We start from the raw sequence: 57671 nt of genomic DNA on the forward strand, positions 1-57671 counted from the left end.
ATAGTACTGTTATTACTTTAATTGAAATCAACACAATATATCATGGACTTTAAAATATCTGAATCAAAAACTGCCCTTTACTCATTAATGGTAGGCTTTATCTTGCTATTGAATTGCTGTGCTGATACTGTTAAAAAACAGAACCTCACAAAAAACGCTGAAAAGGGAGTCAAAGAAAAAAGTCCGAACGACATTATACCTTTTTTCCAACATTGGAATTTAATACTGGGTGACGGTAGCAATGCGGGCCAGGCGACTAACTATACAAATAAGCAGTTCTTTTATACCGCCAGCGATCAAAAAGCGGATTGGGTAGTATTCAAAACTCCAAACTCCGGGAATACCCACGGCACTTCTAATAATACAAGAACTGAACTGGCTCAATTGAAGAAGTGGTCCCCAATGACCGAAGCCAAAATGAATGCCACTCTTAAAGTAATGAATGTTGCCAGTACTGGCGATGCTCGCGTCGCGGCAACCTATTCCGTAGTGGTTGGTCAGATCCATAGCGCAGACGGTCACGAGAACGAACCTCTGAAAATATTCTACAAAAAATTTCCTGGTCACAACAAAGGTTCAGTTTTTTGGAATTACGAGATCAATACCGCTGGTGATGATAATTCAGGAAGATGGGATTATTCCTATCCGGTATGGGGCCATGACTTTTCTGTTGTTGGGAGTGATGAGAACTCCTATCCCCCCGAACCTGAAGATGGGATTACCTTAGGAGAAGAATTCGGTTATGAAGTGGAAGTTAAGAAGGGGATTATGTATCTGACATTTACCAGTGAAGGACACGAAACCAAAACATTTACCAAAGATCTTGTTAACTCGGAATACACAGAACGCCTAAGCATCCCGGAACAGGTCAAAAATTTATTTGTGCCTATAGGTCAGGATGGAGTAGAACGTAAGAATGCCTATGCAGATGAAGGTCTCTTTTTTAAGTTGGGATCGTACAACCAAACGAACGGAAAAGACCCAAAAGTAAATCGGGTCTGGTGTTCCGGAGCTGAGACCCATGGAGGGGATATTGCAAAACAATATGCAGATGGTAATTATGCCGAAGTCTGGTTCAAATCCGCAAATATTACTTTCAGTGAGGAAGCCATTTCCAATGCAGGTTATTTTCAGGCTAACGACGGCCTAAGTACAAAAACAGTTTACCCCAGTGAGGTGATTCCTTTTATGGATAAGTTTAAAATGTTGATGGGTGATGGAACCAATGTGGAAGATCTGATTGATTTTGAACATAAGGATTTTTTCTATACTGTAATTGATGGAACCAGACGCTGGGTGGTCTATAAAACACCAAATTCCGGTGTTACTTCAAAAAACTCCAGCAACACGAGAACAGAACTACACGAAAAAAGGGAATGGACCCCCGAGCAAGGAGGTAATTTAACCGGCAGCTGCAAAGTTATGCAGGTCTCCGTTTCCGGTGATGCCAGGGTTGCAGCCTCTTATTCGGTGGTAGTTGGGCAGATCCATAGCGGTGAAGGTCATGAAAATGAACCCTTAAAAATATTTTACAAGAAGTTTCCAGGCCACAGCAAAGGATCCGTTTTCTGGAATTATGAGATCAATACCGCAGGCAATAACTCCAAAAGGTGGGATTATTCCAGTGCGGTATGGGGATACGATATGTCTGTTATAGGAACAGCTAAGGATGATTATCCGCCAGAACCCACAGATGGCATAGCGTTAGGAGAAGAATTCAGCTACGAAGTAAATGTCTATAAGGGCATCATGTACCTCACTTTTATGAGTGATAATCACGAAACCAAAACATTTACTAAAGATCTAATCTCATCCGAATACACAAAAAAGTCAGACCTGCCGGCACAGGTAAGGAAATTATTTGCCCCTATAGGACAGGATGGTACGGAGCGGCCTACGGCTTATAAAGGGGAATTAAATTATTTCAAACAAGGCGCTTATAATCAAACCAATGGAAAAGACCCCGAAACAAATATGGTTTGGTGTGCCGGGGCAGAAACCTATGGAGGTGATATAGCTAAGCAATACGAAAATGGCTGTTATACGGAAGTGTGGTTTAGAGAAGCCACTGTGGGTCCGGGTATGCCGCCGGAATAGATCCAATTGTAACGAAAAAGGACTACATTTTATAACTATTTAAGAGAAATACAATATGAAAACATTTGGAGCGAGCAAAGAATTTATAAAAGGAGAGGACCTGGAATGGGAAGTGGTAGGAGAAGGTCTGAAAAGAAAAATAATGGGTTATGATGATAAGATCATGCTGGTAAAAGTTCATTTTGAGGTGGGTGCAGTTGGGCAAATGCACGAACACTATCACTCTCAGGTAACCTATGTGGAAAGCGGCAGCTTTGATGTGACCATTGACGGGGAAACCCAAACCTTAAAAGGCGGCGACTCCTTCTATATACCGCCACATGCCATGCACGGAGCTATATGTACGGAAGCCGGGATCTTAATTGACGTTTTTAGCCCTATCCGGGAGGATTTCATGGTCTAAAAGTGTTAAAATGAGAGAAATACTTTTTTTAACCCAAAAATAACATATATTTGGTAAACCAAATTGGTTAACCAGTTTGGACAACCAAAAAAACCACAACGTATGAAAACATAAACAACAAAAAAGGATAGGTGCACGCCTATCCTTTTGTAGATATCACTTCTTTGGAGGGAAGTAATACATAAACAAATACACTTTACAGTTACTTGTCAACACAAATTTACGGAATTCATTTGATTTTAAAGGTCAGTGGTTGACAGTAAGCAGACAAGACAATCACAATGCACGATGTGAATTAAGCATTACTAATCAACATGAATTATTGAAACCAATTAAACAAATGAATTTTAAACTGAAACTTTTATTGATTGCGATATCCCTTGTCAGTATCCAATCATTTGCCCAGGATACTTATAGTGTTTCTGGAATCGTAAAGGGACCGGATAATGTTCCAATTCCCGGGGTAAACGTTATCGTACTGAACACAACCAGAGGTACCCAAACCGATTTTGACGGAAATTATTCCCTCACTGTTTCTGATAATGAGGTAGTTCAATTTTCATATATCGGCTACGCTACACAGACTGTAATTATTACAGGACAGGAGACCATAAATATTACGCTTCAGGAAGATAGAAACCAACTGGATGAAGTTGTTGTAATAGGATATGGTACTCAGAAAAAATCAACCTTAACCGGCTCTATTTCCAAAGTTGTTAACGACGATCTGGATCAAATAGCAGTATCCAGGGTAGATGAAGCCCTGATCGGTCAGGTTTCCGGGGTCAATATACAGGCAACCAATGCAGAAGCAGGTGGTGCTCCCACCATCACCATCAGGGGTTTTGGGTCGATAACAGCAGACTCCGGACCCGCTCTGGTCGTCGACGGTATTGTTGTAAGCTCTGAATTTCTGGCAAATATTGACATGAACGATGTCGAGTCCTTTGAAGTGCTAAAAGATGCCGCATCAGCCGCTATTTATGGGAGTGAAGGCTCAAACGGTGTTATCATGATCACCACAAAGAGTGGTAAGGCAGGTAAAACTCAGTTTAGCTATCAGACTTACGTGGGTTTTAAAGAAGCTCATGGAAGTGATGACTACAGGAAGAGTGTAGCCGAATGGGCAAGAATTGAGCAAGCCGCTACTGGTACGCTTTCCGGAGAAACCTTGTACGCTCAGGAATTGGTAAGAATTACTGGTATTGACAGGGATTGGCAGGATGTTTTTTTTGATGGAGGAAACGTGACAAGCCATTCTTTCTCGGCAAGAGGGGGATCAGAGAACACCAAGTTCAGTGCAGCTTTAAGAACCCTTCACGATGAGGGTGTGGTGATCACCGACGACTACAACTTGTACACGGCAAACCTAAAGCTGGATACCAAATTAACGGACAAATTAAGCTTCGGGTTACGTGCTACACCGTCCTACACTTCGCAAAGAAGATTACCGACATCCATTCACAATCCAACACGTCAATCTCCATGGTTGCCGATTTTTCATACGGAGGAAACGCTACCATTTATCAATAGAGATGCCTATCCGGATGTGGGTGTTGGAGATTACTTCTTTGAAAATCACCTGATCAATTTGGATTTTGATGAAGATGGCAATACTGAAAGACCTAGAACCTCAGGTGATTCCAATCCATATGCTCAATATGTAGAGAGAGAGCATTATGAGTATAATACCAAATTATTTGGTTCCACATATTTCAGCTATGAAATTTTAGATGGACTTACCGCAAAAACATCTTTAGGGGTCACTCTGGAGCAACGCAAGAGAACCAGATGGGATGGTACAAAACACCATGCTGCAGGAAATAGTAGAGCTCAATACAATTTGCAGAATAGATTCCGAATTAGACTTATCAATGACAATACGCTCAACTACAGCAAATCATTTGGTGATCATGAGCTTGGCTTGCTGGCAGGTATGACCATACAACAGCGAAAATCTGAAGAAAGTATCACTACGGGTAACGGCTATTCTAACGACTTGCTTAAAAATCTGCAAGGTGCTACGGCTATCGCCAGTTTTTCTGAAGTCAATACAGAACTCAGAAAGGTAGGGTATTTTGCCAGGATCAATTATGCCTATAAAGACAAGTATTTGTTCAATGCGTCCTTTAGACGGGATGGTAGCTCGGTTTTTGGTGTAAATTCCAAATACGGAAATTTCCCGGCGGTATCAGCAGGTTGGAATGTGGCCAGGGAAAACTTCTTACTTAACAGCGATGTGGTTACCAATTTAAAGTTCAGGGCCAGTTATGGTCTTACCGGAGCAGAGAATTTTAATGTGGGAGACCAGACTGTCAATGTTTGGCCATACCTCGCCTTACTACAAAACTCAAACGCTATTGTTGAGGGAAGTGTAACCTCGGGTGTTTCACCACTAAATATTGCAAATACACTGCTACAATGGGAGGCGTCCGAAGAATTCACTGCCGGATTGGATTACGGATTTTTTAATAACAGAATATCCGGTTCTTTGGATTACTATCAAAGAAACAGCGATGAATTGCTATTGAACAATCCTGTTTCCTATATCACAGGCTTTAACAATGGAATCGTGAATCTGGGTGAAGTGCAAAACAAAGGCTTTGAACTTGAACTCCGAACGAGGAATATTGTCAGCGAGAATTTTAGGTGGAGCTCTACCTTAATCGCATCAACGAACCAGAATGAGTTGTTGAGTTTTGGCGATTCCAACAATGCCCTTATCGAAGATACCTATGGGAGAAATTCTCAATGGATCAACCGGGTAGGGGAGCCCATATCATCTTTCTGGGGTTATGTGGTGGATACCGATGTATACGATGATACGGAGTTTAGAACAACCTATGTTGATAATCCGTGGAATAGGATCAATGGACAGGCTGACGATACCATAGTAAAGGACCTCAATGGTGACGGCATTATTACGGAGGAGGACAAAACCATATTAGGAGATCCTTATCCCGATCTGTTGTACAGTTTTACCAATGACTTTCAAATTGGCGGTTTTGATCTATCGTTCCAGGTTCAGGGAAGTCTGGGGGCTCAGGTGAATAACATCGGGGATCAATACTTCTATAATTGGTTCGGGAACCGCACACGAAGTGGAGGGGAATTGCAGGCGGTGGCTGATGGTCTTGTGCCGCATCCATCTTTCATTCAGGAAAAGGTATTGACAAGTGAAGTTATCGCCAGCGCGGATTACTTTTCATTGCGCAATGTAAACCTGGGGTATAATTTTTCTGAAAAGGTAGTTTCTAAATTGGGTTTAAAAGCCTTGAGGATCTACATGACCGGTCAGAACCTGATCTATATCACAGCTGATGATTATCACGGTTTCAATCCGGAACATGATGATAATGGCAATCCAAGGGCTTATGGCTCTCAAAGGGCAGGAACACCCTTGTTCAGAACCATGACATTAGGTTTGAACATTGATTTCTAATTTCTAAAAAACAAACTATGAAACATATAAAATATTTAGTCTTTGCCATTACAGGACTAATACTCACTTCCTGCAGTGATGAGTTTTTGAACCCATTACCGGACACCTCGGTTGCTGTGGATGCCTTTTTTCAATCCGATGAAGATGTATTGGCTGGCGTTATTGGAATTTATGATGCCCTTCAGGGTGTCAATGAAAATACCGTAACAAATATTGGTAATGCGAATAGGGGAGTCCAGTTTGAGCATCTGCTTACCGAGCATCGTACTGATAATACGAGAAATGCCACCCTTGAAGGTTCGAAGTCTGATTTTCACAGATATGTGGTCAATGCCAATAATGTGGAATCAGAGGACTATTACGCCTCTATGTATGAGGTGATTTTCAGGGCGAATAACATCCTGAACTTTATGGATGTTGCAGATGCCGACAATCAGCCAAAGTATACGGCAGAAGCCAAATTCTTACGGGCCTATGCCTACTTTAAATTGGTCAGGTTGTACAGCGATGTACCCCTGGTTACGGAAGTGGTAGGGCCAACGGACGAAGAAGCCCTTTTTACAAGGATCCCGGAGGCGGAAATTTATGCTCAAATTGTAGATGATTTGCAGGAAGCGGTAGATGTATTGGATAACACCTATAAATCAAGGGCCTCAAAAGCAGCTGCGCAAGCCTTGTTGGCCAAGGTATATCTCACACAGCCAAACCCGAATTATACAGAGGCTCAGCAATTGTGTGAAGCCATTATTAACAGTATGGAGTTTGATCTGGAGCCCAACTTTTATGACGTGTTTTATTCGGAATTGAATGACGAGATCATTTTTGCCATACAATATGAATCGGGAAACGCACAGGAAAGCCAAAGTTTCTCTTCTGAATTTACATCGGCGATTCGCGCCGGAAGAGAAGATGGTCAGAACATAGTTAATGACAATTTGATTGTTGATTTTGTCGCATTTGGCGGTGCGCGAACCGCGATTTCCTATACTACGGTTGATGGCTCCAATGAAGTAGCAAAGTTTTTCCCTGATGGATTTGATTCTACAGCACAACCGGAACCTTATGGACCAAATGCGCGTAACGCCGGTAATGATTACATAGCCATACGCTTTGCAGACGTGCTTTTAATGCATGTAGAAGCAGCAATAGGTTCAGGAACAAGTACTTCCGATGTAGCTGCCCTGACTTCTTTTCAGAGGATCAGGGACAGGGCTTTCCCGGAAACTGCCCCAAATAGTATTTCAAGCGTATCAAAACAGGAACTATTGGTTGAAAGACGCGTAGAATTGGCGTTTGAGAACCAGCGTTGGTTTGATTTATTGCGGTTCGGTGTTGCAGATGAGGTATTGACGGCACACGCCGCCGAAATGGGTTATATCTATAATTCCAGAGCCTTATTGTTGCCAATTCCCGCCAGAGAAATAAATATAAGCAAAGGCCTTTTGACACAAAACCCGGGCTATTAATTTTTATACAAAAGACGATGAAATTCAAAATAAAAATATTTAGCAAGACTAAACTATTGCTCGCAGTTTTGGTTACGGCCAGTTTTATTGTAAGCTGTGTAGGTGATGAACTTTTTCGTGATGATCTGCCAGACGCAAATTCCAAAGAAGACACCATATTTCCCGAAGCTAATTTTGCCTACGCTTCTTCTTCGGATGATTTTAGAACGATCAGATTCAATAATCTGTCTACAGAGGCTACTACTTTTGCCTGGGATTTTGGCGGAGGCAGTACCTCTACAGAACAAGACCCCTCATTTACCTTTGAAGGCGGCGAAGGTACCTATCCTGTCTCCTTAACCGCCAGTGATGCAAATGGTGTTTCAGCTACTGTGACTATTGATGTTATTGTGGTTGAAGGCCCTTTTCAGCCTATAATCCTTGAGCCGGGTTTTGAAGATGATACCTTGCCCGATGGTGGAGGAGATGGCAGGGATTCCTGGAGAAATAGCGACCTGGGAGGGGTTATTCAGATTACAGGCAGTCCCGTAACATTCGGAGACCAGGGTGCCAAGTTACCTAATGACAGAACCCGAATTGGTTACCAGGAAATAACCGTGGAGCCGGATACCAACTATGACCTGAGATTCTGGTACACCATGCTGGATGACTCGTCCGACCCCTGGGTAACCGTAGCGATAATTGGCGTAACGGAAAACGGACCTATCACGACTCCACAAGAGGCCTTGGACGGCATAATCGCTTCCGTGACCGTAAACGATACTGAGGATCCTGATGTCTATGTTCAGCAGAAGTTAACCTTCAGTTCCGGAGCTAACAACACTGTCGCGATATATTTCTTTAACGGCCCTGTAGAGGCCAGACTTGATGATTTCACCATTGATGTGGCTGCTGCTGGTGCAGTACCTCCTTCTGCAGGATTTTCATCCACTCAGAGTACAACGAATTACCTGGAGTATACCTTCACCAATTCATCCACGAATGCGGTAAGCTACTTATGGGATTTTGGCGATGGGAATACATCTACAGAGGAATCTCCAACCCATGTTTACGACACTGCCGCTGAATACACGGTCACACTTACCGCTACAGGTGATACCAACCTGTCCACTGAGTTGAGCCAGACCATTGATATACAGGCACCAGTTACTGCGGATTTTACTTTCGAGGTTGATGCGATGGACTACAGGACTTATTCGTTTATGGATGCTTCCGTGGATGCGGTAATGCTGCTGTGGGAATTTGGTGACGGATTCCAGTTCACAGGGGAGAACCCCACTCATACCTATGCGGCAGACGGGATCTATGATGTCACCCTGACCGCCTACAGTGTTACGGGAGCTACGGATATCGCTACCCAACAGATCATAGTTTCCCAGGGATTTGTCGTACAGGTTCTCAACGGTACATTTGATGAATATACCTTTAATACAGGCGACAATGCGGATGCCTGGGACATGACGCCTAACAGCACTGTTGTGGACAATGATGGAAATACCATTCCAAGTCCCTACGATCCACTTTGGGATAACGGCGCCCTGGATAGCTGGCTTGAAACAGAGTATGGAGATGGCAGTGAGCAGGCCGGCTCCACCAGTGATGGAAATAACGGAACCAGAGGCGCCAAATTGGATGAGAAAGGCCGTCGTTTGTATCAGGTAGTTGCTGTGCAGGCCGGGGAGACCTATACCTTCTCTATAGATGCAAGGACTACCGCTGCCGGGATTACCTCTGAGGTATTTATATTAAATACTGAAATATCCGATGAGACCGGTATTAATGCATCTACCTCAGACCCGGCAATCGACGCCTATTTCGCTATTCCGAACATATTCGCCACGGATGGTGATGCATACGCTACCCATACGTTTGAATTTACCCCTTCAACGAATGAGATAGTCATTTATGTCAGGAATATAGATGTTATAGACAACAGCGCAGAGGCCTTCTTTGATAATATAGAGATTACTGATTAATAGGGACTGTTTGTTGTATTAGATTAAAATCCACCCGGGCTGTAGATCAGGGTCCGGGGGGTTAAATAAGAGAGAATTAAAGGGTTGAACGCTTTGACCATATTGGACATTAACAATTTCTAAAATGAAGTTATTCCAAAAGAGATCCGGAGCAATTTTAATTATGGCATTTCTCACTGTTGGTGTCGCTGCCCAGGACAAGCAAAGTGGCTTTGCAGAAGCGGATGGTAAACTTGAAAAAAAGAGAGAGAAAAGAAAGAAGAAAAAGGTAAAGCTGCCAAAAATTGATCTAAGTCACTGGAAGGTCACTATTCCTGAAGGTCAGGGTAAAGGCGGTGCGATAAATGTGGAACCGCCGGAGATTTTGGATTATGCCAACAACGAAGTGTTAAAACCTTATATGTACAACGATTCCGTATCCGGCGCTTTGGTGTTTTACGCCTTCCCTTCCAATGCGACCACTGCCAATACAAAATATTCCAGATCGGAGTTACGGGAACAAATGGTTCCGGGTGATAATAATACCAATTGGACCTTTGCCGATGGAGGTGTTATGAAAGCGAAGATTGCTATGGACGAAGTTACCAGGGATAAGAAAGGCAAATACCATAAAGTTATCATTGCACAGATACATGGTAGATTAACCGACGAACAGAAAGAGCTGATCGGACAAAAAGACCACAACGCCCCGCCAATCCTGAAAATATATTGGCAAAATGGGAAAATCAGGGTAAAGACCAAGGAGTTAGTAAATCCTTCGGTTTCCGCAAAAGGAATTTTATACAAAGAAGCCTGGAAGGACGATAAGGGAAGAAACTTTGAAGAAGAGGTCGGCTTTAGGAAGTTTAATCTGGAAGTTAAGGTATCAGATGGAAAAATGGTGGTCTCCCTCAATAATAATGAGTTTTTCGTATACGATAGCCCAAGCATAAAGCGCTGGGGGATCTTTGAGAATTATTTTAAGGCCGGGAACTATTTTCAGTCCAGGGATGAAGGAGCCTTTGCCCGGGTAAAGTTTTATGAATTGTCTGTGAAACATTAATGAAAAGTATGATTTCGAGCATTACACATAGAATTAGTTTTCCCTTGCTACTTGTTATAGTCTTGAACATGTTCAATTGCCAATCTTCTTCTGAAACGGACTTGGAAAATGAACAGGATGAAGGCAACAAGGTAGAAGATGCTACCAATGATACGGAATCAGAAAATGAGGAAACAACCTATTTGCTTCCGGATATTGATCTAGGTCACTGGAAAGTTACCTTACCAGTGGGCAGACCCGATGAGGTAGAACCTCCGGAAATTTTGGATTATGCCACAAACGAAGCCCTGCTGCCATACATGTATAACGATTCTACGGACGGGTCTCTGGTATTTTACACCTTTCCCGGTTCATCCACTCCCAATTCCAGCTATTCAAGAACTGAATTGAGGGAACAAATGGAACCGGGAAGTAATAATACCAATTGGACCTTTGCCCAGGGAGGCAGAATGACCGGTACACTTTCAGTTCCTTTTATTTCTGAAGATGAAAACGGTAATAAGTACCGAACCATAATTATGCAGATCCATGGTAGACTAACAAACGAACAACGAGATTTGATAGCAGAGGACGATAACAATGCACCCCCTATTTTAAAGGTTTATTGGAATGATGGCCAGGTAAGGGTGCACACCAAAAAATTGAGGGATCCAGGGGTTTCCTATGAAGAAATATTGCACACATCGGCATGGGAGGATGATGAGCCTTATTCCTTTCCTGAAGCCGTGGGAACTGAAAAGTTCTCCCTGGAGGTAATTGCTTCCGAAGGTAGGATTGAAGTGGTTTTAAACAATACAGATTCCTTCATTAAGGAAGACATCCATTTGGAAAGGTGGGGAGTGTTTGAAAATTATTTCAAGGCTGGGAATTATTTAATAAGCAAGGACGAAGGCACATCGGCAATGGTAAAATATTATGATTTACGGGTTGAACATTGAGTTAGTTGAGTTTTGTAACTATTGGCCAATTTATTTGGCCAATAGTTTAAAAAACAGCCTGAAAATTAATCAGTTGACAATAGTAATACTTATGCTTTTGGGATTGAGGCAAATTGATTAAATTTAATAAACCAATCTGGTTAACCAATTTATTAATTGAGATAATTTATGAGAGTTGATATTCTTACAAAGAGTGAAAACCGAGAGGTACAAAAACAGATAATTTCCAAGTTGCGGGATCTGATCAACTATAAAAATCTGGAACCTGGAGATAAATTGCCTTCCGAAAGAATGCTTTCGGAAAAATTCGGTGTGAGTAGGAGCAATGTCAGGGAGGTTATTCAAAAGTTGGAATTTTTTGGCATTCTAAAGTCCAGGCCTCAAAGCGGAACTTTTATTGCAGATATTGGTCAAATTGCGATAAGCGGAATGATGGCGGATATACTAAGATTGGAAGACCCCGATTTTAAGTCCCTGGTAGAAACGCGGATCCTATTGGAACTTAAGACAGTGCGTTTGGCGGCATTGAGGAGAACGGACGAAGATCTGGCCAAAATGAGAGAAGCTTTGGATGCCTATAAGAAAAAGGTCTTGAACGGTCAGGATGCTGTTCAGGAAGATCTGCTGTTTCACCTGGCTATTGCGCAGGCGAGCAAGAACAGTACTATGAATACTTTTATGTTGATTATTACCCCGGGAATCATAACAAACTTTGAAAAGTACCATGTCTGTGATGCCAACCTTTCGTTTCAGGGAATTCAGGAACACGAAGACATATATGAAGCAATAAAGGAACAGGATCCGAAAAAGGCCAAAGAGAAAATGAAGACCCATTTTAAGATCTTGTATCAGTATTGTTATAACGTTTAAAGATTATTGTTAAGGGTAAAATCAAAATTGCACGCTTTTGTTTTTACTGTTTTGAAATATTTGGAGGGAAGCAAACTAAACAAAATACGATATCAATTCCTGCCTGCCTGCAGAATTTATATATCATATTTAAATTTCAAAGTGTTTGATAAAAAGGCTGGTTTCCATAAGAACCACTCTGCCTTTCGGGAAAACTCTTGTCATACTTCCTTAAAACCTTAAAAAGATGAAATTAAAAAACTTACGCTGGTGGGTAATCACATTGATCTGCATTGCAACCGTTATCAATTATATTGATAGAACAGCATTTGGTGTTATGTGGCCCGAAATGGGTAAGGATTTGGGTATGGACGAGGCAGATTATGCGGTGATGTTGAATGTTTTTATGATCACCTATGCGCTTGGAAAATTCCTGTCCGGTAAACTCTACGATAAAATTGGCACCAGATTAGGATTTGTTTTTTCAATAACCCTATGGTCAGCGGCAGCCATACTTCACGCTTTTGCCAGAGGCCTTCTTTCACTTTCCATTGTCAGGGCCATGCTGGGTCTTGGGGAGGCAGGGAATTGGCCCGGGGCGGTAAAAAGCAATGGTGAATGGCATCCGATAAAGGAACGGGCTATCGCACAGGGAATATTTAACGCCGGTGCCTCGCTGGGAAGTGTCATTGCTCCGGCATTGATTGCGTTCTTGTATGCCCATTTTGGTTGGCGTACCACTTTCATCATTCTCGGTTTAGTCGGATTTATATGGATACTTCCCTGGTTGGTCATCAATAAAGCGAAGCCGGAAAAACATCCATGGATTACCGATGAAGAAAAACGCATGATCCTTTCAGACCAAATTGCACCTTCAACTGAAAAAAACGAGGAGAAAGGTTCTTCCCTGGCCAAAATTCTGAGTTATAGAGAATCCTGGGGGGTTTTGGTTTCCCGATTCTTTATTGAACCTATTTGGTGGTTGTTCGTGGGGTGGATGCCATTGTACCTGAACTCAAAATTTGGCTTTAGCATCGAAGAGATCGGTTCTACCATATGGATCTCCTATCTGGGTGGAATGGCTGGAAGCATTTTAGGGGGATGGGTTTGTGGTAAACTGATGGAAAAACATTCTGTAGACTATTCAAGAAAGATTTCCATTCTCATAGGAGGTATACTGATTTTCTTAGGATTGATGGGCATCATATTCTTTGTAAAGGGTAACAACCCAATGACCTTTATCTATATCGTGGCAGTAGTCTTATTTGGTTTCCAGTTTGCGATCGGGAACATTCAGACGCTTTCAAGTGATTTACTTAAAGGTCCTTCTGTGGGTACCTTGGCGGGTCTTGCCGGCACAATAGCGGCAGTTTCAGTGATTATCATGAACTGGCTCATTCCAAAAATAACCACGGTTTCATACACCCCCGCATTTATCATAATCGCCGTACTGGCCCCATTGGCGGTACTATCGATATATATTTTAATAAGAAAAATTAAACCTGTCGAACTGGATTCGATACAATAAACACTTTAATAAAAAAATAGCACATGACATCAAATGGAAAAATAGCCTTAATAACCGGAGCAACAGGAGGTATCGGCTTTCAAGTAGCCAAAAGACTTGGAAAAGATGGATATACCGTAGTTTTGAATGGAATAGAGGACGATGCCGGTGCCGAGAGGATAAAAGAACTTTCTGCCGAAGGCATTGCCGCCGAGTACTATGGGTTTGATGTAACCAATGAAGAAGCAGTGAATTCAAATATCCGCAGCATAGGGGAAAAATACGGTAAGATAGATGCCCTGATAAACAATGCCGGCGGTCTGGGAGGAAGATCCAGATTTGAAGAGATGACCACTGATTTCTATCGCAGGGTTATGGCATTGAATCTCGATTCTACCTTTTTCTGTTCAAGGGCAGCCATACCCTATCTTAAAAAGGGTGATAAGCCTACAATAATAAATTACACTTCCATTGCCGGTTGGAACGCCGGCGGACCTGGCGCCGGTATTTATGGCACTTCAAAAGCCGCTGTACATGCCATTACCAGGGCCTTAGCCAAAGATCTGGCTGAATATGGGATCAGGGTGAATGCGGTGTCTCCGGGAACTATTGACACCCCGTTCCACACCCAGATCAAGTCTACCAAGCCTGAGGTTTTTGCTTCCTGGAAAAATAATATCTTACTGGGCAGATTAGGACAACCGGAGGATGTCGCCGCAGTTATTTCATTTCTGGTTAGCAATGATGCGGCTTTCCTGACTGCTGAAACCGTTCAGGTAGGTGGCGGTCAGGGGCTGGGAATTTAGTTTTGGACAAGCATGGGTAAACTTAAAGGTAAAATAGCAGTAGTTACAGGAGGCTCCAGGGATATTGGCCGGGCCATTTCCATAAAATTGGCTAAAGAAGGTGCCAAAGTGGTCGTAAACTATTTTAATTCGGAGGATGGAGCAAATGAAACTGTTGAACATATCAAATCTTTGGGGCAGATTGCAATTGCTGTTAAAGCAGATGTGTCCAACCTCAGGGAAATTGAAAATTTAAAGGCTCAAGTCGTTGCGAATTTTGGCGCTGAAATTGATATTCTTGTAAACAATGCAGGAGGCCTTTTCGCTAGAAAAACACTGGCGGAATTTGATGAGAGCTTTTACAATTTGGTTTTAGATGTAAATTTCAAATCCACGGTGTTTGTAACCCAGGCTTTTGAACCCTTAATGGGCAAAGGAGGCTCAATTATTAATCTTTCCTCCCAGGCCGCACGAGATGGCGGTGGAGGGGGCTCAGCCCTGTACAGTGCTTCCAAAGGTGCTGTCAGTACATTCACCAGGGCAATGGCAAAAGAATTGGGTCCAAAGGGAATTCGGGTGAACGCCGTTTGCCCGGGATTGATAGGAACCAAATTTCACGATGATTTCACCAAAGATGAGGTTCGTGCCAAAGTGGCTTCTGTCACCCCTTTACGAAGAGAAGGTGCTGCCGGGGAAGTGGCCGATTTAGTAGCGTATTTAGCTTCCGACGAAGCCTCATTTATAACGGGCAACAATATTGACATAAACGGCGGCCTGGCTTTTAGCTGAGCATGCAATTAGCAATCAAAAATTAATCTTTAGAATGAAAAAAGTTGTGACGTTCGGAGAAATTATGCTCCGTTTGGCTCCACAGGGATTTTTAAGATTTTCCCAGGCAAATAATTTCGATGTCGTCTATGGTGGCGGTGAGTCTAACGTAGCCGTCTCTTTAGCCAATTATGGAGTGCCGGTGGATTTTGTTACCCGCCTCCCCGAAAATGACATCGGACGATGTGCCTTAATGGAAATGCGCAAGAGGGGAGTAGGTACGGACAAAATAGTTTTCGGCGGCGATCGCCTGGGTATTTACTTTTTAGAAACAGGAGCTGTAAGCAGAGGGAGTAAGGTAGTATATGACCGTGCACATTCTGCAATGGCAGAAATTGAAAAGGGAATGATTGATTGGAAATCGGTCTTTCAGGGGGTTGAATGGTTTCATTGGACCGGCATCACACCGGCGATTTCACAAGGAGCCGCCGATGCCTGTCTGGAGGCGGTAAAAGCTGCCAGTGAGTTGGGAATAACCATATCAACAGATTTAAATTACCGAGCTAAACTCTGGAAATATTGCGATGATGGAAAACGGGAAGAAATCATGTCTGAATTAACATCTTACTGTGACATTGTTTTGGGTAATGAAGAAGATGCCGAAAAACATTTTGGCATAAAACCGGAAGGCCTGGATATCACTACCCAGGGTGAGCATGTTAAGGCAGAGGCCTTTCTTTCTGTCTGCGAACAAATGATGAAGCGATTCCCGCGGGCCAAAAAGGTAATTACAACATTAAGGGGTTCTATTTCAGCGTCACACAACAGTTGGGCTGGAGTGCTTTACGACGGTAAAACCATGTTTAAATCACCGGAATATCAGATTACCGATATTGTAGATCGGGTAGGAGGAGGGGATTCCTTTATGGGAGGTCTTATCTACGGTTTACTCAAATACCCTGAAGATGATCAAAACGCTTTGAATTTTGCAGTTGCCGCTTCCTGCCTTAAGCACACCATAAAAGGTGATGCAAATTTGGTAACGGTGGCTGAAGTCGATAAATTAATGGGTGGGGATGCTTCCGGACGAGTAGCTCGCTAGTACATATAAATGAAAGTAGTTGACCAGGAAGAAATACTAAGGAGTATGGGCAAAGCAGGTCTTGTTCCCGTATTCAATCATACCGATGTTGAGGTGGCGGTACAAGTGCTCGATGCCTGCTATAAAGGGGGTGTGCGAGTTTTTGAATTTACAGATCGGCGCGAAAATGCGCTGGAAGTTTTTGGTACTTTGATGCATCATGCTAAGAAATACCATGACTTAATATTGGGTATTGGTACGATATTCTCGGCTGAGGATGCAAAAAAATTCAAGGCAAAAGGTGCAAGCTTTATTGTTTCACCAGCAATGATTCCGGAAATAGCCCACTTCTGCAAAGCAGAAAACTTGCTGTGGATACCAGGTTGCGCCACGGTTACCGAGATTTATCAGGCGCTTCAACTGGGAGCCAAAATTGTCAAGGCTTTTCCGGGTAACGTATTGGGTCCCGGTTTTGTAAGATCCGTTAAGGCCGTATATCCCAAAGTCCCTATCATGCCAACCGGAGGTGTGACACCCTCTGAAGAAAATCTTAGAGAATGGTTTGAGGCAGGGGTAAGCTGTGTTGGTATGGGATCAAAATTGATAGACAAGGATATGCTGTCCAAAAAGGACTTTGGCGGGCTGGAAAAATTAGTCAAGACTACATTGACCACAATCAATAAAATTCGAAACTGATTTCGTGAACGGCGAACGATCAATAAAAGAGTCATCCCTGAAAAGAATACTGGCCCTGATATTGGCTTTTGGTCCGGGTATCTTTGCTATTGGTTATACCATTGGTACCGGTAGTATAACTTCAATGATCGTTGCGGGCAGCACTTATGGCATGCAATTGTTATGGGTATTGTTTCTGAGTTGCCTCTTTTCCGGGATTCTCATGTTTGTTTATGGTAATTACACCTTAATAACAGGAGAAACAGCCCTATTTGCTTTTAAAAGACACTTGAAATGGGGAAAAGTCATGACCATTCTTATCATCATAGGAATTGCTTTTGGTCAATGGAATTCCCTGATGGGAATCATGGGGCTCTCTTCGAACATTATTTACGAGATATTCGCGATTTATTTTCCAAATGTTGCACAGTACAAGTACGAAGTGGTATTAGGCATTGCGATCTTCGTAACTATTATATTTTATGCGCTGCTTTTAGTTGGTAGATACACCTTTTTTGAAAAAATACTTGTCTTCTTTGTTACCGTAATGGGGTTTTCTTTCCTGATATCGCTTTTATTGGTATACCCATTACCATCTGAAGTGTTAAACGGACTTATACCAACCATCCCCAAAGTACAAGGCGGTAAAATGTTGGTAGCAGCGTTTGTCGGAACCACAATGGCCGCGGCAACTTTTCTATCTCGCCCCCTTTTTGTAAAGGGTAAGGGATGGACCATACAAAACCTCAAGCAACAGAAAAGAGATGCTATTACCGCAGCTATTTTGGTGTTCCTAATAAGCGCTTCAGTAATGGCCGTCGCTTGCGGAGCCTTATACCATCAGGGTAAACCAGTGACAGAAGTTCTGGATATGGTCAATACCCTGGAACCGGTTGCGGGCAGGTTTGCAATGACCCTTTTCTTCTTTGGGACCCTAAGTGCAGGCCTTTCTTCAATTTTCCCCATTTTACTGATAGCCCCAATTTTAATCGCGGACTATCAATCCGGAGAATTAGACACCAGTTCCAGGCAGTTTAAGAGTATCACTGCCTTTGCCTGTCTATTCGCGTTAATTGTTCCAATATTTGGATCTAACCCTGTGGAGATACAAATACTATCTCAGATTTTTAATGTCTTTGTCTTGCCATTGGTCATAGTAGGGATCATCCTTTTGATAAATAATAAGAAGCTAATGAAGGGAAACAAAACGGGCATATGGGTCAATATTGGTCTCATAGCTGCTCTATTTTTCTCTTTGGTTATTTCATATAATGGAATACTGGCTTTGGTGAATTATTTCTGAAAAACGGTTTAAATCTTTAATCTTGATTTCGTGCATTCAATGGTCTAACCTCACCTACAGATTTTCGGACCCGCCTGAACAAAGAGGGACCAATGCTCCAGTTGAAACAGCAGCAGTATCACCACACAAAAAGCTCCAAATATTAAAACGCTCCTTTTCATTTTTAACGCAAATTGCTTTTCGCAAAACCGGTTAATCTAAGGAGATTGGTTGTATTGGGATGCCTAACGTATCAACATGATTAAAATTCCTTGGCTATCAACCACCCCTAGAATGCGTTGGGTCTATGGACCGAATCTGAAGTTGGTTAGGAGACTTCCGAGAGCTAAGAAAGCCGGAAGTATTTCCAGGAAGGGGGTCGCGACTTTATTCCAATTTTAACGTAGAATCACGAACCACTAAACTCGTCCTTATCGTTTTTGTTTCAAAATGGTCATCTGAGTTTTTATTCTCGATCCTATCAATCAGTATTTTGGCAACCGTTTCTCCTATATACCTTCCATGCTGGCTCACCATTGTAATCGCTGGTGTCACGTACTTTGATAGCTCCCCATTGGTAAACCCTATTATGGATATGTCGTTAGGTACGTGGTACCCCCTGGATTTCACGATGCTCATCACTTTGACAGCCGTAATTTCGTCCAGGGCCATAATTCCATCAATCTGTTTATAATTTAATAAAAGGGATAATGTTAATTCCAGGTCTTCTTTAGCATCTGTGGCTTCAACCAGCTTATCATCAAAAGGAATGTTGTGCTCGGTCAACGCTTTTTTGTATCCCTCAATTCGCAATCTGCTTATTACAGAATCAACTATTGGGGTGACAATAGCGATTGTTCTACAACCCGTTTGGATAAAATATTTTGTTGCCTTATAACCAGCTTCAAAATCGTCCACGATCACCTTATCACAATCAATTAAGTTAGTTACCCGGTCAAACATTACCATTGGAATCTGATTTTCTGACAATTCCCTCAAATGTTGGGCATGATGTGGCAATTCATTCTCCTCAGCCGCAGAAGATATTATCACGCCATCCACGGAACCATTGCTTAGCAGTTCCAGAGTTTTGCTTTCCTTTTCCAAAGACTGATTGGTTATACACGTAATGATACTATATCCTTTCTCATCGGTTACTTTTTCAATTCCATATATGACCTGAACAAAAAAGTAATTCAAGATATTTGGGATTACCACCCCAATCGTTTTTGTATTTCTGTTTATAAGGTTTAGTGCTACTTTGTTCGGCCTATAATGATGTGCCTTGGCATATTCCTTTATTTCGCCTTTGAGTTTTTCACTTATTTCATAACTGTCATTAATAGCCTTTGAAACAGTGGATACTGAAACTTTAAAGTGTTTTGCGATGTCTTTAAGAGTCAACTTGGACATATCCGAAATACATTAGACCTCGAAAGGGTATTTAATACCTGAAATTAACCTAATCTCATCTACTATCCCTATGAGGTCAAGGGAGTTTTGATGGCTCCATTCAGCACTTTCTAACTTTTTGCTTCTTATGCATTTATGAACTTCCTCTATCTCATGGGCGAATCCCTTGCCCTTTGTTGGAAGTTCATAGATTTGGCTAGTACCATTTCTTACAATTTGGAAACCTTGTGTTTCGTGCCATATTGACCGAATAAATATTTCACCTTCTTCACCACATACTTTTGCCTTCATATCTGTGTTGTTCGCAAAACCGCTATACAGAACCGATTGTGCATTTTCATATTGAAATATCATTGATGTTTGAATTTCAGTTCCGCTTTTTAAGAACTGAGATCTTGCCAATATCTCCTTTGGTTTTCCCAGCAGCAAATAGCTCAAAAATACAGGATAAACACCCATGTCCATAAGGGAACCTCCGGCCAGATCTACATTTAATAAGCGGGATTGGGGATCTTCGTCCAGTTTATAGAAAGTGAATTCAGCACTAATGTACCTCAATTTGCCTATTTCCCCTTTGGAAACCAGTTCTTTGATCTTCACGATGGACGGATTGAACCTGCTCCAAAAGGCCTCCATAAAGAAAACCTTGTTTCTTTCAGAAGCTTCCACCATTTGCCTGGCTTCGGACTTGTTAATAGCAATTGGTTTTTCGCATAAGACATGTTTTTTGTGCTTCATGGCCTCAACGCTCAATGGACAATGGGTATGATGCAAAGTGGCAATATATACTACATCCACCTCGGCGTCTTTAAAAAGCTCCCGGTATGAAGCGTATGCCTTGGGATTACCAAAATCCCTTGCAAAGCTCTTTGCTCTTTCCATATCGGTCGAAGCCACGGCTACCAATTCCGCGTCTTTGATGAGTTTTAGATCTTCTGCAAACAATTTTGCAATTCGGCCCAGGCCAATAATTCCCCATTTTATCTTTTTGTCCATCATTAAGCCAGCCCCTTTAAGATCTTTCTTCTATCACTTCTGATGTTGAAAAGCGATACTTCATATTTCTATAGACGCAGACATCGGTGATGTCTTCAGGGGTACCTAGGGGAACTGCTCTAAAATTAGTGGAAATCCTATCCTTTTTTACCGGCATTACCCGATGAAAACAATGGCCGTGTAAAAAAACAACGGTTCCCTTCTTGGGTTGAAAGACCAATTGACCGTCTATATCCTCATGAGGCTTACCCACAGGAAGTATTCCTGCCTTATGTGCCTTGGGCATGATTACAATATCGCCACCCGTCTCATCAGTAATGTCATGTGTATACACCAGACGATTGAGATTGTATTTTAAGGGGTTATCCGGAGGACAATCCTGGTGCCAGGCCTGGCCCTTACTTCCCGCCTTTGAAAACATCATCATGCAATAGAGGTTATTCCATCCATCTTTGAGCAGGGCGTCCGTAATTCTATTAAAGATCTTATCCTTATCTATGCCGTCAAAACCACCCTGACCATCGCGATAAGGAAACCACGGAATAACTTCTACCGCGGATTTTGAGATAAACTCATCAGTATGTTCCCAATCCGGGTTAACACCGTAGTGCTGTAATATTTTATCATTGTAATTATCCATTAAAGCGTCGTCAAAAAACTTTTCAAAGATTACATACCCTTGTTCCCAAAAAGTGTTGTGGATTTTTTTGAAATTCATTTTCGCTGATTCTGGTTGTTGTTGTAAAGTCTGTCATACAAGTCCTTCGAAGACAAAATAAATGGAGCCTTTGAAGTACGTTCTATCCATCTGCTGCTAATGGATTCACTTAAGTGCAAACGAGCATCAATCCCTTTAAACGTGGGATTGTTCACCCACATGGGGTGCGAATCCCAGTGGCAATTAATATAGTGTACTGCCTTGACGACGTCAGCGTTTTCTTCAATGGCATCAAACAAGGGTAAGAACCATTTTTGCCATGCTTCTTCGGCTTGTTCCGGATTGCTTAATTGGGTCTCTTTGGTCAAGCCATACAATTTACCTCCGTAATCCGAGATGGTAGGGGTTGCCTCGGCTATAAAAACTGGTTTTCCTTTTTTTCGGGCAAACTCAAACATTTCAATTTCCTTCCATCGGTTAAAAAAGGACACTCCACACCAATCCACATAGTCGTCCCCGGGATACCAGCCTTCCAAATGCTCCTGACCTGAAATAAAACCGGTGGACTGCCAGACATATGCCGTATTTTCAACTCCCTTGTCCCGTAACTTATCTACTATTCTTTTATATGCTTTAATAGTGGTTTCCCTGTCATAATGGTTCCAGGGATCTCCATCAAATTCGTAGGCAATCCGCAGAAAAACAGGGCGCCTTCCCAGAGACAGTAAAAAATCTCCAAGCCTGTCTATAAAGACATCGTGGGTACCATCTGCCACCTTCTCTTCGTGGTCAACAAATTGGAGTCCTATGGCCATGGCCATATTTGAATAATCCGGGTCATTATGTTGCAAAGTGGCATTGTAGTCGTTGTCACCCCAATCATGGGTCTCAAACAGGCCATCCAAACCTTTCTGGGTACGTCCAAAGGAGTTTGCTCCCGGGTTTATGTTGGTATAGGTAGTCCATCCTGCTGGCTTTGCAAAATGATCAAGATAACCGTCATCGTATTTTTCAAGGCCACCAACAGCTTCCAATTCCTGTCCTACAAAAAGCAATACACCTTTTTTGGGTTCGAATTTGGCCAATGACCTTTGTGGGTTTTCTATTTCCGTGTGCAGTTCACTGCGGGATTCTTCCCTTTTATCCACGCAGCAAAGCAAAAGTACAAGACCAAAAAAGATCAATGCTGGTTTTTTCATGACTTAAATTTTTAATTTTTTCAGTGGGCTTGAACCCAAGATGACTTTAAAAGAATGAAACGATCATTCTAAAGTTTGCAAGATTGGTCTATGGGTGAGACCAAGGCTCACAGCTATTCTGTTTTGATTTCTTTATATGAAAACCATTTGAAATCCGCATAATGGCTGTTCATTGCCAGATCCTGACAGCACATTCCGACAAAACTCCCTGTAAAGGCCGGTCGATATCGGCTTCTTCCATTCCTGACGTGATCATCGGACAAGATGCTGGCATCAAGTACCTTCCCTATGGACATGAAATTTATCCCATCCGTGCTGTAATAAAACTGCAATTGATCCCGATTCATTTCACCGCGGATTACAATGGAATCAAAAGCGGTAATGTCTTTCAATTCATCTTGAAAGCTCATTTTATAATTGTCAGAAGAGAATACGCTCAAAAACTTTTTAGTGCCACTGGAATTTGCGGTTACACAGGCATAGTGGTAGTGGCCGGCATTGTAGTAAAATACAAGGCCTGCCATATGATGGATGTTTTTGGGATGAAATTCAAGTTCTGTAGAAACAACTACATGAAAATCCTGTATTCTCCTGGCCAGGAGACTTTGATTGTGCAAGGAGGTTAAGGACTCTTTCCCGTAGAGTCTCAAAAATCCCTTTCTTGCGGTAAGATCGCACCATTCGGATGAAACAGGAATTCTTAAGGACTGAAACTCAATAGGGATGCTGCCATTGTTGAAATGAACTTTTTCGTTGGATCCTTCAAAGACATATTCCGCTAGCCCGGACATAGGAATTTGCTCCCTAGGGATTCTACCGCCGCATTTCAGCCAGGGCCAACCATCTTTCCAGATTACCTCTTCAATGGCAGTTTCGCGACCTAAAGTGCAGTTCCCATGCGTGGACAGCGGTCTGCCCACCAAAAAAACCGCATACCAGTCTCCGTTTTGCGTCTGGACCAAATCGCCATGACCTGCTTTTTGTAGCACATTATTTGCATCTTCAGCTGCTGATATAAAGGGGTTTTCCGGATGGAACTCGTAAGGACCAAATATGGAGGTACTTCTACCTACGCTCATGGCGTGCCCATATTCTGTACCACCCTCTGCCAGGACTATATAATAATAATCGTCCCTTTTGTATAGATGTGGTCCCTCCGTCAGACCAAGATCAGTGCCTTTCGTTATGTAGTACACTTCTCCGATCAATTTTTTTTGAATTGGGTCGTATTCCTGCATTTCAATCCCACCAAAAAACCTGCCGTTTCGGTGATCTACCCGCATGCTTACAAACCATTTTTTTCCGTCCGTATCATGAAAGAGAGATCCGTCGAAACCCCGGGAAGTTAAATATATGGGTTCGCTCCAATCACCTAATATGTCAGTTGTAGTTACCATATAATTTGGCGTATCCTTCCATACTCCGTCAAAGGATTTCACATTGGTGAATACCAGGTAAAATACACCCTTGTCGTAGGTCAAACAAGGCGCCCATACCCCGCAGGAATCCGGGATACCTTTCATGCTCAATTGTGAAATACGGTTGAGGGGTCTTGCGACAAGTTTCCAGTTTTTGAGATCCCTAGAATGGTGGATTTGAACACCGGGGAACCATTCAAATGTGGAAGTCGCAATGTAATAATCATCACCTACCCGGCAAATTGACGGATCCGGATTAAAACCTCTTAATATTGGATTCTGTATTGCATTCATTTTTTTATCAATTCAGCTTCAAGTTCTTCCAGGGATTTTCCTTTGGTCTCTGGCAATATTTTGAATAGGATGAAAAACCCTATTAGTGCTATTATACCAAAAATCAGGAATGTCATTGCATTGCCAAGATTGGAAAGCTCCCAGGGAAATATTTGTTGAATCAACCAACTTGAGAAGGAGTTGACGAAACCGATGACCCCTATGGCCAATCCCCTGTATTTATTGGGATACATTTCGGAAAGCATAACCCACATTACAGGACCTAGTGAGAATGCAAAACAAGCGATAAAGCCCAAAATTCCGACTAACACCAAAGTAGCATTCATATCCGTGGCAGCCTCAAGTATCGCTCCCTCATTTTTAGCGTAGATCTGTGTCCCCAATGCTTCCTTCATCGCCCTTTTGAAATCAATATCACTTTCAAAAGTTTTACCCACTATTGTACTCAATTTAGATGGGTCCAGCGCGGATATGGAATTCACTTCTTCCTCGGTCAGTTGATATGTAGCTTTATTAAAGCCATAACCGCATAAAAGCATACTAAGAGCGATGCCCGCGATTCCGGTAAGCAATAGGGGGCGCCTGCCCATCCGATCAATAAGGAATATGGCCACAAAGGTAAAAACAACAGTTGTCAGGCTTAAAAGGACACCAGAGGCAAAGGCCGCGTTTGTGCCTATACCGGTTTGTTTAAAAATGGAAGTAGCGTAAAAATAGATCGCATTGATACCGGTGATTTGCTGCAATATTCCCAGGCTAAGTCCTACAAAAAAGATGAATCTTAGCCCCGGTTTTATCAATTCCCATATCCGGACCTTTTCTTTAGTACTTTCTTTGGTTATATTTTTTTCTATGGATTCGATTTCGGATTTGGCTTTTAGGGAGCCGTGCAGGTCTCTTAAAATAGACTTCGCTTCTTCGATCTTACGTTTTAGAAATAACCATCTGGGACTTTTTGGAACGAAGAAAAGCATGAAGAAATAGAGTAGGGCAGGGATCAGTTCCACACCCAGCATCCAGCGCCATACCGTTTCATCGGTCAAAAAACTGCTCGAGGAGGTATTGAGTTCATTCAAATAGTAATTGCACAAAAATGCGGCAAAAAAACCGAGCACAATATTCAATTGTTGGATCGATACCAGTTTGCCACGGTTTTCCGCACTGGAGATCTCCGCGATATAAGTGGGAGCCAAGATCAGGGCTGCCCCAAAGGCCAATCCCCCTATCATTCTTGCAATCCACAGCATATTGTAGGACAGGGCATAGGCGGATAGTACAGCAGAGAGTGCATATAAAAACGCTACCATCAACAGCACTTTTTTCCGACCCACAATATCACTTAACCTCCCGGAAATGAGCATGGCAATCATGGCCGCAAAGGATGGGGAACTGACCACCCAGCCGGATTGTATATCATTTAGGTCAAATTCTGGTCCGGCGTACGACATCACACCGGAAATAATTCCGGCGTCAAAACCAAAAAGAAATCCTCCCAGCGATACAACAAAGGCTATGAACCATGTCTTTTTTGAAGTTTTCTTCATAATTAAACTCCTATCCGGAAAAGTAAGATGTTAACAATTCAAAAGCCGCAATTAAAAATATAGAATGTACCACAACTATGTCATATAAGCTTTCCTTGACAAAAAGTCCCTTCAACGCAAAACTGAAGTAGCCCAGCTCTCGCCAAACTGAAATTACCGATATTCTTTCCATGTATTGCTTTAGATATACTGATTCAGGATGTTTTCGTACAGCTCCTGTTTTCCGCTAATTTGTTTTGGCTCTCCGGAAAGCTTGGCGTGATCATATAGATCGTTCAAAGACAAATTACCTCGTACAAAATCCAGCCCTTTACCCGAGTTGAACGATGCATATCGATTCTCCAGCAATGATCCATAGTTCGACCTTTGGATTATCGCTTCAGCAACTAATAATCCTCTGGCGAAAGTATCCGCTCCCCCGATATGTGCAAGAAAGATATCTTCCAGGTCAGTTGAATTTCGTCGGGTCTTTGCATCAAAATTTATACCTCCCCCTTGCAGGCCATCAGCTTTTAGGAACACCAGCATAGCCTCTGCCGTTTCCAGAACGTTGTTGGGAAACTGGTCTGTATCCCATCCATTTTGGTAGTCACCACGATTTGCATCAATACTGCCCAACATTCCTGCATTTGCCGCAACCTGCAACTCATGTTGAAAGGTGTGTTGCGCCAGAGTCGCATGATTTACCTCTATATTCAATTTAAAATCTTCTTGCAAGCCGTATTCACGAAGCGAATTTATAGAGGTGGCTGCATCAAAATCATATTGGTGCTTTGTGGGTTCCATGGGTTTGGGTTCAATAAAGAATGTCCCTTTAAAACCCTGGCCTCTTGCGTAATCCTTTGCCATATTTAAAAAGCGGCCGATATTCTCCTGTTCCAGTTTCATATTCGTGTTCAACAGAGACATATAGCCCTCTCGACCGCCCCAGAATACGTAGTTTTCGCCATTCAGCGCTATGGTAGCATCTATGGCGATTTTCACCTGAGCCCCGGAGTGTGCCACAACATTGAAATCAGGATTGGACGCGGCCCCATTCATATAACGAGGGTTAGAGAAGCAATTGGCGGTTCCCCAAAGAAGTTTTATTCCTGAATCCTTCTGCTTTTGTTTGAGGTAATCAACGATCTTATGGATTCTTTTTTCCGATTCGGAAAGTGTCTCAGCCTCATCCACCAGATCAAAATCATGAAAACAATAATAGTCAAAGCCCATTTTTGTGGCAAATTCAAAAGCGGCATCGGCTTTATCCATGGCAGCCTTGATCGGATCAGAGGAGGTAGACCAGGGAAATTGTTTGGTACCCGGGCCAAAAGGATCAGTTCCTGTTCCGCATAGGGTGTGCCAATAGGCCATCGCAAACTTAAAATGCTCCCTCATGGTCTTTCCCGCCACTTTTTGTTCCGGATTGTAAAACTTAAAGGCCATTGGATTGTCTGAATCCCTGCCCTCATAGGCTATCTCACCGATTCCCTTAAAAAATTCTTTTTCTCCAAGAAGTACCATATTAAAAAACTGTTTATTTATAATTTGTTCCGGTTCTTTTTTCTGCTATATGCCATCTGTTGCAGGCGCCTGTCCCAACTCATGTAACTGGCAGTAGATCTCAATACCATAAATCCTCAAACTATATTCCATTCGCCTCTCTTATTCCTCCTGAAAAACCCTGACATAGTCTATAATTAGTGAGTCCGGAAAATCTGCTGGCAAAGGGGATACATTGGGCAAATTGCCACCTACGGATAATGCAAAGACAAAATAAAAGGCATCGTTAAATGGGTAGGGTTGTCCATTGCCTTCGGTCGTCTCCGGAGTTATGGTATGATATGTCACGTCATTTACCAGCCAGGAGATTCTGTCTTGCTCCCATATTATGGAAAAAACGTAATAGGTTTCATCAAAAGGATCCCCGTTTACAGCGGGAAAGTCAACAGAATCAAAATTGTGGTTTGCCGGAAAATCCGTTCCATAGTGTGCAGTTCCCAAAATGTTATCGGCATCTTCGCCCAGGTACTCCACAATGTCAATCTCCCCACCACTGGGCCAGTAATCATCGGGGTTTTCTATGGTGTAGTCCTTATTAAGCATAAACAATGCCACCCAGGTTCCCGGGGCGGAAGGCATACTCGCCCGTATATCCACTCGTCCATACTGAAACTCGAAGGTATCATCCGTATGTATTCTGGATGAGGTATAGTTTTTTCCAGACACAAATTCATTAATGGCTGTTAAGATCAAATTGTCTTGCTCCAAATAAATGTTGTCCCTGCTGTTTGTAAAATACTGCTCTTCGTTATTTCCCCAATTGCAAAGGCCGGGACATCCGTCACCCAGATGGAAACCCCATTTGGTGGTATCCAGTTCATTTCCATCAAATTCATCGGACCATACCAAGGTATAACCGGAGTACTCAGGCGGTGTGGTATATCCTGTTGTGGGAATTCCTAAAGGCTCTTGAGGCTCACATGCTTTGGAGCAGCTTCCTCCGCAGTCTACATCCGTCTCATCGCCGTTCCGTACATTATCAAAACAGGAAGCCTCAAGTACTATCGGTTCATTGGACCCGTCAGACGAACACTGTACCAACAAAAGCCATATAAAAAGATAGGCCAGGCTGTTTATCTTGTATGCAACCATCTAGTTCTTTATGTTATAATTTGCGATCACCGTCTTCTGGTGTTATAGGATCTCAAAAAATTAAGGAGAAGCGCGTAAAATGGTAACTTCTCCCTAATCCCAAAGAAAAATTAACTAAACAAATTTGTTCTTTCTCTCTTCCCATTGGGAGTAAAGCTGTTCTTCTCCAATGGTTTGCTACTGATCTTATTCCATTAGCGGAACAAAGTCCCGAATGTAAAACTCACCTTCCTCCACATGTCCAAATCCACCAAAACGCAAAGTGTAATTATCATAGGTATCATTGTCTGGTAGCAGTGTGGTGCCGTCTGCCGCTGATAAGGCTGTAGTACCGTCAAATTCTAGGGTTACCCATTTATCAAAATCCGAAGGGTCTATCGTCACTGCAATGATGGTCCATCTTTGGAAGAAATTGCCATCAACATTATCATGTAATATTAATTCTACCAGGGGTTCCAGATTTCCGGAAAAGTCGTTGGTCGAAGGTATGTATACATCCAGGCTGAATTTGTTATAGACCGAAAAGTCGATCGTTTCAGCTTGTGGCAGGAACTTAAAGTCTTCAAAACCGCCGAAGGGTCCGTTTTCAGGTCTTAGGATACGTGTTACCGCATCGGTACTGCCAGCGGGGTCAGAAACTCTGTAAGTGGGGACCACGCCCTGTTGATCCGTTGGACGCGGCAGCAGATCAAGTCCGGATTCCGCATCACCGGTCTCAAAGGTATAGAAGAAGGGTAGCCCGGAACCGGCTAAGGCATCGGCCCTGGGGGTTCCGTCCGCAATAAATGATGTGACGGCCTGTAAATCACGAACAAAGAATTCCCCTGCTTCCGGATGACCACTACCGCCAAAGCGCAAGGTAATGTTATCATAAGTAATATTATCACTTAAAAGTGTGCCGTCATTAGCCGAAACGGCATTGGTTCCATCGAACCTTAAGGTAACCCAGGAATCAAAATCCGATTCCTCCATGGTCAGTGGTAAAATCGTCCATCGTTGGAAAAAATTACCATCGATATTATCGTGCAGTATCACTTCAACCATGGGCTCAAGGTTACCGGAAAAATCATTACTGGATGGGATGTATACATCCATAGTGAACTTGTTATAGGAAGAAAAGTCAATGGGGTTTGGTTGTGGCTGGAACTTAAAATCCTCAAAGCCACCAAAGGGCCCGTTCTCCGGCCTCAATATCTGACCTACCAGTCCGTCACCTCCTGCAGGATCAGCAACACCTAAATTAAAAGTAACTCCCTGGGCGTTCTGAGGCAGGGGAAGTAAGTCGCGCCCTGATGCAGCATCGTTTGCCTCAAAAGTAAAGAAATAAGGTGAAGTTGAATTTTGCAACTCATCAGCCCTTGGTGTTGGAATACAGACTTCACAGGGTCCGCCACAATCAATTCCTTCTTCTCCTTGATTTTGTATTCCATCGCTGCATGAGGGACAGGCTACACCAGATCCGCCACCACAATCGATCCCTTCCTCATCCAGATTTTGAATACCGTCTACATAGGACGGCAAAACTTTGTCAAGATCATCAAAAAGCTTTTCCTCCTCACAAGAAATGAACATAATGAGGATCAAAATTGCACTTATCCACCCTCCAGTGGACTGTAAGGTTTTAGTCTTTGTTTTCATCTGTCCTGTATTATTTTTGGTCCTCATATATCAATATCCGGGGTTTTGTTCTAGCATCCCTTGCGGGTAAGTGTCTATTTCCTGTTGTGGTATGGGCAAAAGCAAATCACGGGGGGACGAAAAGTCCGTTTTTCCTATTGCTTGAAGCGCAGGTCCGATTACCCCGCCTCCGTCCAAATTCTCCCAACGAACCAAATCCGTGAAACGATTCCATCCCTCGGTAGCCAATTCCCTGCGTCGTTCATCGCGGACACCTTGAATGGTATAGGCGGGTGCCGCGAGATTTCCCGGTCCATATGCCCGGTCTGTGATCTGTTGAAACGAGGCTTGTCCATCACCCCCTCCTCCCATCAGGGAAGCTTCCGCATGCATTAACAAAACTTCTGCGTAACGCAATATTTTTTCGTTGAGGGGAGATCCCTCAACATTCAATAGTTCTTGTACCTCTTCAAAGGTCAGGAAGTATTTTTTCGCTCCGGTGTTCACCCCTATGGCATAACCAAAATTGTCAGGTACCGGGTCAAACCCAAGAGTTGCCAATCCTGGAGAGTTCAAAACCTGACCGGGCAATAAAAAGGTTGCTGCCTTCCTCTGGTCGCTATCATCAAAAAAGTCGACCAGATCCTGACGGGGGATAAAATTGTTGAAAGAAGGATACGTACCCGAAAGAAAAGGGAAGGACCATCGCCACATCGCGGAGCCTTCCTGTTGTTGGTTCGTATTGACGAATCCACCGGCGAAAAGACCGTCCTGGTAATTGATCTCGAACAGCGATTCGGGTCCAAATTCGGATGTTTGCAAGAAATTGTTTCTAAAATCCTCTTCAAGGCTGTATACTCCCTGATTCATTACCCGCTCTGCACTTGTCACGGCGTCAGACCATTTTTGTTGATACAGATAGACTTTGGTCAAAAGCCCCAAAGCAGCTCCGGAAGTAGCAGAACCCTGTACTCTTTCTCCGCCTTTATCCGGCAGTACGTTGGCTGCCGCCTGTAGATCCGATTCTATTAAAGCATACACCTCCGCGGCGGTAGAACGCGGTTTAAAGATCTCTTGTTCGGAAGACGTAATAGGTTCCTCAAATAATGGCACACCACCCCATAGTCGTACCAGTTCAAAATAATACAGGCCTCTTAAAAATCTGGCTTCTCCGACGATTTGTTGCTGAAGACCATCAGTCTCATAATTATCAAAGTTCTCCGCAAGCTCAATAGTGAAGTTGGCTCTGCCCACTGCCCGATACCATTTACTCCAAAGTGCAGCCACCGATGGCAAAGAGGGAATTATAGTACTAAACTGATCCCATTGTGCTCCAATAGCCCAAAAACTTGCGGATTGGGAATGAAGGTCGTCTGCTCTTACACCCTGCGAAAGTAGCGGAAAAGTATTCTGACCCAGAACCGATTGCCATTGCAGGGGGTCATAGGCGGCATTCAGACTCGCTAAAACATCCTCTTCAGTATTAAAAGCAGTATCTGCGTTGATTTCGGTTACTGGCTCTAAATCATCTATTTCCGCACATGAAGCGAACAGAACTACGACGGTAATAAGAATTAATCTGTTAATGTACATCACGAATATATTTTGGGTTTTGGATGATTAAAAATCAATATTAAGTCCAAGAATGAACTGCCTGGCTTGAGGGAAAAACCCCTGGTCGATACCAATATTTAAAGGTGATCCGGTGTTATTCTGACCGATCTCAGGGTCTATGCCATTGTAATTTGTAAGGACAAACAGGTTCTGACCGGATACGTAGAGTCTCAGCCTCTTTAGTCCCAGGCGATCGATCACTTCTTCAGGAAGACTATACCCCAGGGAGACATTTTTCATTTTGAGATAACTGCCATCCTGCACGTGAAAATCCGATATCAATTGCTCGCCGTTTGGGGAGGCGCTGACAACAATATTCCTTGGTGCACCCGGTTCAGTAATATATGCTGCGGGCCTGTTGGTTCCCAATGCATCATATCTGATGGTGGCATCAAATATGTCGTTACCTAAGGTCCCGGACATAAAAGCGGAAAGATCAAATCCCTTATAGTTCATACCCAAGGTGAGACCTACGGTAGCATCCGGATTGGGATCGCCAATTATGGCCTTATCTCCGTCGTCCGGGCTCAATTGGTTGTTGCCACTGTCGTCCAGGTCGGCAAAAATCAGGTTTCCCTGTGCATCCACTCCTTCGACCACAAAACCATAGAAACTGGCTATGGGGTCCCCTACCTGAGTCCTTGTGGCGAAGTCATTGAACTGTGGGGTTAACTGGGCGCCGGGAATAAAGGAGGTTTCCCCTAAATCCGTGACTTCGTTCTTATTCAAACCCAAATTCGCCCCTATATTCCATCCGAATCCACTTTCGTAGTTTTCCCGATATGAAACCAGGACTTCAAAGCCGCGATTCTCCACAGAACCTGTGTTTTCAATTGCCGGATTCAAGCCGGAGGTCAGGGGAGTGGTGGCTCCCAGCAAAATATCCGAGGTCTCTTTAATGTAATAATCCAGGGTAATACCCAGCTTATTGTCAAGCGCGTTAATATCCAGACCAACATTGAACTGGGTTAACTCTTCCCAGCCCAATACGGGATTGGAAAGACTGGTCAGTGCGATTCCGGGCTGACCGGCATAACTGGTTTGGGTATTTACTGTGGCGGCGTATGCAAAGGGAGAGGAAGATTGGTCGTTGCCACTTATACCCCATGCCCCCCTTAGCTTCAATAAATTAATGGCTTTGGAATCCGTCAAAAACTCCTCTTCCGAAATCACCCATCCCGCAGAAACTGCAGGAAACCAACCTACTCTGTTGTCCGGACCAAAACTGGACGAATTATCCCTCCTCAATACCGCACTGAAGAGATATTTCTCTTTAAAATTGTAATCTATTTTTCCAAAAAATGATTCAATATTTCTTGGAAAAGTAGTTCCGGGTACGACAGTCGCATCCGTGATATCTTCCGAAAGGGCGAAGTTTACTTTATCAAAATCATTGGTGAGAAAAGACCCGGTGTCGTTGATAATATCACCACCAATGAAGGTAGTTTCCACTGCTTCGTATCCTAAAAGGACATTTAGATTGTGATCTTGATTTAAAAACCTGCCAAAATCATATTCAATAGTACCTCCCCACTGCCTGTTTTGTTGACGACTTTTAATTTCTGTATAATTGACAAAAGGAGAAGTGTTGAACTGCTGTTCCGGTTGCACCAGAAGTGGCGTAAAACTTCGATTAAAAATAAAATTACTAAAGGCCCCATACCATCCCCTGAATCTGAGATTATCCGTTAGGTCATAATTAAGTGAAAGGTTGAGGTTGGTAGCATCCTGAGTTGCTTCATTGTTACTTATCGCAATGGAGAACAGGGGATTTGTAACAGCCCCCAGACTATTTATCGGGACTCCATTTGCAACAGGTGTTCCACCATTGATGAAGGGATTAAAGAAGTTACCCTCTTCGTCAAATGCGGGATAAATAGGGGGTAGGGCATTGATGAAGCTGCTTATTCCAACACCCGCGCCTCCCGTATTTTGGGGAATTGTAAAGCGTTCAGAGAACTGATATTGAGCGGAAGCATCGAGTGTAATCTTATCGGTCAGATCAATGCTGAGTGAAGCCCTGATGTTCCTTCTGTTGAACTCAGACTTTCCTTCTCCTCCCAAGATGCCCTCCTGATCAAAAAAACCGCCGGACAGGGAATATGAAAGTATATCTGTGCCGCCGACAACAGATCCGTATACGTTTTGTATGAGCGCATCATCGAAAACCACATCATACCAATCTGTATCTGGTAATAAGGCCCTTTCCGCATCGGTAAATGCACCTCTGAATCCGGGCGCGGTATTTCCGTTTACAGCCTCAACACCTTGATTGTAGTATTGCAAATATTGGTCCCTGTTCATCAAATTAGGCTTATTGAACAGGCTTTGGACACCGTAAAAAGTATTTATGGAAACCTGTGGCTTCATGTCCCTTTTTTGTCCTTTCAAAGTTTCTACCAGAATTACACCGTTACCTCCTCTTGAACCGTAGATAGCCGTTGAAGCTGCATCTTTCAAAACAGTTTGGGATACAATGTCGTTGGGATTTAAGAAGCTTAAGTTAGGCACCTGAATACCATCCACAATAAAGAGTGGATTAGAGTTGTTCGGTGTTCCAATTCCCCTTACTCTAACGGTCTGAGGGGAACCCGGAGATCCGGAGTTCTGCTGAACAACAACCCCCGGAATAGTTCCTTGCAAGGCTGCCTCAGCCTGTGATATAGGAAGTTGTTTTATGGTCTCGGATTTTACCGTTGCAACGGCCGTGGTCACCAAACGCTTATTTTGGGTCTGGCCGTAACCAATGATCACTACTTCATCAAGACTTTGCGCATCCTCTGCCAAAACAATACTCAGATCGTTCCTGCCGTTCAATGAGCTTTCCTGTGTGGCATATCCTATATAGCTTATCACAAGAATTGCATTGGAATCTGATACTTCTATGGTAAAATTTCCGTCGAAGTCCGTTTGGGTTCCATTCTGTGTTCCTTTCTCTAAAACCGTGGCTCCTGGTAGTGGCCCACTTGCGTCTCTTACGTTTCCAGTAATCGTTTGGGCATTTAGACTTGGCATCAAGGTCAGGAGTAGGATGGCGAGGCTAAAATATTTTGCGATCATACTTTAGAATATTTTGATTATTACTGCTTGAGTTGTTTGTAAAAGGATGGGCAGGTAGCTCCTATTTTGCAGTCTAAAATTATTTGATAGCTATGGCCTCTTACGACATTTTAACAATTCAGGGAGATGGCAGACCGTGTTAGCGAGAGTGGAATAGATAAATATTAAAAGGACTTAAAAATTTGATAATCAAGTGTTTAAATCTTAAGATCACAATCGTCGAAATTCTTACGAAAACGGTTTCGTAAATTTTCGTGATATCGCCTGACTTTTTGTTGAAATCGCAATGATCCGTAAAAAAAAATGTGCTTTTTTGATTATTTTGAAGAAGGACAGAGAATTCGTCAATAATTAGTTCAAAAGAATCATTGTTGCACGCTTGGAACCGGATATATAGAAAGTAAATAGCATTTTGAATGCTAAACATTTTTTGTGAGACTTAGAGATGTTTATTGGGGCGAGATGGTCAAGTTTTGGGTGTTCTGAGAAATTAGAATACAAGCTTCAAACTATTTTATTGCGGTTTTTATAATGATAAATTGTTTTCCCAATTTATAAGATACCTTTAGAAGATTTAAAGCAAAGATTTACCTGAACATTCATATTCCCAAAGCATCATACGCTTTTCGTATTTTGTAGTGCTTTAATAAATACCGGGACCAGAGGTTGGTTAGACCGTTTCTGGAATAGAACATCAATGAAAATAAAGTATCCATGATAAAAGGACTATACGAAACCCATTTGTATGTGGAAGACCTTGAGCGATCCGTGAAATTCTATACGGACAAAATGGAGTTGCAGCAGTGTCATTATGAAGCGGAAAGGCGGGCGGCATTTTTCTGGATTGGAAAACCGAAACAATTTATGCTGGGTTTATGGGAAAAACCAAAAGCGGAAATAGATATACGGCATTTTGCATTTGCATGCGAGCCAGACTGGGTTTTAAACGAATCCGTCAATTTCCTAAAAGACAGGAATATTAAGCCCAGAAACTTTTTTAATGACGGAACGGAAAGGCCCATGGTTTTTGCCTGGATGCCTGCAATAGCCATCTATTTTGACGATCCGGACGGGCATGTTCTTGAATTTATCGGGATACTGGAGGGCGAATCAAAACCTGAAAACGGCATCATTTCCTATGAGCAATGGAAGGAATTGGAATCTCAGACAGGCTAGGGGTATAGCAGTGATGATTCCGATATAAAAGGCAAATTACGGAAAATGCTTACAACCCCTGCCCGGCCATGTGCCAGGAGGGGTATGTAAAACATGAATAAGTGCATTCAAGGGGGAACTCTTGCTGATAGCACTTATTTTCAACATGGTTTCGGGGAATACCGGAAATTTCTTTATTCAGAACTTAAGTTTTTCATGCTTATCCCATAGGCCCCAATAGGCGCCTACATCACCTTCGTCCCCGGTTTTCCAGGATTCGTCAAAAGATGAAAAGTAAAACACCTCCACTCCTGCCTTTGCGGACCATAATTGGGTATTGATGAAATATTTCATCGCGTTTTCGGCTGAAGAAAAGGCCCCTCTTAGACTGCCGCCTTCGCTGGGCCATCCTGTTTCTGTAATAATCACTTTTTTCCCCTGCGCGGCGGCCGTTGCCTGTCCGTACATTTGCTGCATATGGTTCAGGGAATACTCAATGGGGCAACCTTCCCAATAAGGGTAGCAGTTGGACAGAATGACATCGCAGGTCTCGGTTATCCTGGGATGATTGGTAAACTCGTAATAGGCGTCTACATAGCCAACGGGAATATCGGGTAGTGCCTCCTTTACCCGCCTGATATAACTCAGTAGCTCTTCCTCGTTGAGTTCGTTCCTATAAAGCACTTCGTTCCCTACGGCTGCGATATCCACACAGCCTTCCCCGGCCAATTGGATCAGGGCTTCTATCTCGGTCTCGTTGGCTTCTTTATCGTCGCTGAGCCAGGCCCCTACCAGGGTCTTGATACCGTGTTTATGGGCGACTCTGGCAACGTGTTCATTACCTTCTATGCAGGAAAACGAACGGATCCATTTGGTATAGGGCTTCAGGATCTGGATCCTTCGCTCTACCTGGGCTTCGGTTATGATATCTCCGGGTTCTTGCCCGTCTTCGTACATGCTAAAGCAAATACCATGCATCCCCTTTTGGAGGGTTTCCAACCAGAGTTGAACCAATTCGTCTTTAGAAATCTTACTGAAGTCAACTCCGGCATAGTCGGAGTAATTCGCTTTTGATGCAATATAGTGATGTCCTTCTCGGTATGACATGGCTTAGTTTTGTTAGTTGTACTTGAAATTCTCACTCGTATCCCATAAGCCCCATGAAGTTCCGGCCCACCCTTCGGCATGTATTTTCCAGGATTCGTCAAAGGAGGAAAAATAAAAGAGTTCTACGTTTTTGGCCTGGGCCCACAATTGAGACTTAATAAAATACTTCTTAATGTTCTCTTCTGAAGGCTCCGCGGCATTGACAACTTCTCCTCTGCTGGGCCAGCCGGTTTCCGCGATAATTATTCTTTTTTGCGGAGCGGCCTCAGCGAGGGTCTTGTACATGGACTGTAAATGGAAGCCCGCAGATCGTATGTCTGAACCTTCCCAAAATGGGTAACAGTTGGCCATGATCAGATCACATACTGCGGTTAGTTGCGGCCGGTTAGCAAACTCGTAGTAGGCATCTACATAACCAACAGGAACATTTGTGGTCTTCTCTTTAACCTGATTTATGTATCCTATTATGGCCTCTTCACTAAGTTCTTCCCTATAGAGCACCTCGTTGCCCACAGCGGCGATATCCACCAGACCGTCATTAGCCAGATCTATCAGGGACTTGAGCTCTTCTCCGTTTTCTTCAATTGAATTACTGATCCATGCACCTACCAGGGTTTTAAAGCCCATTTCTTTGGCGATCTTAGGAATTTTTTCATGTCCGTTGGTACAGGAGAATACACGGATCCACTGTGTATGCGGTTTTAATACCTCCAGCCTTTTTCTGATCTGGTCTTCCTGTATATAATCCCCAGGTTCCTGCCCGCTTCTATAGGCACTAAAGCAGATTCCGGACATCCCCTGCTGAAAAACCGTATCAAACTCGCGATCCAGTGCCTGTTTGGAAAGCTCCTTAAAGTCGATCTTAGTGGTGAAATACCCGGGGTATTTCTCCTTGAATTCGTTCTCGGACATTCCATTAAGCTGGAATCCGGACGTCAGAGCGCTATTGGTAAGACCTGATGGTTTTAATCCCTTGCGTCTCTCGAGTTCTGCGCTTATTTCATTTGCCCTTTCCTCGGTAATGTCGTAATTCCACATCACATAAATGGCAATTAAGGTACCAATGATCGGAAATCCGGAATAGAAGGCCCTTAAGCCAAAAATAGCACCTTCCGGTTGGACAGCAGCATCAGGATCGAAGCCAACCACAGACATAATGGTTCCGGTGAGTAGCCCGGCGATTGCAAAGCCGAACTTTACCATCCACCAGTAAATAGCTCCGAAAACACCTTCCCTCCGTTCACCGGTGTTCAGCTCGTCCAGGTCAATAACATCCGCGGTCATAGACATCATTAAAGTAAACAGGCTTCCGATACCGAAGGAGAAAAAGGGTAAGGCAAAGATGAACATATAAGGCTTACCGGGTATAAAGAGGAACCAAAGCATGATATATCCCAGGATAGAGATGCCTTGTGAGAGGATAAACGCCTTCTTTTTACCCATTCTTTTAGACATCCAGGTGATTATTGGGATCACAATAAATGTGGTGGCCAGGGCCCCTATACTCCCAAAGAGGGTAGGCCAGACACCAGCGGCTCCCGCGTCTCCTCCAAAAAGATAATACACCACAATAAAAAATGAAAAACTGGCAATGGTATAGAAGGTATTGTAGATAAAGAAAGTAGCGATACACAGCTGTCTGAAAGGCCGGGACTTGAATGCCTCGGCAAAGCCCTCAATGATCTTTTTTAAACTCCCGCCTATCGTCTTTATATTCAGGGGAGCGTAGTCCGCGTTCAAAGTAGATTCGCTCTTGATAAAAATAGCCGGGACCATAGCAAAGATCATACAAACTATCCCTACCCAAATGGCCAATTCCCTGGTCGCCGCCTCAGCAGTAGGGAACCATCCCTCATCGTACATAAAAACCCAGAACCAGGGAGCAATAACCCAGGCCCACTGTCCGATCCATTGGGCGATAGCCATGATATCTGTCCGCTCGTGAAAATCATTACTCATTTCGTAGCCCATGGCTACATAAGGAACGCTAAAAATGGTCAGACCCAGATAGAAGACAAAAGACCAGAGCAGAAAATAGGTGAAATTGTAGTCGACACCATTTTCGCGATACAATTGCCACATGACCACAAAGGAGATCCCCATGATCACAGCACCTAAAAACACATAGTGCCTTCGCCGACCCCATTTGGATTTGGTATTGTCCGATATGAATCCCATAATCGGGTCTGTTATGGAATCAAAAATCCTGGGCAGGAAAAAGAGTACCCCCCACATCCAGCCGGGAAAGCCCAGATCCTGAACCAGTACTACCATAAATATTCCCAGTATGGCCGGAAACATCTGATTCGCTAACATTCCAATTCCAAAGGCAACTTTTTGTCCGAAGGGAACCTTTTCTGATGAAAGTGTTTTTGTTGTGCCCATAATTCTTTTTTTAGTTGGTTCTATTTTGAGTTTGTCTTCTTATTCTATTATCAGGGTTTGGATGGCCTGCGCGTCAATTCGTATGCTGGCTTCCTCCTCATTCAGGCTAATGCTAAACTGTTTCTCCTCAGGACCTGGATTGAACACCACTACGGCTTTGCTACCGTCAGGGTTTTTAGCCGCGGTAACCAGTAGTTCAGGATCTGAATTTTTAAAGCCTATTCTCTTGGCTCCAGGCCTGATGTATTTGCTGAAGTGGGTCATGACGTAATAGATAGGGGTAAAGTAAACGTCGTCTTTATCTTGATCAACGATCACAGGTGCTACACACCAATTCTTAAACCAGTTGGGACCACCTTGCCTGTCCAGGACCATATTCCAGTCTATCCAGCCGTCTACCCAATTGTTCATGCAGCCTATGATATCCCTTGCATAACGATTCACCGGAGCGTATTTCGGATGCAGATGCTTGTCTTTCTCAGGCGCCCAGTCCCAGCCCCAATCCGTAGCTTCCTTCTTCCAATACCAGGCATCGTCCTTCCATATAGGCACTTCGGCATCTACACAGGCCTCTGTTTGTATCAAGTGCTTATCAGGTGCTTTGTTGTGGGCATACTGCAGGGCTTCTGGGAATACTTCAAATGTGCTTGCGTACCAATGTATAGCGGTACCATCATAGTATTTAGAACTCGCTTCATCTTTATACATGGCATCAATCCATTCCTTAAGATGCTCCCTGTTTTGATCGTAGCCCATTATCTTAACCTCATGCCCGTCGGCTTCCAGCCTGGGTCCCAGGTGATTTTGCACAAAACTGGTCATTTCCTCAGCATCAAAATGCATGCTTTCCCAGTTGTTGTCGTTACCCAGTGGCTCATTTTCTACAGTAAAACCCCAGATATCAATGCCTTCAGCCTTATATGCTTCAAGGTATTTGGAGAAGAACAGCGCCCAGGTGTCATTGTATTCCGGCAAAAGTTTTCCACCTCTCCAATCCTTGTTGTCTTTCATCCAGGGGGGAGCTGTCCAGGGGGAGCTCACTATTCTGAATCCGTCTTTGGACAGGGCCATGGCCTCTTTGATCATCGGAATGATATCGTCGCGATCTTCGTCTATGGAAAAATGCTCCAATTGCAGGTCATTTTCAACCGGGGCATAAGAATAATTACTCAATGAAAAATCACAGGAATTCATATGTGTTCTGGTTAAGGAATACTTTGCCCCGCTTTCACCAAAATAGGCTTCCAAAACCGCAGCCCTATTCGCTTTGCTCAATTGGTTCAGTAAGTGGGCCGAGGATTCGGTAAAGGAACCTCCAAAGCCGGTAATGGTCTGATATTCCTCATCGGGTAACAGTTGTATCCGGATATCCGACTGCTGCCCTGAAAGCGTTTCTACCTCCTCGAGTTGACTTCCATTGGAAGAGGTTTCATATGCCTGGATCCTTAATTCCTTTTTTTCTTCCATACAAGCGAATGTTAGTAGGAATAAAAAGCACAGCAATGGCGTGCCAATTCGATTAGCCGTTGTTTTTACTGATCTGTTATGTAATTTATTCATTCTGATTTGTGATAAGGTGGCACGATTACTTCCTTCATCAGGGCTTCCTTATCCCCGTCGTATGTTTTCGTTATGGGTTTCCCGTCCCGGGATAGCCCATCAAAAGTCCCCTTGTCTACCATATCCCAGAGGGCGAACTTCGCCTGACTTTTCAGGTTTATCAATCCAAAGTGGTTTTCTGAACCCAGGGGATTTCCCGCATCTTTCCACTGCTCATCAAATCCTTCAAAGTAGAAACAGGCGATCCCCTCCGCATTCGTCCACTCCCGCATATGACTGTAAAAGATCGCTTCCTTGTATTCGTCTGTGGCCCTGGAGCCTTCAGGTCCGTAATGACCATTAGATACGGTGGCCCAACCGGTTTCACCTATGTGTATGGGTTTGTCTATTCCCAGGCTTTCCATATAGGATTTTACACTCTTATATTGCCCCATGGCATATTCCTTTGCCCTCAACATGGCGGCGTCGATCTTCTCCAGATCGGAAAGCTCTTTTTCCGCCTCTCGAACCCCCCAAAAATCAGGGTTGTAATGGGTGTCGTGCATAGGGTAGGTGTGAATGGAAAGATAATCCACCGCTTCGATCAATTTGTTCAGATCTTCCACATGATATTCAGCATCGCCACCTCCCCATGAAGCGAAATTATCGGAGCTTGTGATCCAGAGATCATTTGGCAATTCGCCGGAGGCCTTAAGACCCTGAAGGTGGTTTACCCATTTGAGTATCACTCCGGGTTGTACAAAATAACTGGTGGCCCATTTTACCATGGCCTCGTTGCCAACAGCCATAACCTTAACGATATCCGGATAGGTCTTGGCAAGCCTCACGGCTTCGTCAATTTCAGCCGCATTTCGCTCGCTTTCCTGGTCGTGGTCCGGCTCCTGGTCTGTCCAGGCGTATTTACAATCGATCCAGACCCCGAGCATCACGTACATTTCAAATGCCGGATCTTCCTTTTTCAGTTCGCTGATCGCCTGGAGTACATTCCCGGCATGAGGCAGATGAACCTTGTAGGTCCGAATGATCTTTACGCCCATTGCGGCAAGTATCTTCATATCTTCTTTCAGTTCGTCCAGGGTAGGTTCTATATCATGGTCTACGTGCCGGTAACCGCCATAAGACATGGCCAGATAACCTGGTTTCCCCAGAATATCCTTTGGGCTCAAGCTTGATTCTTCTTTCACGGTAGCTGATTGATTTTCTTTATTCATATTGTTTTTGCATGAGAACATTATGGCTAAAAACAATAAGCAAGCTATGGATAATATGTTGTTTTTAATGTTCTTCATATGAATGTTATTTTTGAATTAGTACTGTAATGCTATCTATAGCTCCACTACGATTAAATATTGCGGTACTGCTTTCGCTGTCCAGTTCCAGAGTATCGTATTCCTGGATGGTGTTGCCCCCGGACATTAGTTTAATACCTTCTTTTTGCGATAGTTGATATATTATGGGTATTTGGCAATAGGTGAAAGCCAGGGAACCCGCTTCCAGTTGAATTTTTCTTTTTTGATTTTGGAGGTCGATATATTCGAAAGTCTTGGAAGCTGCGAGGAATTCCTCTTTTCGCAGTAAATCAGGTTTGAAATTCAGTTTGCCTGCTTTAACAAAGACCCCCAACTCTCCAAACCTGCTTAATATGTCTTCCTTCACCTGGCCGGTCATACCCGGTTGTTGGGCACCTTTACCAGCTGGAGTATGTGAGTATGGATCTGTAGGAATGGCTCCATATAATTCCGGGGATTTATGCACACCTATCCCTTCGTTGATCTCGTAGTAATGTTCCAACAACCTGCCTATGGTCTCGGCACTTTCCTCATTTTTGATGGCTGCAAGGCAAGTCTCCTGAACGCTCAGCAACAATTTGGAAACCATATGCCAGTAGATGGATCCCAGGCCTTCATATCCAAAGAAGGTACCTGAACGACCCGTGAACGCCTTGTGATCAAAAACCTCCTCAAAAACCTGGAGTAACAGATCTGTATCCTTCTCGATCAATGCTCCATATTGGTCTTTGGGAAGTTTAGATAAGGCCTCTTTCAGGCTTTCGGCATTGTTGAAGTTGCCATTAAAGTGATAGGCTCCGTCGCGATCTTTTTCAATGACCGATGTGTTGTCGTCATCTAGAAGCTGCCTTACCAGCTCTGATTGCCCGATCTTCGCCGGGTCAATATTGTTCTTCTCCGAAAAACGGAGCAAATCCTTATTCGGATAAAGCAGATAACTGTATTGATCTTCCCTGAATAAGGTACTCTTTTTCAAGGAGTCTAAAAGTTCTAAGGAAGTGCCGCCTGAAATATAACCGGAGCTTAGCACCGCTACCTGTCCCTCCAACATTTCGGACAGATGGGAAATGGAAACCTCCTCCTCGTTCTCCATGGTCATTATGTTGTAGGCGTGGAATAGCTTGTCCGGACGCTTGTTGGCATCTATGCTGTGATCGAGGAACCTGAGGGTTATCATCACAAAATGCAACAGATCTTCATTGGCAACTTTACCGGTCTTACCGCTAAAGCCCTCTGCGTATATTTTCTCTCTGAAGGCACCTCCCGCGGCCCCTAATCCATCCATGATGGTCTTTCGGTCAGCGTCGGAGATTTTGGACGATAAGAGCGCTTCGTTTTCCGTGAGCGTAAGCCGGACCTGGTTAAGGAGCTCAACAACTTCTTCCGAAACAGGGTAGAGACCATCCGGGCTTTCTTCCAGCAATTTCTGGAAAAAGCTCAAAAACCTTCTCAGATAACAGAGGGTAACCATAGACACCCCATTGCCCACCAGGGCGTTATTGGCATCGTTCCATTCCGGTCTTTGGGTATTCATCCAAATACCTCCTTCAGGAATAAAATTGGATACCTTGGCTAATACTGTCGCCAATAACTTTTCCAGGAGGTTTATCTTGTATATTTCATTTGAGCGGTCTTTCAGTAAAGCGGCATCAGCACCTAGTTGAAGCCGTTCCTTATTGATCTTTTCATCCAGCGCCTCGTCAAAATCAATGGTGTCCTTGGGATTTTCCAGAATGGACTGATAACCCTTTATTTTATAGGGTACGTTGGCATAGACAAACATATTTTCATTAAAGTAGGATGCCAGTTTTGTCGGATAATGGTCCTCGATGAACTCCAAAAACTTTAACAGGTAAATGATTTGGTGGTCCCCCCAATATCCTATATAGGACCATGGGTCATCGGGTTCAATGATCTCCCAGTCAAAGCCGTCTTTGGTAACCCGGTAGGGGTTGTAGCCGTCAAAAGTGGTGGCGTTGAGGAACTTAAAGATCATACTGTCTATGAACGCCGGATAGGAATGCGCCAGAGCCTCCCAATTCTGGAATATATCACGCCAGTTTCCCTCGTAATCCAGGACCTTTTTGCCGTCTTCAGTTTCAGTATTGATGGAGAACCTGTTCCAAGGCCGGCTCGGATCGCCGTGTCTTCGGCTGAATTTCAAAGGCATGTACTCCATCGCCAATCGCTTAAAATCGGTATTCTCGTCCGCATTGGCCACCTCCCATAATTGGCTCAGTGAAAATGTCCCTGACAGTGCATTAAGTCCAGCATTTTTCTGTTGATAGACTTCAGTGTTGGCCTTGCTGAGGTATTTAAGGAAATCGGCTTTTTCAATGGTATACCCATCGTCAAATATGCCTCCACGCATAATGTTAAAAAGGGAATTGGCAAAATGACGGGTGTTTCTGAGTTTATCCGCGGTCAATTGTAACCCATCCGCTGCCGCATTGAGTTCCAGAAGCTGACGCGAACCATTTTCCACATCCTCCTGAACAAGAGCCATAAGATCCGTTTTAGATCGGATCAGGTAAGTCAGCGCTGCTATGGATGCTTTGGTTTGATTTACCTCGGCTACTATCATCCATTGCCGCTCTGAATCTGCTCCCAAACTGATCTCGGCATGGAGAAAGTAAGCGCCCTTCTCCGCCCTAATATCCGTTTCCTGTTTAATTTCACCGCCTTTTCTAAAGCTGTCCAGTTGCAAAGAAGAAAGCAGGTATTTAGCGTTTGCCAATCCTGCAGACCATACCGTCGTTGCTTTGAGTGCTTCACTGGGTTCTGCCTTGTCTACGATTATGGCACTAAGGGCATAAATACCCAGTCCGAACGCCGCTTCCAGTTCGCTTTTTTTGTAAGCATCAACCAAATTACTGCTCGCATTTTGAGTAAAGGAGTTAACACCATACGGCATAATATTCTGAATGCCGTCCAAGAGCACAACCTTTAGTTCACTTCCACTGTGATTTACCAGAGTAGATCTTTTTACAAAACCGAATCGCTTGCTGGAATTCCAGTGGTACCTGAAGGTCAGCCCCAGACTGTGATTGATCTCCTCAAATACGATCTTATTCCCAAGGCTGTTTTTATAGAGATTCCTGTGGATCTCATAGATCCCCGGGTAGCGGTCCGAAAAGGGTTCCCATAGGTATAGTTTGTCCTGGGAGAATACCTGAAAAAGGGTTTTGCTTCCTGTAATGGCCGCAGACTCGGTAATTTTGTCGTCCGTGTAATACGGAAACAAAGCGAATTCCGAATTTTTCCTTCCTGCAGACAGTCCCCCGTTGCTGGAAATAAACATCCAATGATTGGTGTCACTGACCACGCTCATAAAAAAGGGCCTCATGGCGTCTGAGTTGGAGACCTTATAATAGTCTTCGGTTTCAAACCTGACCAGTTTTCCACTGATCTCCTTTTGAGCATGATCCGCTTTGGATTTCCCTATAAAAATATCCCGAGTAGGCATGAATAGATTGTGAATTATTTGGTTTAGTCAAAAATGAGGTTGGCAGAAGATATCTCAACACCAACCTCATTTTTAGATCATATGGTCATTTTAAAATTATTCCAGAACGATATCGTCTATGTAATAGGTGCCGTCTTCTGTGATGGGGCTATCCATTGCGTCATTATCCGGTTTGATAACCAGATGATTGTAAGTAGTGGGGGGTTCAGGTAAGTTAATGAAAGTAAACTCAACTTCCGTCCACTCATTCGCATTTGCTATAGTCACAAAGACCGGATTAGGATTTCCGAGACTTCCGTCATTTGGAATTACGGCCAACTCAAATCTAAAGGTGACATTGGCCTTGGTCGAATAGATCTTGGCCTTAAAGGTATTCGTTGTGGTCAAATCAAAATTAGACGCGAAGGTATTTTGGATACCGGCAAAGAATTCTGAACCGGATGGCTTATCTACCTGTAATACAAAATCAGAGGTATTTATCCCGGTTTTGAATGGATTGGCTACCAGTTGGGAAGTCAACCCTGATCCGAAATTCTGGGAAGCAAGGAAGGTTTCACATCCTTCAAAGTCCAAAGGAAGTGCAGTAGCGGCCACTTCAGTAGCTGTACAACCTCCTCCACCGCCACCGGATGAATCCAATACGAGGGAAACGTTGTCTATATTGACCAGCCCGACTTCCGCTCCGGAATCAAACAGCACTCTTGCATTGGCAGCCCCGAAGGTCGTTGCCGTCAGACTGAGCATATAGGTGTCGCGGGTCGCGGTAATATTTACCGTTTCACTGGTATTTGAAAAGTCTCCGTCACTAAGGCCAATCCCGGCTACAATGCTTCTGTCCCTGTCAGACCAGGCATCGAAGGTCAGGGTATAGGTAGAGCCCTGTACGATCTCAAGCATCTGAGTGAGGTTTACATCAAAAGCGGCACCTGCTGTCATCACATCAACGGAATAGAAGGTGTTACCAGCATCCGTCGCTACAGGGGCCGGGTCCGATCCTACACCTACAGTCCAGGAATCACTGCCGTTCTCAAAATCCCCATTGGTGAGTAAGCCGGAGTCAAAAGTACCCCCTCCGCCGGTATTGCTGTCACTCCCGTCTCCTCCTTCTACCAGGGAAACGTTGTCTATCACTACAGTTCCTACTTCAGCACCCATATCAAAGAGGATACGGCTGTTGGCACTACCAAAATCCGTAGCGGCAAGCTGCAGCATAAAGGTTTGGGTATCTGTTGTGAGGTCTACGGAAGGCGCGGTATTTGTAAATGGATCTTCATTGAGCCCGATTCCGGCCAGCATGGTTCGCATCCTGTCGGAAGAAGCGTCAAAAGTCAGGATATAATTGGTACCCTGAGTGATTTCCACAACCTGGCTCAGATTTACATCAAAGGCGTTACCTGCCACCGTTACATCCACGGAATTAAAACTGTTTCCTCCGTCTGTAACAATGTTCAGCCCACTACCGATCCAGGAAGTATCTCCAGCTTCAAAGTCGCCGTTTGCGATCAATCCGGAATCAAATCCACCACCGGTATTACTATCACTTCCGTCGCCACCTTCAACCAAGGAGACATTGTCAATTACAACCACACCTACATCTGCTCCCATATCAAAAAGAACACGACTGTTAGCTCCGCCAAAATCCGCAGCGCTAAGCTGTAAAATAAATGTTTGGGTAGTCGTTGTCAGATCCACTGAAGGCGCGGTATTGGTAAAGGGCGCTTCGTTCAGGCCGATACCCGCAAGCATAGTACGCTCGCGATCGGAAGAGGCATCAAAGGTCAGGATATAATTGGTACCCTGAGTGATTTCAACAACCTGGCTGAGATTGACATCGAATGCATTTCCGGCCGTTTCTACGTTTACAAAGTTAAAGCTGTTACCGCCATCGGTGTCAATATTGGCGCCGTTCCCTATCCAGGGATCCACCCCGTTCTCAAAATCACCATTGGTCAATAATCCCGAATCAAACCCAGGTCCTGGAGTTGGGATGGTTACGGTAAGGTTATCTTCGAAAGTTGCCGATGCACCGGCAGCATTGGAAGCGGTTAGTGTTACAGTATAGCTTCCCGATTCGTACATTTTTACCGGATTGATCTCGGTGGAGGTATCCCCATCACCAAAATTCCAAAGGAAACTCTGTGCTTCCTCAGAAATATTAATGAAAGTCACTGTCCCTGATTGCTGATTCAGCGTAAAAGTGAATCCCGCGATCACCTCAGGTAATACTACTTCGTCATCGTCTTCACATCCAATAAAGGATATGGCCAAAATCAGAAGTGTGTAAATCTTTGCTTTTCTTAATAATAGTCTCATTTTTCTTGGAGTTAGTTTATTATTTCTTGTACACCCTTACATAGTCAACCAACATGGTTTGGGGGAATTCAGTTTCTGCGTTGGGCGGGCCTACAAAAGTTCCTCCAACTGCAAGATTCATCAGTATATAAAAGGGTTTGTCAAAAACCCATTCCCCGGTTACGTCTTCCGGGGTGATCTGATTGTAAAGCACATCATCAACATAGAAATTGATATAGTTGGGTCCCCACTCAATTCCGAAAATGTGAAAACCAGTATCAAAGCGGTCTTTTTCCAGGGTGTATTCCTTGGAAATTGCTTCTCCTGCCGAATAGCCCGGACCATGAACACTACCCACCAATACCGTGGGCTCTTGTCCGCGATATTCCATGATATCTATTTCACCGGCTCCCGGCCATGGATTTTCATCAATATCCGCTCCTAACATCCAGAAAGCCGGCCATATCCCCCTGCCGTAGGGCAGACGGATCCTGGCTTCAAATCGACCAAATTCCTCTTCAAACAAGTCTTTGGTCAACAGTCTGGCTGAGGTAAAGGCAGATCCCTCAAAAGACTCTTCCCTTGCAGTGATCAACAATACCCCATTTTCAACTTTTACATTTTCTGTACGGTTCGTATAGTACTGCAGTTCCTGATTACCCCATCCGTTCTCTCCGGTTCCGATATCGAATCCCCAAACTGCAGGGTTCGGTGCTCCATCCGTATCAAATTCTTCGGATAGGATGAGATTGGTAAAAGTGGTTACCGTTTGCTGATCATCAGTATCGCATCCGGATGTCATAAAGGATAGTGCCAGAAGGATTATCGGAAGCATTAACCTGGTTGACCTTATATTCTTAATCATATTATTCATCTTCTTTTTCTTTATTTTGAATTAGCTTTTCTACCTGTAGAAATAGATGTTGTCTACGAAAATATCCGTGATGCTAGCGTCTGTTATGAAAAACAACAGCCCCAACTGTGATCTATCGGTAAGTCCTGCAAAGTCACTAAGCGGTATATCGAAACTTACCCATTGATCTGTGGTTAAGGCATCACCATTGATGGTGTATGCTCCGGATGTCTCGTTATTACCTACTGAATTTGCTAACTGTAACCTGATAAAATCTCCGGGATCTATAGCTTCGTTTACTTTAATGTCTATATGCAAAGTGTCCATCTCAGTTGCATTGACTGAAGGAACTTCATTAAAGAATCCAATCGCAACAAAGTTCAGATCCGTATAATTGATGACGAGATCCCCATTCAGGTCCAGAGGCGGAGCCCCACCTTGAGTGGTTTGGCCATCAGGAATAAAAAATCCGTTATAGTAGTCCACAGCCACATTTGGATAGGCCTCGCTGAATATGGAGATCACATCCGCAAGATCTCGTTGGGGTGGGGTAGGTGCGAAGTCAAAAGCGCGTGTGACATCCAGTGTCAATGAACCAGCTGCAGCCACATTGGCAATACTTGCATCAATGGTAGCCTCACCTGTTCCTATTACAGAAACAACACCCAACTCATTGACGACTGCCACATCCGTATTGGAGGATTCAAAAGTGTAATAAGAAGGTTTTGCAACTACCGTTACATTTTCACCAGAACCGGTATTGAAGGTTTGGGTGAGACCTGTCAGTTCCACCGGAACCCCTAAAAATCCCTCCTGTGTAACATCGGCACCATTTAAAATAGCTGGCCTGGATTGTGCAATATTACCCAGATTTTCAAAGCGTACATCGTCCAGCCAAAACGTATATCCAAAACCGTTGGTTTCCGTAGTACCCGCGGAATACCAAAGCATTCCTCTTTCTTCAAAGAGTTTAGAAGGATCGGGGATGGGAATAATGTATTTTACCCAGTTAGTACTTAGGGTAACATTTGTTCTGGTTACCTGAAATTTGTTCTCTCCAAAGTCTTGTCCAAATCCAAATTCAGCAATGGTTACCCCCTGCGAAGCTTTGGCATAAAAAGTAAGGGCGTCAAAACCCGTTAAATCCCTACCGGCCCCTTCTATTCTAAAGATGGCCCCGGCAAAACTTCCCTCAGGATCGTTTGCGTTAGGGACGTCAAAACGCATAGAAGACTCACTTTCAAAGGCTACTTCGTCATCCACGGAGAATGCTGTCGCCTTGGAATTAATAAAGGGAAAATAAAAGTCGCTACCCAATCCAACCGGAGCATCTATAAAAATCTCACCGGAATTGTTGAAGGTGGCAAACTGCACGTCCTCCGAAAAGTCTCTTTCACAACTGTAAAAAACGGCAATACTCAGGCTGAGAACTAAAACAAAATGTATGTTGTTATATATTCTATTTTTCATGTTGATGTCTTTTATTTCCCGATGTTGATATGTATATATGTCATGATTTCCCATTCGTTACCATTGTCAAATCCAACCGGACTTATCAGAGGCTCAGGAGGAAAGGTATTAGGTGGTACCGCCGTCGGTGCGTATCTGGGGGAGAACTCATTCAGAGATCTCCATATTCCACGAATACCAATTTGCGTGCTGGGCAAGATGAACCAGTCTGGTTTACCCAGGGTGGTGGAGAGATCCAGCATCAGCTGCAGCGGAAAAGTAAGGTTGAAATCCCTGTGGTAATCGTATGGACCCCAATCGTTCACTTTTACATGAGCTCCCAGTTTATAATTCTTGTATATGCCACGAATGTCACCTCCGAATCTTCTGACCAGCCTGTCGCTATCACCATTAGCCTGTGCCTTACCATAGTAGAAATTTCCAATAAGGCCTAAATCAGGGTTGAGTTTAGAAACCATCCTGGAATGGATCTCCCAAAGGTCTTCAACAGGAACCGAAGTAGGGAAGGAAAATTGAGTACGGTCTGCCAGGAATCCGATATGCGCATCCATATTGGTTGGGTGATGACGATATACAAAGCCCAGGTTCATCGCGAACTTGGCGTCTTCTGATCGGTCATTATCCCATTCGTACATCCAGGTGCCCGGGGTGGGGTCAAACGTGATCAGTAATTCACCCGCCGTAGTTTCACGGTTCGCACGTACGGAAAAGGGATCATCAATAATGTTCCTCAGGCGTCCCGGTGCCTGAACATCCAGGGGCATCGCCTCAACTATTGGCTTTTGCCACAAAAAGTTTGGTGCGATTTGAAACTTGCCTGTTGCGAAAGTAAACCCGGATAGTATATTCACCTGGTTACCGCTTCCGGTATCTCTTAGTTTCCAGCCGGTAAAGGTCAGGGTTTGGTCTGCACCTCCATTGGCAATCAGACCCATAGCCGCAGCCTGGCCGTACCAATTGAATTTGCCACCTTCGTAGGTAAGTTTGATCTTACCTCCCCAGTTATCACTGGATTGTATCTTGTCTTCAAAGACCACATAATTTCCGGGGGTACCTCTAACATCCTGGAAAGAGATCCCATTCAAAGGGCTTCCTGCCCAAATACCACCCAGGCCAATACCGAATTTTCCAAATTCCCGCTCTAAATATAGAGTTGCTCTTTCTGTGGGCCAGGGCGGGATAACCCCGGAACGCAACTGATCCACATCCAGAATACGTTGTCCGTTTTCGTCAAAATTTATATCTGTCTCAAAGTCTCTTTGATAAATAGCGGTAACATCAAATTTTGCAATATGCTTCTCGTATTTGAATAACATTGTCGGGTTTGCTCCCCACCATAATTGAGGACCAACTGCCGCCTTAAGGCCTTTGAGGGCCCCTTTGCCATCCACTTCAGCACCCAGTATTTCACCATTGTAGATATCCAGGTTTGGGCCGTAGTTGGCTTCGGGATACAGGCCGAAGAAGTCGCCTTCGTATCCCCAGTGGTAGTGCCCGGTTCTGTAAAACCCTCTAAGATCAAAATGTTTGGCGTTCCACTCATAAGAGGCATTGTAAACCCTTATTCTATTGACATCCTGTACCAATACATTCCCCTGATCCGTATTCACTTCTAGCGGGCGGGAGTTATTCTCATAAAAGATCTCATTGATGGGGTTTTGCGCAACATTACCCACAATATTGACGTTTACCTCGGCTTTCATATTCGGTGCCGGATTGCCTTCCACTCCAATAAAGTAAGATTGCATATGATCAAAACCCAATTCGTTTGGGAAGGTGTTCGGATCATCAGGGTCCGCATCATCCGGTGTGGTGATCAGGCTACCACCAGTGCTGTAAGTAGCCAGCTTGGCTCTGAGGTTGCTTATACGAAGTAAATTGCTTTGTTCACCATTCAACGCCGCTTTGTCTCCGCGTGCCTTGAGCACCGCATCCATCAATTCGATATTATTGAAGTGATTTGTTACAAAATCCAGATCAACACCCTCCGCATAAGGATTTAGCTGGTGCGCCTCTTTTAGGGCATAATATGCCGCCCTTGGATAGAGATCGTAAAGCCCCCTGGGATTGGTTGCTCCTTTGGCACAGATCCCGAACCATTCCTCGTTCATATTGTTTGCCCCCGGACGTGCCAGGTCTCTGGCATATCCACCGTTAGACCAGGAAGCATTGTTATCATGTACGTCTGCATTTTTTCTGTCGTCGAAACCATACTTCCACCAGCCATCACTGAATTGAAAAGTGAATCCACCAACGGAATTCCCTACTTTCCCCAGACCTGAGGCGTTTTCATAAATTTCCTTCCAGTTACCCACCATATAGTAGGCCTGAGAAAATTGATCTTCTTTGTTTTCAATGGCATTAAAGGCATCTGCTCCGAATTCGGTAAACATTACCGGCTTGTTGAGCTTGTCTTTAACCACCTGGAACATGTCCCCAAAAGAAAGCCCGCGATAGGTGTTGGTTCCGTAGATATCCACGTCTTTGCATTCTTCGGCTACGATATCTATAAACAGTACGTCCCCGTTACAAATGGCAACAGGGTGAGAAGGATCCATGGACTTCATCATTTTTGCAGCTTCGTTCATGAGCCGGTACATGGGCCGCCCTCTGCTTTCTCCAATGAATTCGATTCTTCCCTCGTCATCCGGGAAATCTTCCGTTTCCGCTCCTGCCCAGAATAGTCCGTAGTTGTTTTCGTTCCCCAGTAGATAGAGCAAAAGCCCGGGGGTGTCCTTGTAACCTTCAACCAATGCCTTCATTTCAGACATCAGGAATTCTTCAGTTACCGGATCGTCGTAAATGGTTACAGGTGTCCAGACTCCGTTCAGGGTTAATCCATATCGACCAAATGAGTGGTTGAGCATGGTATAGATCCCGTAGTTTTCATAGATGTACTGAATCCATCTGGCGGGAACTCCTGTATACTGGCGTATAACGTTTACTCCCATATTTTTTAGCAGTGACATTTCAGTATCCAGCCCCGCTTTAATGATATCATCAGATTTTTCCCAGAATTGTGCGTTTACGGTATTGGTTCCAATCGGGATGTAATCCCAGTTCATACCGTTCATCATAAAGCTTTCGCCGTCAACGGTCAGTTTCGACCCCTCTGCATCGTTTACAACCGCTACCTGGCTGCTCTGTGCCAGGGCTGCTGTTGTAAACAAATAACAGCTTAGTTTGATTAGTTTTTTCAGAAGTGAATCCATACAGTATTTTTTGATTTTCTAAACTTATGTTCAAAAATTGCGGATACCATAATATTCACCCCTACAAAAAATATACATGCTAAAAAACAGGGGATATTTATAGGAATTTCACAGTCGTGATCCTCTAAAAAGACCAGTATGACTAATGTTTTAAATAAATGTTAAAAAATGGTTTTGTATTTGTAGAAAGGGCAGAAAAGAAGGCTTTGTATAGGTAATGTAAAGGTATTTATTAGCTATGTTGTGGTGCTTAAAGGAGATGTTGAGTTACTTACAGTCCCAAAATGTAATTAACCAGATTGTCTTCGTGCTTTAAATCCAATTTTTTGCGCAGTCTGTAGCGCTTAATTTCAACACTTCTTGGAGAGATATGTAATAGTTGGGCGATTTCTTTTGAAGAGAGATTCAGACGCAGATAAGCACATAGCTTAAGGTCATTTGGAGATAGATCGGGGTGCAAGCGTTTGACATTTTTTAAAAACTCGCTATCCGCGTTGTTAAATGCCTCCTGGAACAACTCCCAGTCGTCATTTTGCCGCAGACTTTTGTCAATGACCTTTATAACGGGTTTTACCAATTCCTTATCCTCAATAATATTCAGCTCCTCCTTTATCATGGTCAGCAATTCATTCTTCTTGATGATACTCATGGTAGAAGCTGCCAATTCTTTGCTTTTGCTTTTATTTTCCTGCTCCAGTTGTTCATTTTTAATGCGAATGATCTCTCTTTCGTTCTGTACCTGAGCCAGTTCCAGCTCCTGGCGATTCTTTTCTATCAGTTTCAGCCGCTGCTTTTTGTAATACTGCTTGTAAACGTTGTGCATAAAAACAGAGAATAACAGAACGCCCACTATATACAAAACAACCAGCGCATTGGAAAAATACCAGGGTTTGGCAATCTTAAAGGTATAGGATGGAGTGTTCTGGGAGATGGTATTTCCAATTTTGGCCCTGACCTCAAAGACATAGTCCCCAAAGGGGAGATTTTCATAGATCACTTCAGCCTGTTCGGACCAGTCACTCCAGCTATCGTCCATTCCTTTTAGGCGGTATTGATATTGCGTGCTTAAGTATTTGTTGTATTCCGGGGCATAAAACGTAAACCTGAAGTCGTTTTCATCGCTGTCAAAATCTCCTTTTGTCCTTGTATCCAGTAGCCTTATGTCCGTGGTAATGCCCCCGGTTTCTATCGTACTAAGGCTCAGTTCAAAGTCACTGGTTTCCGTATTGTTAATGTCAAAAGTGATGTATCCGGAAGTTTTTCCCAGTAGGTAAAGGCCGTTATCATTGAGTTTACTGATATTTTCATATCCGAGGATCCCATCCCGCTCTTCTTTGGTAAGCGGAATGTTTTTAACCCGGGAAGTGTTTGTCAGGCCCACTGGGGCACTAAAACTGATGTTCGATTTATTAAAGATCCAGAGCTTGTTGTCTTCATCATCCACAAGCAATTTGCCGGATTCGTATTCATCCGGGGTGTATATCAGGCTGAGAAGACTGTCTCTGGAAAATCCCCCACTTGACTCATCGTATTTCAGAATTCCCTCTTTGTAGGCATATAAAACGTCCCCCTGGTATTTGCCAATCCCTGAGTTCGATCCTTTGATCATTGTATCTATGGTAACGCTTTTTACCTGGAAGAAGGCTTCATCCACCTCCAACTTAAATACTCCGTTGTATTCATGACTTACAAAAATGTGGTTGTCCAGGGTTTCAAAATACTTGGATGAGTTGTTAAAGCCGCCGATCTTGTTTTTAAGTCTCCATGAGTTGTTGGACTTTTCCAAAACGTATAAGCCGTCGTAATTTCCCTGAAGTAGGAGGTCTGGCTTGCCGCTGAGCTCTGCAATTTTCCAGGTACCCTGAATGTTGGATATTTTGTTGGCTCGATTTCCACTGACCTCAAAAGTGCCGGAGTTATGTCCACAAAATAAGGTGTGACCAATCTCCTCCAGGCACCATACCTGGCCTTGAGTGCCTCGGATAAAACGAAAGCCTTTTGTGCTGTCCAGGGCCTTGTAGTAAAGTCCTTGATTCGTTCCCAGATACAAATTTCCATTGTAAATGGCCGAAGCGTATACACTACCGAGAATTCCTTTAGTATCGTTAAAAACTTTGTAAGGAGAATCTATGTTGATATAGCTTATTCCGTGATCCAGACCTAGCCATATATTGCTATCCATATCCTCAAACAGAGACAATACGGTATTGTTAGATAATCCTTTGTCCTGATCTATCTGATAGCGAAGTTCTCCGTTTTCGGCCAGATACAGCAAACCTTCTGAAATGGATCCCAGCATAAAACTGCTGTCTTTAAGTTGCAAACCTGTATACAGACTAATGTTGGATAGATACTCATTCGGAAATCCTGCCGCTGCAACTAAAGTGTTGTTCTCCAAACTATAGAACCCATTGTTCCTGGTCAGGATCAGCGGGTTGGCAGCACTTCCAAATACCTGAAGGACTTCATCATCTTTTACAATATCATCCTCGAAAATCAAAAAGTCCTTGCCCGACTCAATTTTGAATATGCCCTTTCCCATTCTTTGGAAATAGATGCTCCCATCCAGCTGGTACATTTTGGTAATGGAATTCTTTGTATCTACAGTGTTTACATTACCATTGTTTACGTTGTAGATATAGATACGTCTTAAGGATTGAAAGACCACGTAATCCTCCACATTGATGATGGTCCAAAACTCTTCGTCCTCTATAAGAGCTACATTGATGTCCCTTGAAAGCGAGGTGTATTCCAGGGTGCCCCAAACGGTTTTTTGCCAGTAGCCAAATTCCATAAAGCAGCCGGTATAAATACGGTCTCCCACTACTTTTACGGAACGCATGATGGTTTCGTTAGGGGAGGGATAAAGCTTCCAGCTGGCCCCGTTGTACTCTAACAGGCCCTTGCTGTTAGCCACATAGATCAGTTTTTCCGCGGACTGCGAAATGGCCCAGTTCTGGTTTTCCCCGTGATAGTCATTGGGATAAAAATTCTGTATGGGCGGAAGTTCCTGGGAGATGAGGCCGAAGGTCAGCAGAAAGAAACAGAAAGAAATGTACTTCAAACCGAAATAATTAACTAAATCACGTCTTAAGATAATTCTTTTTCAGTAAAACCTCATTTAACGACTGCTTCGGGAATAACTGTCAGCATGAATTGTCTCACAGAATTTCGCTTTTTTAACCCAGTTGTTGCGGGGGAAAAAGCCGCAGAGCAAATGCCCTTTAATCAGCAATTAATTTGCAATAAGACGGGCTCGGATCTCCATAAATCCCTAGATCCCATATCTCAATTGATTTCCCCAGGGGAATGGGAGATACTTCACTTAGCATCAAGGTCGTTTCACCTGGCCATTTAGCTGTTTCAGTTGAAAATCCCACTCTTTACCCATGTGCCTCAGCTAGTTTTGTCCAAGATATTAAAAACAATTAAATCAAATATTATGAAAACTCTTAGCACAATTTTTATCTCAGGTACAATTATTAGCTCTCTAATGTTTATTGGTAACAAAGAGAAATTCAACATCAATACTTTGGAAACGGAAAGGCAAGCCAGTGTAATACAGATGACCGACCCGGAAGATGAGATCTTTAATCCGGACTTGGATATCAATTTCGATGAGCTGTTTTGTATGGAGGAAGTGGTCCATTTATCACTGGACGAAATTGAATATCTGGAGGAAGATGAAGAGATCCGATTGGATGTTCCGGAGGAGATCATTGAGGCAGAACTCGAGATTGACTTTAGTCAACTGATCCAGCAAGAAGAAGTGATTGAACTAACTCTTGATGAAATCGAATATTTGGAAGTAGAAGAAGAAGTTACTCTGGACTAATACTTGTCAGCAGGGCGCTTACGAGTAGAAACGGGAATAGCAGGGTTTAAGCCTTTAAAGATCAATTAAAGGCTTTGGCTGCATCTAAAACCTGATAAACTATGCCTATATTTAGTCAAATATCCATACCTATGAGCCCACGTTCCGGAGTTAGGACCCTCCATCTGGTCAAAGTTTCCCTGCTCGTTACTTTTCTGGTGGTACTCCCAAGGTTCGTCGGCTATTTGAACGTGCTCGACTTTGGATCAGACTTTTTTTCCGGCGCTTCCTTATCGGATCTGATCCT

Annotated in this window: 38 protein-coding genes (1 of these 38 only partly in view); 17 read left to right on the forward strand and 21 right to left on the reverse strand. The window is 43.6% G+C overall.

Going from position 1 to position 57671, the window contains the following annotated elements; translation table 11 throughout:
* The first annotated feature begins 42 nt into the window (after nt 1–42).
* The 14 genes from GTQ38_RS21175 (at nt 43) to GTQ38_RS05555 (ending at nt 18332) form a co-directional block, all read left to right on the forward strand.
* The gene (locus GTQ38_RS21175; protein ID WP_161434473.1) at nt 43–2097 is read left to right on the forward strand and encodes a polysaccharide lyase family 7 protein; all 2055 of its coding nucleotides are present in this window, start codon (nt 43–45) and stop codon (nt 2095–2097) included.
* A 55-nt stretch (nt 2098–2152) separates the two neighbouring features.
* Nucleotides 2153–2500 (forward strand): cupin domain-containing protein, encoded by a 348-nt coding sequence (locus tag GTQ38_RS05495; RefSeq protein ID WP_161434474.1) that lies wholly within the window; start codon nt 2153–2155, stop codon nt 2498–2500.
* Between the two features lie 340 nt (nt 2501–2840).
* Entirely contained in the window at nt 2841–5942 is a 3102-nt protein-coding gene (locus tag GTQ38_RS05500; protein WP_161434475.1) for a SusC/RagA family TonB-linked outer membrane protein, read from the forward strand.
* 17 nt (nt 5943–5959) lie between these two features.
* Nucleotides 5960–7408 carry a RagB/SusD family nutrient uptake outer membrane protein gene (locus tag GTQ38_RS05505; RefSeq protein ID WP_161434476.1) on the forward strand — a complete coding sequence of 483 codons (1449 nt, stop codon included), beginning with the start codon at nt 5960–5962 and terminating at the stop codon, nt 7406–7408.
* Nucleotides 7409–7425: 17 nt separating this feature from the next.
* A complete protein-coding gene (locus tag GTQ38_RS05510) occupies nt 7426–9384 on the forward strand; it encodes a PKD domain-containing protein (RefSeq protein WP_161434477.1) in 1959 nt (652 codons plus the stop codon).
* A gap of 124 nt (nt 9385–9508) precedes the next feature.
* Nucleotides 9509–10426: a polysaccharide lyase family 7 protein gene (locus GTQ38_RS05515; protein ID WP_238857802.1), complete on the forward strand. Its 918-nt coding sequence runs from the start codon at nt 9509–9511 to the stop codon at nt 10424–10426.
* 101 nt (nt 10427–10527) lie between these two features.
* Nucleotides 10528–11364 (forward strand): polysaccharide lyase family 7 protein, encoded by an 837-nt coding sequence (locus GTQ38_RS05520; RefSeq protein ID WP_238857803.1) that lies wholly within the window; start codon nt 10528–10530, stop codon nt 11362–11364.
* A 168-nt stretch (nt 11365–11532) separates the two neighbouring features.
* Nucleotides 11533–12234 (forward strand): FadR/GntR family transcriptional regulator, encoded by a 702-nt coding sequence (locus GTQ38_RS05525; protein WP_161434478.1) that lies wholly within the window; start codon nt 11533–11535, stop codon nt 12232–12234.
* A gap of 226 nt (nt 12235–12460) precedes the next feature.
* Entirely contained in the window at nt 12461–13741 is a 1281-nt protein-coding gene (locus GTQ38_RS05530; RefSeq protein ID WP_161434479.1) for an MFS transporter, read from the forward strand.
* Nucleotides 13742–13764: 23 nt separating this feature from the next.
* Nucleotides 13765–14526 carry an SDR family NAD(P)-dependent oxidoreductase gene (locus tag GTQ38_RS05535; protein WP_161434480.1) on the forward strand — a complete coding sequence of 254 codons (762 nt, stop codon included), beginning with the start codon at nt 13765–13767 and terminating at the stop codon, nt 14524–14526.
* Between the two features lie 12 nt (nt 14527–14538).
* The gene (locus GTQ38_RS05540; protein WP_161434481.1) at nt 14539–15294 is read left to right on the forward strand and encodes an SDR family NAD(P)-dependent oxidoreductase; all 756 of its coding nucleotides are present in this window, start codon (nt 14539–14541) and stop codon (nt 15292–15294) included.
* A gap of 34 nt (nt 15295–15328) precedes the next feature.
* Nucleotides 15329–16375: a sugar kinase gene (locus tag GTQ38_RS05545; protein ID WP_161434482.1), complete on the forward strand. Its 1047-nt coding sequence runs from the start codon at nt 15329–15331 to the stop codon at nt 16373–16375.
* 9 nt (nt 16376–16384) lie between these two features.
* Entirely contained in the window at nt 16385–17050 is a 666-nt protein-coding gene (locus tag GTQ38_RS05550) for a bifunctional 4-hydroxy-2-oxoglutarate aldolase/2-dehydro-3-deoxy-phosphogluconate aldolase (protein WP_161434483.1), read from the forward strand.
* A 4-nt stretch (nt 17051–17054) separates the two neighbouring features.
* Nucleotides 17055–18332 (forward strand): Nramp family divalent metal transporter, encoded by a 1278-nt coding sequence (locus GTQ38_RS05555; RefSeq protein ID WP_317169042.1) that lies wholly within the window; start codon nt 17055–17057, stop codon nt 18330–18332.
* Nucleotides 18333–18698: 366 nt separating this feature from the next.
* Here the strand turns inward: GTQ38_RS05555 and GTQ38_RS05560 are convergent, their stop codons facing one another.
* The 11 genes from GTQ38_RS05560 to GTQ38_RS05610 all read right to left on the reverse strand — a co-directional run bounded on the left by GTQ38_RS05560 (nt 18699) and on the right by GTQ38_RS05610 (nt 34761).
* A complete protein-coding gene (locus GTQ38_RS05560) occupies nt 18699–19724 on the reverse strand; it encodes a LacI family DNA-binding transcriptional regulator (RefSeq protein WP_161434484.1) in 1026 nt (341 codons plus the stop codon).
* Nucleotides 19725–19736: 12 nt separating this feature from the next.
* Nucleotides 19737–20723: a Gfo/Idh/MocA family protein gene (locus GTQ38_RS05565; RefSeq protein WP_317169043.1), complete on the reverse strand. Its 987-nt coding sequence runs from the start codon at nt 20721–20723 to the stop codon at nt 19737–19739.
* Nucleotides 20724–20736: 13 nt separating this feature from the next.
* Nucleotides 20737–21438: a phytanoyl-CoA dioxygenase family protein gene (locus tag GTQ38_RS05570; protein WP_161434485.1), complete on the reverse strand. Its 702-nt coding sequence runs from the start codon at nt 21436–21438 to the stop codon at nt 20737–20739.
* Entirely contained in the window at nt 21435–22577 is a 1143-nt protein-coding gene (locus GTQ38_RS05575; RefSeq protein WP_161434486.1) for a glycoside hydrolase family 26 protein, read from the reverse strand. The genes GTQ38_RS05570 and GTQ38_RS05575 overlap by 4 nt, the downstream gene beginning before the upstream one ends.
* Nucleotides 22578–22690: 113 nt before the next feature.
* Entirely contained in the window at nt 22691–24289 is a 1599-nt protein-coding gene (locus tag GTQ38_RS05580) for a glycoside hydrolase family 43 protein (RefSeq protein WP_161434487.1), read from the reverse strand.
* Entirely contained in the window at nt 24286–25833 is a 1548-nt protein-coding gene (locus GTQ38_RS05585; RefSeq protein WP_161434488.1) for a sugar porter family MFS transporter, read from the reverse strand. The genes GTQ38_RS05580 and GTQ38_RS05585 overlap by 4 nt, the downstream gene beginning before the upstream one ends.
* 180 nt (nt 25834–26013) lie before the next feature.
* Nucleotides 26014–27339 carry a xylose isomerase gene (gene xylA, locus GTQ38_RS05590; protein WP_161434489.1) on the reverse strand — a complete coding sequence of 442 codons (1326 nt, stop codon included), beginning with the start codon at nt 27337–27339 and terminating at the stop codon, nt 26014–26016.
* A gap of 141 nt (nt 27340–27480) precedes the next feature.
* The gene (locus tag GTQ38_RS05595; RefSeq protein ID WP_161434490.1) at nt 27481–28470 is read right to left on the reverse strand and encodes a glycoside hydrolase family 16 protein; all 990 of its coding nucleotides are present in this window, start codon (nt 28468–28470) and stop codon (nt 27481–27483) included.
* A gap of 186 nt (nt 28471–28656) precedes the next feature.
* Nucleotides 28657–30108 carry a hypothetical protein gene (locus tag GTQ38_RS05600; RefSeq protein ID WP_161434491.1) on the reverse strand — a complete coding sequence of 484 codons (1452 nt, stop codon included), beginning with the start codon at nt 30106–30108 and terminating at the stop codon, nt 28657–28659.
* Nucleotides 30109–30138: 30 nt separating this feature from the next.
* A complete protein-coding gene (locus GTQ38_RS05605; protein WP_161434492.1) occupies nt 30139–31680 on the reverse strand; it encodes a RagB/SusD family nutrient uptake outer membrane protein in 1542 nt (513 codons plus the stop codon).
* Nucleotides 31681–31707: 27 nt separating this feature from the next.
* Nucleotides 31708–34761, reverse strand: coding sequence for a SusC/RagA family TonB-linked outer membrane protein (locus tag GTQ38_RS05610; RefSeq protein WP_161434493.1), 3054 nt, complete (start codon nt 34759–34761; stop codon nt 31708–31710).
* 714 nt (nt 34762–35475) lie between these two features.
* On the opposite strand from GTQ38_RS05610, the gene GTQ38_RS05615 reads away from it, so the two are divergent.
* The gene (locus tag GTQ38_RS05615) at nt 35476–35937 is read left to right on the forward strand and encodes a VOC family protein (protein WP_161434494.1); all 462 of its coding nucleotides are present in this window, start codon (nt 35476–35478) and stop codon (nt 35935–35937) included.
* Nucleotides 35938–36114: 177 nt separating this feature from the next.
* Here GTQ38_RS05615 and GTQ38_RS05620 read toward each other — a convergent pair whose 3' ends face one another.
* The 10 genes from GTQ38_RS05620 to GTQ38_RS05665 all read right to left on the reverse strand — a co-directional run bounded on the left by GTQ38_RS05620 (nt 36115) and on the right by GTQ38_RS05665 (nt 56614).
* A complete protein-coding gene (locus GTQ38_RS05620) occupies nt 36115–37023 on the reverse strand; it encodes a glycoside hydrolase family 17 protein (RefSeq protein WP_161434495.1) in 909 nt (302 codons plus the stop codon).
* Between the two features lie 12 nt (nt 37024–37035).
* On the reverse strand, nt 37036–39408 hold the full coding sequence (locus GTQ38_RS05625; protein WP_161434496.1) for an MFS transporter: 2373 nt from the start codon (nt 39406–39408) through the stop codon (nt 37036–37038).
* A 39-nt stretch (nt 39409–39447) separates the two neighbouring features.
* Nucleotides 39448–40875 (reverse strand): glycoside hydrolase family 30 protein, encoded by a 1428-nt coding sequence (locus tag GTQ38_RS05630; RefSeq protein ID WP_238857804.1) that lies wholly within the window; start codon nt 40873–40875, stop codon nt 39448–39450.
* Nucleotides 40876–40964: 89 nt separating this feature from the next.
* Nucleotides 40965–42257: a glycoside hydrolase family 17 protein gene (locus GTQ38_RS05635; protein ID WP_161434498.1), complete on the reverse strand. Its 1293-nt coding sequence runs from the start codon at nt 42255–42257 to the stop codon at nt 40965–40967.
* Nucleotides 42258–42264: 7 nt separating this feature from the next.
* The gene (locus tag GTQ38_RS05640; RefSeq protein WP_161434499.1) at nt 42265–45723 is read right to left on the reverse strand and encodes a hypothetical protein; all 3459 of its coding nucleotides are present in this window, start codon (nt 45721–45723) and stop codon (nt 42265–42267) included.
* 96 nt (nt 45724–45819) lie between these two features.
* Complete coding sequence (locus GTQ38_RS05645) at nt 45820–48036, reverse strand: carbohydrate binding domain-containing protein (RefSeq protein ID WP_161434500.1); 2217 nt, start codon at nt 48034–48036, stop codon at nt 45820–45822.
* A 19-nt stretch (nt 48037–48055) separates the two neighbouring features.
* Complete coding sequence (locus GTQ38_RS05650) at nt 48056–48850, reverse strand: glycoside hydrolase family 16 protein (RefSeq protein ID WP_238857805.1); 795 nt, start codon at nt 48848–48850, stop codon at nt 48056–48058.
* Between the two features lie 69 nt (nt 48851–48919).
* Complete coding sequence (locus GTQ38_RS05655) at nt 48920–50338, reverse strand: carbohydrate-binding protein (RefSeq protein WP_238857806.1); 1419 nt, start codon at nt 50336–50338, stop codon at nt 48920–48922.
* 11 nt (nt 50339–50349) lie between these two features.
* A complete protein-coding gene (locus tag GTQ38_RS05660) occupies nt 50350–53550 on the reverse strand; it encodes a glycoside hydrolase family 2 TIM barrel-domain containing protein (protein ID WP_238857807.1) in 3201 nt (1066 codons plus the stop codon).
* A gap of 271 nt (nt 53551–53821) precedes the next feature.
* Entirely contained in the window at nt 53822–56614 is a 2793-nt protein-coding gene (locus tag GTQ38_RS05665; protein ID WP_161434502.1) for a helix-turn-helix and ligand-binding sensor domain-containing protein, read from the reverse strand.
* 378 nt (nt 56615–56992) lie between these two features.
* On the opposite strand from GTQ38_RS05665, the gene GTQ38_RS05670 reads away from it, so the two are divergent.
* Nucleotides 56993–57385: a hypothetical protein gene (locus tag GTQ38_RS05670; protein ID WP_161434503.1), complete on the forward strand. Its 393-nt coding sequence runs from the start codon at nt 56993–56995 to the stop codon at nt 57383–57385.
* Between the two features lie 131 nt (nt 57386–57516).
* On the forward strand, nt 57517–57671 hold the 5' portion of the coding sequence (locus tag GTQ38_RS05675; RefSeq protein ID WP_161434504.1) for a sensor histidine kinase. The gene runs 898 nt beyond the window's last position; 155 of the gene's 1053 nt are visible here — the first part of the coding sequence; its start codon is at nt 57517–57519; its stop codon lies beyond the right edge, outside the window.

Source organism: Poritiphilus flavus, from assembly GCF_009901585.1.
Taxonomy (GTDB): Bacteria; Bacteroidota; Bacteroidia; order Flavobacteriales; family Flavobacteriaceae; genus Poritiphilus; species Poritiphilus flavus.

Coding starts and splice junctions, on each gene's coding strand:
- GTQ38_RS05540 (WP_161434481.1), top strand. CDS start 14,539: ATGGGTAAACTTAAAGGTAAAATAGCAGTAGTTACAGGAGGCTCCAGG.
- GTQ38_RS05565 (WP_317169043.1), bottom strand. CDS start 20,723: ATGATGGACAAAAAGATAAAATGGGGAATTATTGGCCTGGGCCGAATT.
- GTQ38_RS05620 (WP_161434495.1), bottom strand. CDS start 37,023: ATGTCATACCGAGAAGGACATCACTATATTGCATCAAAAGCGAATTAC.
- GTQ38_RS21175 (WP_161434473.1), top strand. CDS start 43: ATGGACTTTAAAATATCTGAATCAAAAACTGCCCTTTACTCATTAATG.
- GTQ38_RS05535 (WP_161434480.1), top strand. CDS start 13,765: ATGACATCAAATGGAAAAATAGCCTTAATAACCGGAGCAACAGGAGGT.
- GTQ38_RS05530 (WP_161434479.1), top strand. CDS start 12,461: ATGAAATTAAAAAACTTACGCTGGTGGGTAATCACATTGATCTGCATT.
- GTQ38_RS05595 (WP_161434490.1), bottom strand. CDS start 28,470: ATGGTTGCATACAAGATAAACAGCCTGGCCTATCTTTTTATATGGCTT.
- GTQ38_RS05605 (WP_161434492.1), bottom strand. CDS start 31,680: ATGTACATTAACAGATTAATTCTTATTACCGTCGTAGTTCTGTTCGCT.
- GTQ38_RS05525 (WP_161434478.1), top strand. CDS start 11,533: ATGAGAGTTGATATTCTTACAAAGAGTGAAAACCGAGAGGTACAAAAA.
- GTQ38_RS05625 (WP_161434496.1), bottom strand. CDS start 39,408: ATGGGCACAACAAAAACACTTTCATCAGAAAAGGTTCCCTTCGGACAA.
- GTQ38_RS05645 (WP_161434500.1), bottom strand. CDS start 48,036: ATGAGACTATTATTAAGAAAAGCAAAGATTTACACACTTCTGATTTTG.
- GTQ38_RS05640 (WP_161434499.1), bottom strand. CDS start 45,723: ATGCCTACTCGGGATATTTTTATAGGGAAATCCAAAGCGGATCATGCT.
- GTQ38_RS05570 (WP_161434485.1), bottom strand. CDS start 21,438: ATGAATTTCAAAAAAATCCACAACACTTTTTGGGAACAAGGGTATGTA.
- GTQ38_RS05510 (WP_161434477.1), top strand. CDS start 7,426: ATGAAATTCAAAATAAAAATATTTAGCAAGACTAAACTATTGCTCGCA.
- GTQ38_RS05495 (WP_161434474.1), top strand. CDS start 2,153: ATGAAAACATTTGGAGCGAGCAAAGAATTTATAAAAGGAGAGGACCTG.
- GTQ38_RS05580 (WP_161434487.1), bottom strand. CDS start 24,289: ATGAATGCAATACAGAATCCAATATTAAGAGGTTTTAATCCGGATCCG.
- GTQ38_RS05545 (WP_161434482.1), top strand. CDS start 15,329: ATGAAAAAAGTTGTGACGTTCGGAGAAATTATGCTCCGTTTGGCTCCA.
- GTQ38_RS05560 (WP_161434484.1), bottom strand. CDS start 19,724: ATGTCCAAGTTGACTCTTAAAGACATCGCAAAACACTTTAAAGTTTCA.
- GTQ38_RS05650 (WP_238857805.1), bottom strand. CDS start 48,850: ATGCTTCCGATAATCCTTCTGGCACTATCCTTTATGACATCCGGATGC.
- GTQ38_RS05615 (WP_161434494.1), top strand. CDS start 35,476: ATGATAAAAGGACTATACGAAACCCATTTGTATGTGGAAGACCTTGAG.
- GTQ38_RS05600 (WP_161434491.1), bottom strand. CDS start 30,108: ATGAAAACAAAGACTAAAACCTTACAGTCCACTGGAGGGTGGATAAGT.
- GTQ38_RS05500 (WP_161434475.1), top strand. CDS start 2,841: ATGAATTTTAAACTGAAACTTTTATTGATTGCGATATCCCTTGTCAGT.
- GTQ38_RS05655 (WP_238857806.1), bottom strand. CDS start 50,338: ATGAAAAATAGAATATATAACAACATACATTTTGTTTTAGTTCTCAGC.
- GTQ38_RS05505 (WP_161434476.1), top strand. CDS start 5,960: ATGAAACATATAAAATATTTAGTCTTTGCCATTACAGGACTAATACTC.
- GTQ38_RS05585 (WP_161434488.1), bottom strand. CDS start 25,833: ATGAAGAAAACTTCAAAAAAGACATGGTTCATAGCCTTTGTTGTATCG.
- GTQ38_RS05630 (WP_238857804.1), bottom strand. CDS start 40,875: ATGGAAGAAAAAAAGGAATTAAGGATCCAGGCATATGAAACCTCTTCC.
- GTQ38_RS05610 (WP_161434493.1), bottom strand. CDS start 34,761: ATGATCGCAAAATATTTTAGCCTCGCCATCCTACTCCTGACCTTGATG.
- GTQ38_RS05660 (WP_238857807.1), bottom strand. CDS start 53,550: ATGGATTCACTTCTGAAAAAACTAATCAAACTAAGCTGTTATTTGTTT.
- GTQ38_RS05635 (WP_161434498.1), bottom strand. CDS start 42,257: ATGAAGAACATTAAAAACAACATATTATCCATAGCTTGCTTATTGTTT.
- GTQ38_RS05550 (WP_161434483.1), top strand. CDS start 16,385: ATGAAAGTAGTTGACCAGGAAGAAATACTAAGGAGTATGGGCAAAGCA.
- GTQ38_RS05670 (WP_161434503.1), top strand. CDS start 56,993: ATGAAAACTCTTAGCACAATTTTTATCTCAGGTACAATTATTAGCTCT.
- xylA (WP_161434489.1), bottom strand. CDS start 27,339: ATGGTACTTCTTGGAGAAAAAGAATTTTTTAAGGGAATCGGTGAGATA.
- GTQ38_RS05575 (WP_161434486.1), bottom strand. CDS start 22,577: ATGAAAAAACCAGCATTGATCTTTTTTGGTCTTGTACTTTTGCTTTGC.
- GTQ38_RS05515 (WP_238857802.1), top strand. CDS start 9,509: ATGAAGTTATTCCAAAAGAGATCCGGAGCAATTTTAATTATGGCATTT.